Raw genomic sequence first — 56,628 nt, 5'->3', positions numbered from 1 at the left:
TGGAATCTGCGGCGCGACATTGAGAAAGCGCAAGACGCAGCTTCGCGCGAAAATAGCCTGAGGCGGGGGTCTAGCGCGTCGGCGCTTCGGGCTTCTTTTTGGCCCGGCTGACCCACAATACGGCCGCCGCGATCGCCGCCGATCCAATACCGGCGCCGACCAGCAAACCCGTGTTGTTGCCCGAAGCCTTTGGCTTGGCCGGCTTGCGCTGCTCCGGCGCTGCTTTCGCGGGGGCAGCCTTCTTCCCAGACGATTTCTTTGTGCCCGCCATCAGTGCGCCATCGCCTTGACGATTTCCTCGACCATCTTCTTGGCGTCGGCCAGCAGCATCATGGTATTATCCATGTAGAAAACATCGTTGTCCACACCCGCGTAGCCGACGCCGCCCATCGATCGCTTCACAAACAGGACAGTCTTGGCCTTTTCCACGTCCAGCACGGGCATGCCGTAGATCGGTGAACTCTTGTCAGTCTTGGCGGCGGGGTTGGTGACGTCATTGGCGCCGATCACGAAGGCCACGTCGGTCTGCGCGAATTCGCCGTTGATATCCTCCAGTTCGAACACCTCGTCATAGGGCACGTTCGCCTCGGCAAGCAGCACGTTCATGTGGCCGGGCATGCGGCCCGCGACGGGGTGGATGGCATATTTGACGCTGACGCCTTCCTTCTTGAGGATGTCGCCCATCTCGCGCAGCGCGTGCTGCGCCTGCGCCACCGCCATGCCGTAACCGGGGACGATGATGACCTGGTTGGCCTGTTGCATCAGGAAGGCGGCATCCTCGGCCGATCCGCGCTTCCACGGGCGCTGCTCCTTGGCCTCGCCGCCGCTGGTATCCGCGACCGCGCCGAAGCCGCCGGCGATGACGCTGATGAAGCTGCGGTTCATCGCGCGGCACATGATGTAGCTCAGGATCGCGCCCGACGAGCCTACCAACGCGCCGGTGATGATCATCGCCGTATTGTGCAGCGTGAAGCCCATCGCGGCCGCCGCCCAGCCCGAATAGCTGTTGAGCATCGAGACGACGACCGGCATGTCCGCGCCGCCGATCGGGATGATCAGCAGGAAGCCGATCGAGAAGCTCAGCCCCGTCACCGTCCAAAACACCCAGCCGCTCTGATCCTGCGTGAAGTAAGCGATCAGAGCGAGGATGCCGGCGAGCACGGCCAGATTGAGGACGTGGCGGCCCGGCAGCATGATCGGCTTGCCGCCCATATTGCCATTGAGCTTGAGGAAGGCGATCACCGAGCCGGAGAAGGTAATCGCGCCGATCGCGACGCCCAGCCCCATCTCGATCCGGCTGACGGTAAGGATGTGGCCCGCCGCATCGACGATCCCGAACGCTGCCGGATTGAGGAAGGCGCTGCACGCCACCAGTACGGCGGCCAAGCCGACGAGGCTGTGGAACGCCGCCACCAGCTGCGGCATGTCGGTCATCGCGATCCGCCGCGCGGTGAGGATACCGATCGCCGCGCCGATCCCGATCGCGATCAGGATTTCGATCGCCGTCGTGGTGTCGATTGCACCCGCCACCATCGGATAGTGCGTGACCAAGGTTGTCACCACGGCGATGGTCATGCCGGCCATGCCGAAGCGGTTGCCGCGCTGGCTTGATACCGGCGAGGATAGCCCGCGAAGCGCGAGGATGAAGCAGATGCCGGCGATCAGATACGCCAGCGCCGCCCACGGATTGACCGGAAGCCCCTCGTGCATGTTCTAGCAATCCCCCCGGCGGTGCATCAGCGCACCTTCTTTTTATACATGGCGAGCATCCGCGCGGTCACCGCGAAGCCCCCGAAGATGTTGATGCTGGCGAACACGACAGCGAGCAATCCCAGCCATTTGGACGCCGCCCCGCTGCCGCCGATCCCCACTGCCGCGCTGGCGATCAGCGCACCGACGATAATCACCGACGAGATCGCGTTGGTGACGGCCATCAGCGGCGTATGCAGCGCGGGCGTCACCGACCAGACGACATAATAGCCAACGAAACAGGCCATTACGAAGATCGACAGGATCGAAAGAAAGTCCATCAGTGCCGAGCCTCCGCAGACGGTGGGGTTACGAACTTGGTGCCATGCCGATCCGCGCGCGGCCCGGCCAGGCGTCCGGTGAAATAGGCGACGGAGCCGAGGATCAGGAGGAAGGCCAGCAGGAAGCCCAGCACCTTCGCCCATGCCTTGAGCGCCTCACTCACCGATGATCCTCCCCCGGACAGGATACTTGAGCAGCACATGTGATCGCATCCGCTGCGGCATCCACATTGCGCAAGACATCTGCGGCGGAGAGCCTGAAAACGGTCAATCCGCGCGCTTCAAACCAGCAGTCCCTGACAGCGTCTCTCGCGGGACGATCACCGAAGTTGTGCGCTTCGCCGTCGATCTCCACAATAAGGCGCGCCTCATGGCAATAGAAGTCGGCGACATAAGGCCCACTTGGATGCTGGCGTCTAAACTTGAGGCCAGCAGGTCGCTGACGGAGGAGGCGCCACAATAGCACTTCCGGCAACGACATGTCCTGCCGAAGACTGCGCGCCTGGCCGCCGACATGCTTCAAACCCTGAAGCATTCAGATCCTCCCCTGCAAGGGGAGGTGGCATCGCGTCAGCGATGACGGAGGGGTGTCACCCTTTCGATAGCGGGATACCCTTCCACCATGCTGCGCATGGTCCCCCTCCCCTTGCAGGGGAGGATTGGGGCGAACGTCTATCACCCTAGCAGCCTCGCGCTGACGATCTTGCCGCCTTGCGTCACCCGGATCGCATCGCCGATCTCCGCATCCAGCACGGGCTTGCCCGCTTCCTTGTCCCAGAAAGCGGAAAGGAAGTTGTAGAGGTTGCGGCTGAACAGCGCGGAGGAATCGGCGGCGAGTGTGCCGGCCATATTCTTGGCGCCGATGATCTTCACGCCATGCTTCTCGATCGTCTTGCCCGAGACCGCGCCTTCGACATTGCCGCCGCTTTCCGCCGCGAGATCGACGATCACGCTACCCGCCCGCATCGTTGCGATCTGCGCATCGCTGATCAGCCGCGGCGCCGGACGCCCCGGAATCAGCGCGGTGGTGATGACAATGTCCTGCTTGGCGATATGCGCGGAGACCAGTTCGGCCTGCGCCTTCTGATATTCCTCGCTCATCTCGGTGGCGTAGCCGCCCGAGCCCTCGCCCTCGATCCCCTTCACATTCTCGACGAAGATCGGCTTGGCACCCAAGCTCTGGATCTGCTCCTTCGTGGCCGAACGCACGTCTGTAGCCGAGACCTGCGCGCCGAGCCGTCGCGCGGTGGCGATCGCCTGCAGCCCTGCGACGCCGACGCCCATGATGAAGGCGCGCGCGGCGGAGACGGTGCCCGCCGCGGTCATCATCATCGGGAAGGCGCGGCCATATTCGGCAGCCGCCAGCAGCACCGCTTTGTAGCCCGCGAGATTGGATTGCGAGGAGAGGATATCCATCGATTGCGCGCGCGTGATGCGCGGCATCCACTCCATCGCCAGCGCCTCGATGCCCGCGGCGGCATACGCCTCCATCCGCGCTTTCTCGGCGAAGGGATTGAGCCCCGCGACCAGCCAGGCGCCCGGCTTGGCGCCGGCGAGGCTCGCAACCTCCGGCCCCTGGATGCCGAGAATGATGTCGGCACCGGCCACCACCTGCGCGCGTGGCCCGATCTCGGCCCCGGCATCGGCGAACGCGGCGTCGGAGACCGAAGCGCCTATGCCCGCGCCGGCCTCAACCGCGACGGTCGCGCCCAGCGCGATATACTTCTTGACCGTCTCAGGCGTGGCGGCGACGCGGCGCTCCCCCGCGGCCTCCTCCCGCAGGACCGCGATCCGCTGCGCCATCAGCGCGCGATGATCAGAATAACGATCGCGGCAATGATCGCAACGGCGATAGCGCCCCAGCGGGCCATCGCGATGAAGCTGGCATAGCTGCGTTCATGCGCAGGCATATCCATCTTGGCGCCGTCAGCCATTCCTAATTCCCCTGTCTAAAACTCTGCGGGCTCCTTAACCGTGAGCCTCCCAATGAAGCAAGAGTTTCGCATTTTTGGAGCTGGGATGCCGGAAGCGAAACGAGTGAGTCCGGCGCGCAACAGGCGCAAGAGATTGAGTCCGCGCAGCCTCTCAATGGCCATATGCTGTGGTCTCCGGGCGGCACAGCACCTTCGCAGGCGATCGGCGGAATCACCGCTAAGCCGTTGGACTCTTGACCGCTTGCCGCAACGGACTCACTCTAGGCGCCGACTAAAGGGGTTCGATCATGGGGGCATTGCAATCGATCGCGAAGGCGCCGCGCGCGCGGCCGTCGCTTGCCTTGCTGCCATTCGATACGATCATCGCCGGCGACTGCATCGCCGAGATGGCCAAGCTGCCCGACAAATGCATCGACATGATCTTCGCCGATCCGCCCTACAATCTCCAGCTCGGCGGCGATCTGTTCCGGCCAGACGGCAGCCAGGTCGATGCGGTCGATGATGATTGGGACAAGTTCGATACCTTCGCCACTTACGATCGTTTCACCAGGCTGTGGCTCGCCGAAGCGCGCCGCATCCTGAAGGACGATGGTACGATCTGGGTGATCGGCAGCTATCACAACATCTTCCGCGTTGGCGTCGGGCTGCAGGATGCGGGCTTCTGGGTGCTCAACGATATCGTCTGGCGCAAGGCCAACCCGATGCCCAATTTCAAGGGCACGCGCTTCACCAACGCGCATGAGACGATGATCTGGGCGGCGAAGAGCGCCAAGAGCCGCTACACCTTCAACTATCGCGCGATGAAGGCGCTCAACGACGATGTGCAGATGCGCTCGGATTGGGAGCTGCCGATCTGCGGTGGCCAGGAGCGGCTGAAGGACGAGGACGGCACCAAGACGCACCCGACACAGAAGCCCGAGAGCCTGCTTTATCGGGTGATGCTGGCAGCCAGCCGGCCGGGCGATATCGTCCTCGATCCCTTCTTCGGCACAGGCACCACCGGAGCGGTCGCCCGTCGTCTCCGCCGCCGCTGGATCGGCATCGAACGCGAACCCAAATATATCGCCGCTGCCCACGAACGCATCGCCGGCACCCTCCCCCTCGACGAAAGCGCGATGGAGGGCATGCCCGAGCGCAAGGGGCAGAAGCGCGTGGCGTTTGGGCTACTGGTGGAAAGCGGCGTCATCGCGCCGGGCACGCGGCTTTGCGATGCGCGGCGGAGGTGGCATGCCGAGGTGAAGATGGACGGCAGCCTCGTCCACGAAACGCTGGCCGGATCGATCCACAAGGTCGGCGCCATGCTGCAAGGCGCGCCGAGCTGCAATGGCTGGAGCTTTTGGCATATCGAAGAAGCCGGCGGGCTGGTGGCGATCGATGCGCTGCGGCAGCGGCATCTGGCAGGATAGAACGGCGGCCTTTCGATCTGGCCGCTGCCTCTAGGTGCTGCCGGTCAGCAATCAGCGAATAAAGTATCCATTCACCTTCCAGACCGAGCCTTCGCGGGTAAGAATGACGGTTTCTACGGCATCCCGCTTCTGGGCAAAGTTGGTCTGGAACTGAATGACGTCATACTCGCCCTTTGGCGCCCCGGGAAGTGCGTCGGTTTTCGTCTCGGTCTGTAACATCCGCGAATACGCGGCTCCTAGTGGTGCCCGAACACCTGTTACAGTGGTAGCCCATTGCGCCTGCGTGATCTGAGACTTGAACAACGCTCCGGTAGCGGTCCAGCTGTCGGCCCATCGAGCACCATCGAGCAAGGCAACCCAGCTTCGCGCCGACAAAGCGGCGGCCGATTGAGGTGCGTTTGGCGACACCGCGATCGGCTGTAAGCCGGGACTGGCCGGTTGGGCGACGCCGCCGCCCGCGTGGATTAAAGACGATATGGCGATTGCGGCGACCAACAGTGACATCAGGATCATCCCTCCACCTAACCAGGCGAGGGGTTGCCCAGCGCCAAGACCCCGATTGGGGCGCGCATCGCCCTTGGCAATGACAGCCATGGGCGCGACCCCAAAATCCTTGGCTGCGAGAAATTGGGGGTCGTTGGCATCAAGGCTTGCTAGCCTTCGGGCTGCTTCACGGCTGCTCGATACGCCAAGTTTCCGCCGCGCGTCGCGTAGGCGTTCGTTCACCGTATGCACCGATATACCAAGCTCTCCGGCAATCGATTTCGCGTCGTGACCGACGAGCAAGAGCCGCAGCGTCTCCTTTTCACGATCGGTGAGCGACATGTCTTTTCAACCCTCCGATGGCAAACGGTACAAGAAAGAACGCTGAATAACAGAACAGCGGCTTTAGCAAACGTCGCGTTCCTCTGCGTTGCTGGTGATCTGCCCGCTCCGCACTATGAGACACGGAATGGAAGAGTACCTCTACCTACGCCCCACCGGCTTCGTCGATTCGCCGTTCGGCTATGATGGGAAGGTGCTGCGGCTAGCGGGCGGGCTTTGCTGGTTCGGAGCGATCGAGGCGATCATCGTACAAGGTGGTCGCCGGGTTCGGCATGAGCTGGTGCCCGTCGAGCGGCTGGATGGCTGGATCGATACTTTGCCCTCCGCCCTTGCCGAACAAGCGCGCGCCACTATCGCCCGCCTGACCGCGCCCCGCGCGCCGCTAACGTTAGGCACGCGCACCATCCGGCTCGATCAGCCGCAGGTGATGGCGATTCTGAATGTCACGCCGGACAGCTTCTCGGACGGTGGCGCGCACGGCGATCCGGGCGAGGCGGGCGTGCAGATGCTGGAGGCGGGGGCGGCGCTGATCGATGTCGGCGGCGAATCGACGCGGCCCGGGGCGACCGCTGTTTGGGAAGGCGATGAGATCGCGCGGGTACAGCCGGTCGTCGAGCGGCTGGCGGCGGCTGGCGGCTGCGCGGTCTCGATCGATACGCGCAAGGCCAGCGTTGCCGAGGCGGCGCTGGCGGCGGGGGCGGGGCTGGTCAACGATGTCTCGGCGGGTCTGTATGATCCGCGGATGCTGGCGCTTGTCGCGGCGCGCGGCGTGCCGATCGTGCTGATGCACCATCAGGGCGATCCCGCGACGATGCAGCGCGATCCGCACTACGCCGATATGCTGATCGAGGTTTATGATTGGCTGGAGGCGCGGATTGCCGCAGCGGAGGCGGCGGGGATCGATCGCGCGCGCATCCTCATCGATCCCGGCATCGGCTTCGGCAAGACGATCCGGCATAATCTGGCGCTGCTCAATGGTGTGTCGCTGTTCCACGGGCTCGGCTGCGGGATCGTGTTGGGGGTGAGCCGCAAACGCTTCATCGGTGCGCTTTCGGGCGAGGCGGCCGTGGAGCAGAGGCTGGGGGGATCGGTCGCGCTGGCGACGCTGGCCGCGGCGCAGGGCGTGCAGTTGCTGCGGGTGCATGATGCGTTTGAGACAGTGCAGGCGCTGAAGGTTTGGCGGGGGCTGAGGGACGAGGCGCTTTCGCCACTATAAATCGTCACCCCGGACTTGTTCCGGGGTCCACCCAACCACAAGCCCCCGCGCCTGCGGATGGGTGGATGCCGGAACAAGTCCGGCATGACGGGTAAAGATCAGGCCAGCTCTTCCTCCGCCTCACCCAACATCGTTGCGAACAAGTCCCCGAAGCTTTTGCGATGATGCGGCGTATGCCCGTGCGCCACAATCGCCTCCCGATGCGCGCGCGTGCCGTAACCCGCGTTGCTCTCCCACCGATAATGGACATGCCGCTGTCCCAGCCGGGCCATCAGCCGATCGCGCAGCACCTTCGCCATGATCGAAGCGGCGGCGATCTGCGGCACCTTGCCATCGCCCTTCACCACTGCCTGGCCGCGCTCCTTGAGGCCATGCGGCACATCGATGCCGTCGATCCGCACCGGCGCATCCACCTCGAGCCGCGTCACGGCCTGCGTCATCGCCTGCAGCGTGGCGTTGCGGATGTTGTAGACGTCGATGTAGCGCGCCGACCGCGCCGCGAAGCGCACGCGGGAGACCTTGGCGATCAAGGGATAGAGCGCCTCGCGTTCGGTGATATCGAGCCGCTTCGAATCGTCCAACCGCGCCAGCACGCCCCTGGGCAGCGCGCCGGGCTCGAACCAAACCGCCGCCACCACCACCGGCCCGCACAAGGCGCCGCGCCCCACCTCGTCACAGCCGATCACCGCCTCGAACAGGCTGGCGCGCTTGCAGGCGAAGGGGCGCTGGATAGGCATGGGAACCATATGCCAGCCCTTCCCCGCGCTTGTCACGCGCCGAAGCGGCGGGCAAAGCGGGCGCATGTCCGACGAGCCTGACAGACGTGAGCGCAGCCAGCGGATCGCCAAGATCGCGGTGGCGCTGCTGCTCGCCGGGATCGGCCTGTGGGTGGCGCACAGCTTCGTCGCCCCGATTGTCTGGGCGGGGGTGATCGCGATCGCGATCGACCCGCTCTACACGCGCGCCGAACGACGCTGGCCGCGCACCAAGGAAGCGCTGCTCCCCGCCGCCGCGACGCTGGCGATCGCGGTGCTGATCCTCGTGCCCCTGGCGCTGGTGGTGGTGGAGGCCGCGCGCGAGGCGAGCGGGCTGGTCGGCTGGTTCGGCGAAGCGCGGCGCAGCGGCATTCCCGCGCCGCTCTTCATCCAGCACCTGCCCTTTTCCAACGATATCACGCGCTGGTGGCAGGATAATTTCGGCACCGCCGAGGCGACGCAACACCAGTTCCACCGTTTCCAGGACAGGCTGCTGCTCCGGCATACCCAGCTGGTCGGGCGCGATCTGCTGCGGCGAACCATCGTCTTCCTCTTCACCCTGCTCGCCTTGTTCTTCGTGCTGCGCGATCGCGTATCGATCTGCCGTCAGTTCGCTTTGGCGGGCGAGCGGCTGCTCGGCCACTCGGGCGAGCGGCTGGGGCGGCAGGTGATCCTTTCGGTGCGCGGCACGATCGATGGGCTGGTGCTCGTCGGGCTCGGCGAAGGCGCGGTGATGCTGATCGTCTATCTGATTGCGGGCGTACCGCACCCGCTATTGCTCGGCGCGCTGACCGCGGTCGGCGCGATGATCCCGTTCGGCGCATCGGTGCTGATCGGGATCGCATCGATCCTGCTGATCGGCGCGGGATCGTTCGGCTGGGCGGTGGCGGTGTTCGTGATCGGCATGGGCGTGATCGCGGTGGCCGATCATTTCGTCCGCCCCGTGCTGATCGGCGGCGCGACGCAATTGCCTTTCCTGCTGGTGCTGATCGGCATTTTGGGCGGGGTTGAGGTGCTGGGGCTGCTCGGGCTGTTCGTCGGCCCGGCGGTTATGGCGACTTTGGTGCTGCTGTGGCGCGATTATGTCGCGCACATTCCCAAGGGCGACGCACTGCCCGAGGCGTGACGCGCAAATCTGCCTTTCCACCGAGCGTGGCGCCCGATGCGCGGCTGCTGATCCTGGGTTCCCTGCCCGGCGACGAATCGATCCGCCAAGCGCAATATTACGCCCACCCTACCAACGCCTTCTGGTGGCTGATCGGCGAGGTGATCGGAGAGCCATTGCCGGACTTGCCCTATGCCGAACGGCTAGAGCGGCTGCGCGCCGCCGGCATCGCGCTGTGGGACGTGATCGCCGAAGCACACCGGCCGGGAAGTTTGGATGGCGCGATCCGCGAGGCGGTGCATCGCGATCTGGCGGGCTTCGTCGCGGCGCTACCGGACCTGCGCGCCGTGGCGTTCAACGGCGGTGAGGCGGCGCGGCGCGGGCGCAAGCAGTTGGCCGGGGTGCAGGGGCTCGCGCTGATCGATCTGCCCTCATCCAGCGCCGCTTACGCCGGGATGACGCGCATGGCAAAACGCGAGCGGTGGCTGGTGTTACGCGACCATCTCTAACCGTCATGCCGGACTTGTTCCGGCATCCACCCATCGGCAAGCTCCGGATCGAGATGAGGAGTGGACCCCGGAACAAGTCCGGGGTGACAAGCGACTAAAGGTGCACGGAGCCCTGCCCCATCGGCCCGTGCCCCGCACCCAGCCCCGGCGCGGCGAGCAGGGCGCTGCGGACGAAATCGCGTGCCTGCGTGATCGCGTCGATCAGGGGTAAGCCCGCGCCGAGGCCCGTCGCGATCGCGCTCGATAGCGTGCAGCCGGTGCCATGATCCTGATCGGTATCGATCCGCTCTGCATACCAGTTGACCCCGTTCCATTCGGGCCGGCCGGAATAGAGCAGATCGAACAGCAGCCCGTCGGTCGCCATCCGGCCGCGCTCGTCCTCCACCCAGCCGCCGGGCAGGCGCACCCCGGTGACGAGGAGATCGCCGGAGCCGAGGCCGATCAGCCGGGCTGCGACTTCGGCGATATCCGCTTCGTCACGGACGTCTGCGCCAGCCAAAGCGCGTAGCTCATCCAGGTTTGGCGTGGACAGCGTCGCTAGGCGCAGCAGGCCGACGAAATACTCGATCGTGGCGGGATCGGAGAGGATCGATCCGCTCGTCGCGACCATCACCGGATCGAACACCACCGGCACATCGGCGAGGTCCGGCTCGGAGAGGCGATCCGCCACCGCCTCGGCGATCTCCGCCGATCCAATCATCCCGATCTTGATCGCATCGACGCCGATATCGCCGACCACCGCATCGATCTGCGCGATCACCATCTCGACCGGGGCAACGAGTATATCGGCGACGCCCACCGTATTCTGCGCGGTGATCGCGGTGATCGCCGTCATCGCGTGGCCGCCGAGCGCGGTGATGGTCTTGATATCCGCCTGGATGCCAGCGCCGCCGCCCGAATCCGAACCGGCGATCGAGAGGATGCGCGGGACGGTCATGCCTCTGCCGTGCTCCGGCGAAGGCCGGAGCGTTGGATGAAGAGCGTTGTGCTTGCCGCCAGCGCTCCGGCCTTCGCCGGAGCACGGGGGTAACAGATCATACTCACGCCGCCTTGCGCACGGCCTCGCAGATGCGATCCACCACCTGCCCGACCAGAGCCTCATCCTCGCCTTCCGCCATCACGCGGATCAGCGGCTCGGTGCCCGATTTGCGGATCAGCAGCCGCCCGATGCCGCCCAATTCCTTTTCGGCGTCGGCAATCGCCGCCTTTACCTTGTCGTCCTCCAGCGGCTGCCCACCCGCGAAGCGGACGTTCTTAAGCAATTGCGGCAGCGGATCGAACTGTTTGAGCAATTCGTGTGCGGGCTTCTCGCTTTCCACCAGCGCGGCCAGCACTTGCAGCGCGGCGATCAGGCCATCGCCGGTGGTGGCATAATCGGCGAGAACGATATGCCCCGATTGCTCGCCGCCGATATTGTAGCCACCCGCGCGCATCGCCTCGACGACATAGCGATCGCCCACGGGTGTCCGGTGGAGCGCGATGCCCTGGCCCCAGAGAAAGCGCTCCAGCCCGAGGTTGGACATCACCGTCGCCACCACGCCATCGCCCTTGAGCGTCCCCGCCTTGGCGGCGCTGCTTGCGATCAGCGCCATCAGTTGATCGCCATCCACCACCTCGCCCCGGTCATCGACCACGATCAGCCGATCGGCATCGCCATCCAGCGCCAGGCCGATATCGGCGCGCGTCTCCTTGACCTTGGCGACCAAGGTCGCGGGATGGGTGGAGCCGACCTTGTCGTTGATGTTGCAGCCATTGGGCGAAACGCCGAGCGGGATCACATCCGCGCCCAATTCCCATAGCGCATCAGGTGCGACCTTGTAGGCAGCGCCATTGGCGCAATCGAGCACGATGCGCAGCCCATCGAGGCGAAGGTGATCGGGAAAGGTCGATTTGGCGGTGCTGATGTAGCGGCCCTGCGCATCGTCCACGCGCCGCGCGCGCCCGATCGTCTCGGCAGGCGCGAGCGTCGGCGGCAGGTCGATCGCTTTCTCGATCGCCAGCTCGGCATCGTCGGAAAGCTTGTAGCCATCCGGCCCAAACAGCTTGATGCCGTTATCGACATAGGGGTTGTGGCTGGCCGAGATCATCACGCCGAGATCGGCGCGCATCGATCGCGTCAGCATCGCCACCGCCGGCGTCGGCATCGGGCCGACGAGCGTCACGTCCATGCCGACCGACGTGAAGCCCGCGGTCAGCGCGCTTTCCATCATATAGCCCGAAAGCCGGGTATCCTTGCCGATCAGAACGCGATGGCGGTGCGATCCGCGCAGGAAGTGCGCGCCCGCCGCCTGGCCGACGCGCATCGCCGTCTCGGGCGTCAGTGCGCCTTCGTTGGTGCGGCCGCGGATGCCGTCCGTGCCGAAATATTTGCGCGCCATCGTCCTGCTCTCACTTCGTTTCGCGGTTGAACGTGTAAGCCCCGCGCGCGGGTCCGGCAACGTGGCCCGCGCAAGCCTATGGCAAACCGCGTTTCGGGCGATAAGGTGCGTGCCAACTGGGGAGAACCTATGACAAAGCACCGCCTTATCGCGCTTGCCACCGCATCCTTGCTCGCCATCGCCGGGGCACAGCCGGGCGCGGCCGCAGACGCGCCACTGTCCGCCGCGAAATATGCGCCATGGGGCATCGATCTGGCGGGCGGCGATCACAGCGTGAAGCCCGGGGACGATTTCGATCGCTACGTCAACGGCACCTGGTACGATCATGCGACGATCGATCCCGATATCCCCTACGCTGGCCCGGTCGTCGATAATTACAAGCTCTCGCAGGTGCAGCTGCGCACCATCATCGAGGAATCGCCCAAGACTTCGCCGATCGGTGCGATGTTCGGCAGCTTCATGGATGAGGCGCGGGTGGAGGCGCTCGATGCCAAGCCGCTCGCTCCCGATATCGCCCGCGTCGCCGCCACGCGGGACAAGACCGCCTTCGCCGCGCTGATGGGGGCCAACACGCGCGGGTTCGGCGCGACCCTGTTCGGCTTCGAGATCATCCCCGATCCGCGGCATCCCGTGCTCAACGTGCTGGCGATGGGGCAGGATGGGCTCGGTCTGCCCGATCGCGATTATTATCTGAAGGCCCAGTTCAAGCCCCAACTCGATGCCTATCATGCGTATGTCGAGCGGCTGTTCGGGATGATCGGCTATCCCGATCCCAAGGGGTCGGCCGATGCCGTGCTCGCGTTCGAGACCAAGGTCGCGCAGGTGAGCTGGAGCGCCCAGGATCGGCGCGACATCGTCAAGGTCGTCAACCCAATGACGCTACCCGAGATCGAGGCCTATGCGCCGGGCGTCCCCTGGAAGACCTACCTCGACGCGGCGACCTTCACGCATCCCGGCACGATCATCGTTGGCGAGAAAACCGCGATCAAGGCGCTGGCGGCGCTCTACGCCGAAACCCCGCTGGCGACGCTGCAGGCCTGGGAAGCCTTCCACGTCGCCCACGATGCTTCGCCTTATCTGTCCAAGCGTTTCGTCGATAGCCGCTTCGCCTTCACGCGCACGCTGAGCGGCGTCAGCCAGCAGCGCCCGCGCTGGAAGCGTGGCGTCCAGCTCGTCGATGGCTCGCTCGGCGAACTGGTCGGCAAGACCTATGTCGAACGCTATTTCACGCCAGCCGCCAAGGCAGAGATGGTATCGATGATCGCCAATCTGAAGGCGGCGATGCACGATCGCATCGAGGGGCTGACCTGGATGAGCCCCGCCACCAAGACCCACGCGCTTGAGAAGCTCAGCCGGATGCGCGTGATGGTGGGCTATCCGGACAAGTGGCGCAGCTATGCCGCGCTCAGGATCGATCCGAACGATCTCTACGGCAACGTCCAGCGCAGCCAGGCCTTCGAATTCGCCTACCATGCCGATGATCTCGGCAAGCCCGTCGATCACCAGAAATGGGGCATGACCCCGCAGACGGTGAACGCCTACAATAACGGGCTGGAGAATGTGATCGTCTTCCCGGCGGGCTATCTGCAGCCACCGTCATTCAACCCCGCGGCCGATCCGGCAGTGAACTATGGCGCGATCGGCGCGGTGATCGGGCATGAGATCAGCCACGGCTTCGACGATCAGGGCCGCAAGATCGATGCGACCGGCGCGTTGCGCGACTGGTGGACGCCCGAGGACGCCAAGCGATTCGAAGCGCAGGCCGCAGGCTTCGGCGCGCAATACGATAGTTACGAGCCCGTCCCCGGCATGCACGTCAACGGCAAGCTGACGATGGGCGAGAATATCGCCGATATGGCCGGGCTGCTGGTGGCGCTCGACGCCTATCACCGCTCGCTCGGCGGCAAGCCCGCGCCGATGCTGGACGGCTTCACCGGCGATCAGCGTTTCTTCATGGCGCACGCGCAGGAGAATCGCGAGAAGGCCAATGCCGATGCGCTGCGCAGCCAGATGGCCTCCGATCCGCACACCCCGAGCAAATTCCGCGCGATCGGGCCGGAGCGCAACATCGATGCCTGGTATCAGGCGTTCGACGTCACGCCCGGCCAGAAATATTACATCGCCCCCGACAAGCGCACGCGGATTTGGTGAAGCCCTATCCTCCCCTGCAAGGGGAGGTGGCATCGCGTCAGCGATGACGGAGGGGTGTCACCTTTTGGATAGCGAGAACACCCCTCCACCATGCTGCGCATGGTCCCCCTCCCCTTGCAGGGGAGGATATTAGTCACCGCTCGTAAGCCTTGGGCAGCGCCCCTTCCCCCGGATGCGCATAGCGATCCCGCAGCCGCGTCTGGCGGCTGGTGATCGGCTGCTGAACGCCATCGATGAACATCGCCACCGGCGCCGAGCTCAGCTCCAGCGGATCGCCGTCCCACACCACGACATCGGCATGCGCGCCGGGCTTGAGCGTGCCGTAATCGGGCAGGCCCATCACCGCCGCGGGCTTCGAGGTGATCGTCGCGAACGCCGTTCCCCAATCGAGCCCGCTCGCCCCCGGCACCTTGGTCAACGCCACGAGATTGCCGGCGAACTGGGTGAGGTTGCGCTGCTGCGGGCCGCCGCCGGTGACGTCGATCGTCGACAGCGCGACCTGCACCCCGGCCTTGATCATCCGGCCGACATTGGATTGCGTCGCGGCGAGACTCTCGAAACTTTCAGGTAGATCCACGAGCGCGGCGGCGATCACCGGCACATGCGCGGCGGCGATCGCGGGCGCGACCATCCAGCCTTCGGTGACGCCGACCAGCACCAGCTTCAAGGCAGGATAGTCCTGCTTGAGGCGCAGAACCTGGCGGATGTCGCTCGCCCGCTCGACATGGACGAGCAGCGGCATACGGCCCTCCACCACCGGCAGCAAAGCAGCGGCGTCGGCACGGGTGATCAAAGCATCCTTGGAGAGATCGGAGGCGAGCGCCGGATTCTTCGCCGCCGCCAGCGCGGCGCGCAGCAGGGCATGTGCCGCGGGCCGGGTGCCGCCGCCGGAGCGCATGCTGTCCTCGCCCAGCTCGGCATATTGGAACAGCCGCGCCTTGATCACCGGCTCGGCCATCGAGGCGAGGCTGACGAACGCCCCCTGCCCGCCGAAGATGGTGTTGGATGCGTCGGCCGCCGTGAAAGCGCGGACGACCCCGCCCGAACGCTCGACCCCGATCGTCTGGCTGGTCATGTCGATCGCGTCGGATACGTCGATCGCGGCAGAGAAGGGCGAATTCTTGCTGCGCGTGTCGTTTGTCTCGGACACGCCCTCGACGTCTTGGATGCCGATCGATGTCAAAGCACCGATCAGGCCGGGGGTCACCCATTTGCCGTGGACGTCCACCACCTGCGCGCCCGCCGGAACGGCAGCGTTGGCCCCAGCGGAGACGACGCGGCCATTGGCGATCACCACCGTGCCATTGGCGATCGGCGCGGAGCCGTCGCCCAGTGCTACCGTGCCGCCGGTAAAGGCGATCGTCGCGGCGGGAAGCGGTGCGGCGACGAGAACGGCAGCGATCGCAATCAATCCTCCCCTGGAAGGGGAGGTGGCGCGCGAAGCGCGACGGAGGGGTGTCGCCCTATCGACAGCGGGATACCCCTCCACCATGCTCGGCATGGTCCCCCTCCCCTTACAGGGGAGGATCTTGCGCGCCCTCACTTCACATCTCCTTCGCCGGGCTGGCCAAGCTCGAAATCGCTCACCGGCCGCTTCTTCGGATCGTTGCTGTCGTAGAGCAAAGCGCCATCCACCCACACCATCTGCGGCCGCGTGTAGACGCTGAACGGATATCCGTTCCACAGCACGACGTCAGCCATCTTGCCGGGCTTCAAACTGCCCGTGCGGTCATCGATGTGCAGCGCCTTGGCGGGATTGAGCGTCATCCACTGGACCGCGATTTCGTCGGGAATGTCGATCCCCATCCGCCGCCCGGCGGCGCGCGCCTTGGCGACTTCCTGGTTGAGCCGCTGGATGCCGTTCTGATCGTCCGAATGGATCATCGCGCAGGTGCCGGCATTTTGGAGCAAAGCGAGATTTTCGGCGATGCCGTCGTAGCTTTCCATCTTGAAGCCATACCAATCGGCCCAGACGGCGGCGCAGATTCCATTCTGCTTGAGGATATCGGCGATCTTGTAGGCCTCGACCGCGTGGTGGAAGGCGGAGACATGGTAGCCGAACTCGTTCGACATATCGATCACGTTCTGCATCTCGTCGGCGCGGTAGCAATGGTTCTGGACGAGGATCTTGCCATCGAGCACGCCCGCCAGCGTATCCATCGCGATGTCGCGGTCGGGCAATTCGCCGCCGTCGCGCTCATATTTGTCCCAGCGGCGGCGATATTCGGCAGCCTTGGCCCAGGTCATGCGATCGACCGCGATATTGCCCATCCGCGTCGAGGGTTCCCGCCCCTTCGATCCATAAACGCGCTTGGGATTCTCGCCGCACGCCATCTTGAGGCCGTACATCGCGCCGGGGAATTTCATGCCCTGCGCGGTGCGGGCGTAGACGTTCTTGAGCACCACCGATCGCCCGCCCATAAGGTTGGCCGATCCGGGCAGGATCTGCAGCGTGGTGACACCGCCATTGGCGAGCGCGCGGCTGAAGCCCGGATCCTGCGGCCAGACGCTATGTTCCGCCCAGACCTCAGGCGTGGTCGGCGACGTCGCCTCGTTGCCGTCGCTGTTGGCCTGCACCTGCGGGCTGGGATAATCGCCCAAATGGCTGTGGATATCGATCACGCCGGGCGTCACCCATTTGCCCGTGCCGTCGATCACCGTCGCCCCGGTGGGCGCGCTCAGGCTCTTGCCTACTGCGACGATCCTGCCATCCGCGAACAGCACCGATCCGCCCTCGATCCGCCCGCCCTCGCCATCGAGGATGGTGACGTTGGTGACCAAGGTCGGCACGCCCGGATAGGCGTGATAGGTCGAGGGATAGGGATCGGTGGTCCAGGGCAACGGCGCGCGCGGCGCGCTGCTGGCGCTGGATTGGGGTTTGGCGGCCGGCGCGGTGGCGCAGGCGGCGAGCGCCAGCGCGCTCACAAGGATCGTGAAGGACCGGATCATTTGAGCTCCCTGTCGATATGCGCGCCCGCCGCGTCCGGCTGAGCCACCCCCTCTTTTCCGGCGAGATCATGCGCGGGCTCGCGCAGCGTGTCGAGATGCATCAGCCGCTTGAACCAGGGCGCCACGATGATGAACAACACGCCGACCCCGATCGCCAGCCAGCCGACGCGGGAATAGATGGTGATCGTCGCCGCGCCGCCGTCATTATGCACGCCCCCGGTCAGCGCCGCGATCACCCCCGCGAGATATTCGCCCGTGGCCGTCGCGAAGAACCAAGTGCCCATCAGCAGGCCGAACATCTGCGGCAGCGCCAGCTTGGTCATCGCCGAGAGGCCGACCGGCGAGAGGCTAAGCTCACCCGTGGAATGCAGCAGGTAGAGCAGGACGATATAGATCGAAGGCGTCAGCACGCCCGGATTGGCCCGCGCGCCCCACACCAGAACCAGGAAGCCGAGCCCGAGCTGGATCATACCCAGGCCGAACTTGGCCGGCGCCGAAGGCTCCCAGCCCTTCCTCCCCAGCCACGTCCAGATCCCCGCCAGCACCGGCGCCATCGCGATGATCCAGAAGCTGTTGATCGACTGAAACATGCTCGCCGGCACATTCCAGCCGAACAAAGTGCGATCGACGTTGCGATCGGTGTAGAGATTGATCGACGAGCCGGCCTGCTCGAAGAAGGCCCAGAAGACGATCGATCCGAGGATCAGCGCCACCGCCGCGAAGATCCGGTCGCGCTCCACCGGCGGCAAGGTGCGGATCGCAAACCACAGGATGTAAGCGACCAGCGGCGGCCCAGCGACCGCCAGTAGCGTGCCGACCAGCGCCTGATTCTGGACGAGCAGCCACGCCAGCGCGACGCTGGCCACGCCCCCCGTATAAATCCACGCCTCGCGCGGCAGACCCGCCGGGCGCTCGCGCAGCCAGCCCGGATTGGGCGGCTCCGATCGCCCGAGCAGCAGGTGCCGCTGCGAGGCGAACAGGATGAGCCCCGCGACCATGCCCAGCCCCGCCGCGCCGAACCCCCACGTCCAGCCGACCCGCTCCCCCAGCCAGCCGCAGACCAGTGCGCCGAGAAAGCCGCCGAGGTTCACGCCCATATAGAAAATGGTATAGGCCGGATCGCGCCGCCGATCGTCGCGCGGGTAGAGCGTGCCGACGATCGAGGAGATATTGGCCTTCACGAAGCCCGTGCCGACGATCACCGATCCCAGCCCGAAATAGAAGAGATCGAGCGCCCCCGCGCTTGTGCCGCCGATCGCCCCCTCGATCGCCAGCAGGCCGTGCCCGCAAGCGATCATCGTCGCGCCGAACAGCACCGATTTGCGCCCGCCGAGCCAGCGATCGGCGATCCAGCCGCCCGCCACTGGCGTCAGGAACACCATCGATGTGTAGGCGCCGTAGGTGAGGCTGGCGGCCTTGTCCGCGAACAGGAAATGCTTGGTCAGATAGAAGACCAGCAGCCCCCGCATGCCGTAATAGGAGAAGCGTTCCCACATCTCGACCATGAAGACCAGGAACAGCCCGCGCGGGTGGCCAAGGAAGGTGGCGGGGGGATTGGGGCCATTGGGATCGATCGCGGTATCGGACAAAAGCTGGGCGCCTCGAAGAGAAGCGGAGAGCCTACGGCGCTTCTCTCTCGTTTCAAGCCCCTCCCCTTCAGGGGAGGGGTTAGGGGTGGGGTAGCGATGGCGGGGGCTCGATGCCCCCGCCGCCGCTTTTTGCGGCGAGGCCTGAGGCTCGCTTCGCTCGCCCCCACCCCAACCCCTCCCCTGAAGGAGAGGGGCTTTTGCCGGACGCCCCTGCCTGATACCGCTCCTTCCATGTTCAACGACCGCACCTCCACCCAATCGCTGCTTGCCACCCGCCGATCGGGCAAGCCGCGCGACATGATCGCGCCCGGCCCCTCGCCCGATCAGATGGAACGCATCCTCGCCGCAGCGATCCGCGTGCCCGATCATGGCAAGCTGGCGCCGTGGCGCTTCGTGGTGGTGCCAGGCGACAAGCGCGCCGATTTCGCCAAGCTCCTGCACAATGCGCTGGAGGAGCAGACCGGCACGATCCGCGAAACGCCCTACGAGGTGATCGAACAATTCGCGCACCAGGCCCCGGCCCTGGTCGTCGCGCTGTCCTGCCCGGTCCGGCCGAGCAAGATCCCGGTGTGGGAGCAGGAGCTTTCGGTAGGCGCCGCCTGCATGAACCTGCTGATCGCGGCGCACGCCGAAGGCTTCGTCGGCGGCTGGCTGACCGGCTGGGCGTCTTACTCGCCGATGGTGTGCCAGGCGTTCGGTGGCGGGCCGGACGACCGCATCGCGGGCTTTATCTTTTTGGGCATACCCAGCCGACCGCAGGACGAGCGGCCGAGGCCTGAGCCGAGCGACGTGATCGGGGTGTGGCGCGGCCTGGTCTAACCCTAAATCCTCGCCCGCCAGGGGGAGGTGTCAGCGCAGCTGACGGAGCAGGAGGACCCGATGTCCTCAAAATTTCGCCGCCCGTCCCCTCCGACGCCTTCGGCGCCACCTCTCCCTAGCGGGGGAGGATTCATTCCGCACATCGGTCAGCATCTCTCACCTAGTTGCGAGGCGCGCCATGCTGTGTTAGCACAGCATCACGCATGCCGAGCCTCGATCGCCCCGTTTACCTTCGCCTGCGCGACGAGATCGTCGCGATGATCCTCGATGGCCAGATCGGGGAAGGCGCGGCGCTGCCATCGGTTCGCGCCTTTGCGGCTGAGCGCGGTGCCAATCCGCTGACCGTAGCCAAGGCCTATCAGAGCTTCCAGGAAGACGGCCTCGTTACCGTGCGCCGCGGCGTCGGCATGTTCGTCGCGCCAGGCGCGGCGGCGCGGCTCAAGGCCAGTGCGCGCGCCGAATTCCTCAGCCTCGAATGGCCCGAGATCAGCGCGCGCATCCGCCGACTGGGGCTTGAGCTGGAAGAATTGATCGACCGCGCCGACGCCTAACTCAACCCCGTTCGTGCTGAGCTTGTCGAAGCATTGTCCTTCTTTTCCACCTTTAAAAGGAAGAGCAGCCCTTCGACAGGCTCAGGGCAAACGGGTGAGATTGTGATAGCGGGCCCGCAATGCTTACCGAAGTCCTGCCTTTCACCGATGAAGCGATCGCCCGCGCCGCCGATCTGATCCGCGCCGGCCAGCCCGTCGCGGTGCCCACCGAGACGGTCTACGGCCTCGCCGCCGATGCCACCAATGCGCAGGCCGTCGCCGCGATCTATACCGCCAAGGGCCGCCCGTCCTTCAACCCGCTGATCGTCCACGTTTCCGATCTTGCGGCGGCCGAGCAGCTCGCCGATTTTCCCGAGCCCGCGCTCCGCCTCGCCCGCGCGTTCTGGCCCGGTCCACTCACCCTCGTCGCTCCCCTGAAACCCGGCGCACCGATCGCCGCCCTTGCAACCGCGGGCCTTGCCACCGTTGCGATCCGCGTGCCTGCGCATCCGGCGATGCAGGCCTTGCTCAAGGTGACCGGCCGCCCCCTCGCCGCCCCGTCCGCCAACGCCAGCGGATCGATCAGCCCGACGCGCGCCGCGCATGTCGTGAAATCGCTCGGCGAGCGTATCCCGCTGGTGATCGACGGCGGGCGGACGGCGGTGGGGCTGGAATCGACGATCGTCGCGGTGGATGCGGCGGGCTTACGGCTATTGCGCCCCGGCAAGCTTGGCGCCGAGGAACTGGCGGCGCTGGCGGGTGTGCCCTTCATCGAGACCGACAGCGGCAAGATCGAAGCGCCGGGCCAACTCGCCAGCCATTATGCCCCTGCTCTGCCCTTGCGCCTAAATGCCAAGACCGTGCGGGCTGACGAGTGGCTGATCGGCTTCGGTGCGGTGGCCGGCGATCGCACGCTCTCGGCCACGGGCGACCTTATCGAAGCGGCGGCGAACCTGTTTGATGCGCTTCACGAGGCAGATGGATCAGGACGAAAAGGGATTGCAGTAGCCCCCATCCCCAACACGAGCCTCGGCATTGCGATCAACGATCGTTTGGCGCGGGCCGCGGTACCAAGTTAGAGTTTCGTCATGCCGGACTTGTTCCGAGGTCCACCCCACCGCATGCTCAGCACCTGCGGATGGGTGGATGCCGGAACAAGTCCGGCATGACGGATAAAGCTCAGCTCGCCGCGACATCCTTCAGCCGCGCCTGATAGCTCTTGCGCAGCTTGGCGAGCTTGGGCGGGATCACCGCGAGACAATAGGGATTGCGCTGGCCTTCGCCGTTCCAATAGCCCTGGTGATAGTCTTCGGCCGGATACCAGACGTCGTCGGGCTCGATCGTGGTGACGATCGGCTTGTCCCAATCCGGCTGGTTGCGCGCCTTGGCGGCCTTGGCCTCGGCCTCCTGTTCGGGCGAGTTGGGGAAGATCGCCGAGCGATATTGGGTGCCGATGTCGTTGCCCTGGCGGTTGAGCTGGGTCGGATCGTGGGTGTGGAAGAAGATATCGAGCAGATCGCCGTAGCTCAGCACGTCCGCGTCATAGGTGATGCGCAGCGCCTCGGCATGGCCGGTATTGCCACCGCACACCTGCTTGTAGGTTGGGTTCACCACCTCACCGCCGATATAGCCGCTCTCGACCGACTTCACGCCGGCGATATCCTGAAACACTGCCTCGACGCACCAGAAACAGCCGCCCGCCACCGTCGCAACTTCATCCGCCATTATGATCTCCTATCGGGAGACAAGATGGGGACCGGGGGGTGCGCCTTCAACGATAGACGATCCGCCGCGCCAGCTTCTGCAGCTTGGGCGGCACCCAATCCTCGACGAAGTGGAGATAGTTCACCGACCAGTCGCGCTTGTCCTCCGAACCGGGACGCTGCTTGAAGGTGGTGGTCCGCGTCGGCGCATCGTCCTTCGCGGCGAAGGCGGTGTAATAATAGGTTGCGATCGATCGGCGCGAACGATCGGGCGGGCAGCTCAGGGGGTTGGGCTGGCCATGGAAGCTCTGCAGCGTGGTGCTGAACACCACCGCGCGCGCCAGGATGGGCGCGACCGACACCGCCGAGGCCCGCATCTTCTTGTCCCACAGCTCCAGCTCGCCGCCGAAGCTCTCGTCCCAATCGTCGTTAAGATAGATCAGCAGGTTGAGCCGCCGCTCGACGTTCATCTGGCCGTGACGGTTGAAGTCGGCGTGGATGCTGAGGTGACCGCCGGACATCGTCTCATGCAGGCCGCCGCCGTCGTAATAAGGATCGGAGATCAGCCCCTCGATCCCGGTCATCGCACTCAGGAAGGCAAGGAACGGCTCGGCATTGAGTTCGGCGAGCAAATTGCGGACCAGCGGGCTATCGACGGTGTTGGGATCAAATTGATATTTCAGCCGCTCCTGCGGGCGATCGAAATAAGTGCGGCCATCGCGATCGGGGAATTCGGCGATCAGGCGCTTGAGGAAATCGCGATCGAGGAAATCGTCCATCTGGATGTGAGGAAAGGGCGCGGCGTTCTGATATTGCTGAGCGCGCTTCTCGCCCTCAGCCACGCACTGCGCGCGATCGAAATGATAATAGCCACCAGCCTGCTTCAGATCCAGAACCGCCATTGCCGCTTTTTCCTTCGCGCCCTTTCCTAAAGGGCCATCCCATTGCTTAGCTGCCGTACACGTGGCTGGCGAGATGTGGCTTTTGCTTATCGGATTGCATCGCAAAGCCAATCGCGGGCATGACGGGCTTCCGAGGGGATAAACGATGGGCAGGGCTATGAAGATCGGAAGCGTTGCCACCGGGCTGATCGTGCTGGCGCTGGCGGCGGCGCCGATCGTCCGCCACCGGCTCGGCTGGGCCGATGCCGAGGCGCAGACCCGCCCGACGCACGGGATCGATCCTGCCATCGTGCCGCCGACGATCGTTGGCATGAACCTCGGCTTGGTAGCCTATTACAACAGCGAAGACGCATTCGCCGATCCGGTGAAGAGCCATGGGGCGCCCTTCGTTAACAATGTGCCGCTTGCCGAGTTGCCCAAGATCAGCCGCGACGATGGCGGCCATCCGATCGACACACCCGCCGGCACCACCTTGCTGTTCAAGATTCACGACGGCACCACGCCGTTCGTGCGCGGAACGTACCGCTGCACAATCTCACCGGGCTGGCGGGTAGAGGGCGTCCTAGGCAGCGAGGTGTCGCAGTCGGGCACTAAATTCACCATCGTCGGCCATGAGCTGGACAAACAGGTGCTGCAGGTGAATCTCACGGCCGAGAAAAATGGCGCTGCGCTTACCAATCTCGCCTGCCGCTATCCCGACGTGGCGGCGGACGCGATGTTCCGATCCGATTATCTCGCCGACATGCGGCCGTTCCGCGTCATCCGATTCATGGATTGGATGCGTACGAACAACCAGCCCCACCAGACCTGGGCAATCCGCCCGACCCCGCAATCGCTCAACCAGATCGATAACGGCGTCGCGCTCGAACATATGGTGGAGCTCGCCAATCAGCTCCATTCCGATCCCTGGTTCACCCTGCCCTGGGATGCGGACGAGGAGTATTACCGCAATTTCGCTACCTACGTCCGCGATCATCTCGATCCCGGCCTCAAGGCCTATGTCGAGCTTTCGAACGAGGTGTGGAACGACTCTTTCACGCAGAGCAAGGATGCCACGGCCAAGGGCGAGATGCTCTATCCGGGCGTCACCGACGATAAGGCCAACGATTATTATTATGCCGATCGCGTTCGCGCGCTGATGATGATCTGGGGGGATGTCTACAAGGGCCAGGAAAAGCGCATCGTCCGCGTGATGGCGTCACAGCTCTGGGCGCAGCGCGGCGATCAGCGGCTGGGGCACAAGGATAGCTGGAAATATGTCGATGCGCTGGCGATCGCGCCTTATTGGGGAGATGTCCCGAACGATATTCCCGGCACCGGCAAGGCACGGATCGATGCGACGCTTGCCAAAGCGCCCAGCTATATCGACAAGGTGCTGCGCGACGCCCACGACAATAAGGTGATGGCGGCCAAATACGGCCTGCCGGTGATCGCCTACGAAGGCGGCCCGGGCTTCAACGCCTTCGATCCGGCGATGACCAAGGATATGACGGATCTGCTCCACGATCCGCGCCTTTACGATCTCTACATGAGCTTTCTGCGCCGCTGGCAAAAGGAGATCGGCGGTACGCTCGTGCTGTATCAAGGTATCGGTAACGGCTTCTGGGGACATCTGGATTATACCGGCCAGCCGCTGTCCGACGCGCCCAAGATGCGGGCGGTGGTCGACTTCATCCACCAACTGCCCGGCGATCAGCAGCCCCGCGCCGCGGCGAAGCCTGCACCATGAGCCGTGTTAAGCGGATCGAAACCCATTGCCGCCATCGTTCAGGCGACTAAAGCGCCCGACGATGTCCTCGACACCCACTTATCCCAGCAAAGAAGCCGAGGCGCATGCCCGCGCCGATCTGCTGCCGCCCGATTGGCGGCACGCGATCGTGGAGCGGCACTGGCTGCTGCTGCTCGGTGCGCTGGCGCTGATCGTGCCGACGATGGTGATGGTCGCGCAGGATAGCTGGTCCACCGAGCAGGGCGCGCACGGCCCCGTGGTGCTCGCCACCGGCCTGTGGCTGGTGCTGCGCATGCGCAAGATATTCACGCCCGCCATCGCGCCGGGCAGCCTGGCGATCGCGCTGCCGCTGCTGCTGCTGTTCCTGATCGTCTACGCGCTCGGACGGATCAGCGGCACGCCTGAAATCGAAGGCTATGCGCTGTATGCGGTGCTGATCGATGTCGCTTATGTCTACCTCGGCATGCGTGCGATGCGGCTGATCTGGTTTCCGATCCTCTATTTCTTCTTCCTGTTCCCGCCGCCGGATTCGGTGGTGGCGGCGGTGACGCAGCCGCTGAAGCTCGGCATCAGCCGCGCTGCGGTCGCGCTGCTCGATGCCTTCGGCTTTCCGATCGCGCGCACCGGCGTGATCATCACCGTCGATCAATATGATATCCTGGTCGCCGCCGCCTGCTCGGGGCTCAATTCGATCATCAGCCTTTCGGCGATCGGGCTGTTCTATGTCTATATGCGGCACAACGCGAACTGGCGCTATGCGATGCTGCTGATGCTGGCGATCGTGCCGGTTGCGGTGCTGGCCAATTTCGTGCGCGTGCTGGTTCTGATCCTGATCACATATTATTTCGGCGATCCGGTGGCACAGGGCTTCCTCCACGGCTTCGCGGGCATGACGATGTTCGCGATCGCGCTGCTCGGCATCTTCGGGATCGACATGATCATCGCGCCGCTCCGCCGCCGCCTTGCCCGGGCGGGCCAGGGATGAGCACCGATCTGCCCAAGCTCGGCCGGCCATCGCGCCGCGATCTGCTGATCGGCGGCGCAATGGCCGCCACCGCCGGGCTCTCCTGGGCGCGCGCGCCGCGCCACCGTATCGCCAGCATCGCGCCGGGCGGCTTGGAAAAGGTCGTGCCGCTCAAGATCGGGCCGTGGCATTATGAACCCGCCTCGGGGATCGTCCTGCCACCGCCGGATGCACTCGCCAAATTGCTCTACGATCAGCAGATCAGCCGATCCTATGTCGCCGATAATGAACTGCCGATCATGCTGGTGGCGGCCTACGGCAGCAGCCAGGGCGGCGCGCTGCAGGTCCATCGGCCCGAGATCTGTTATCCGGCCAGTGGCTTCCGCCTCACCGATACAAGGCTGCATCCGCTCACCGTGCGCCCAGGCGATGCGCTGCCCGCGCGCTTTTTCACTGCGACATCGGACACGCGGACCGAACAGGTGCTCTACTGGACGCGGATCGGCGATGTACTGCCAACCAGCTGGACGCAGCAGCGGCTGGCGATCATGCGCAACAATCTGGTCGGCGAGATCCCCGATGGCTTGCTTCTGCGGGTGTCGACGATCCATACCGACGAAGCCTATGCGACGCGCGCGCTCGAGCGGTTCTGCCGCGATTTGCTGGCCGATGCGGGTCGCGATGGGCGGCGCAAGCTCGTCGGTCCGGCTTATGCATGAATGCGCCGCGGCAACGACAATCGATTGGCAATTGGCGCGCCTTTAGGATAGCGATTTCGAAATGAGTGGGCAGGAGCTGGATTGAATGAAGAGCAAGGGCGCGATCGCGATCCTTATGGCGGGAACGGCGCTGTTGGCCGGATGCCACAAGAAAGGCCCATCGGGTCAGGTGGCGGCAACCGTCAACGGCCAGGAAGTGACGCTGCAGGAGATCAATACCGAGCTGACCGGCACGTCCTTCCCGGCCGATGCGGATAAGCAGGTGGTGCAGCGCGCGCTGCTGCAGCGGATCATCGATCGTAAACTGCTGGTCGGCGCCGCCGAAGACAAAAAGCTCGACAAGACGCCGGAATTCCTCGCCCAAAAGCGGCGGATGGACGAGCTGTTGCTCGCGCAGACCTACGCCAAACAGCAGCTTTCGTCGGTGCCCGTGCCCACCCAGGCCGAGCTCGACAAGTTCATGGCCGATCACCCCAATGCCTATGCCAAGCGCGAGGTGCTGGAGCTCGATCAGATCCGCTTCACCCCGCCCGCCAATCCCAAGCCGCTCGAGGCGCTGGCGCAGGATCATTCGCTCGATGCCGTCGCTGCACGCCTGACGACGCTCGGCATTCAATTTAAGCGGGGCAAGGCCAATCTCGATACCGCGCAGGTGCCGCCCGCCGTGCTCGATCAGATCAACAAGCTGCCCGCCAGCGAGCCGTTCGTGATCCCGCAGCCCGGCGTAGTGACCGCCAACGTGATCATCGCGCGCCAGGCCGTACAGCCCGATCCTACCGCCGCCAGGCAGACCGCAACACGCGCCTGGCGCCAGCAGAAGTTCGCTTCGCTGCTCCAGGATCAGCTTAATGCGCTCAAATCCGGCGCCAAGATAACCTATCAGAGCGGCTTCGGCCCGCCAGATCAGGGCAAAGCCGGCGCCCCCGCGCCTGCCGCCAAACCCGCGGGCTGATCGGCACGGCCTGCTATGATCTCCCCATCCTGGATGGGGAGGCGGTGGCAGGAAATGACGCGCGACGGACAGGAATTGCTTAGCTCCCCTCCCTTGCTGGGAGGGGATCCGGAACGCGCTCAATAATAAGCGCCGTATCCATAACTCCGGCCATAGCCATATTCATCGTTGAACAGGTTGTAGCGGTAGCGATTGAGCACCGTGCCGATCAGCGGCGTCGGCTGAAGGATGCGGATCGTGTCCTCGGCCTGCTTCTTGGTGCTTTTGCCGTCCTCGACGATCAGCAGGAAGCCGTCGAGCTGGGCGCCGATGATCTGGGCATCATCGTCGGCGAAGATCGGCGGCATGTCGACCAGCACCACCGTGGATTTGGGCATTGCGCGCATCCCCGCGAACATCGCCTCGCCGCGCGCATTGGTCAGGAGCTCACCCGTCGCGACATCGCGGCGGAAGCCCGGAATGATCACCAGCCGCTCGTCATTCACGCGGTGGGCGATCGTGCGGATATCGGAAACATCGCCGGTCAGGTAATCGTGGATGCCGTCCATATCCTCCATGCCGAACCGCGGCCCGAGCGCCGGGCGATGGAGATCGAGATCGATCAGGCAGACATCGAGCTCGGCGATCCGCGACAGGGCCGCGCCGAGATTGGCGGTGACGAACGTCTTGCCGACATGCGGCGCAGCGGACGTGATGCCGATGATCCGCACACCTTTTTCCAGCACCAGCTTGGCGATCGGGGTGCGCAGCATCTTGAACGGACGGCCACGCGAATCCGCGCTGTTGAAGCCGAAGATGCGTTGATCGGCCAGCCCTTCGGTCGACACGATGTAACGCTGCAGATCTCCGTCGAGATCGTACAGCGGCGCGGCCGTTTCAGGCGTGGAAGGCGATATCATTCTTCTATTCCATTTTGATCGATCAGCCGCCGATACCCGCTCGGGCGCGGTTGCGCCTTTCGAGCCAGCGGATCAGGAAGCTCGCCTTACGGCCATAATCGGGAATGATCGCGAGCGGCGCCGCACCGGTCGCATTCTTCACCGCGTCCGCGCCGCGGATCGGGCGTAAAAGCAGCTCAAACAACAGGGCAAGCGCAAGCCCGAAACCGAGCCCCGCCGCAAAGCCGCCGCCGACCAAGATCTTCTTGTTGGGCTTTATCGGCGTATCGGGAACGACGGGCGGATCGGCGAGCGTCAGGCGTTCGCCCTTTTGCTCGGTCTCCATCTTCGCCGACAATTGCGCGTTGGAGGATTTGGAATTGATCTGGCGATATTGATCGCGCAGCACATCGGCCTGCTTTTCGAGCTGATCGACCTCCGCAGCAATCGCCGGCCCACGCGCCTGTGCGTCACGGGCCTGCGCCGATTGCGATATCATCATGCCCTTGGCGCTCTGCAGCGAGGCGATCTGCGAACGATTGGCGGCGATCTGCGCCTTGACCAACGAATCCGCGCCGTTACCGCCGCCCGCCGACGCTGCCTTGATCGCCTCCAGCGCAGCCTTGGCGGCGATCACATCGGGATGGGTATCAGACAACCGCGAGCGCAGCGCGCGGTAATTGGCCTCGGCCTGGGCCACCTGGGCATCGCCGCCGCCTGCGCCCAACTGCGCCTGGAGCTTGGTATTCTCCGAATTCAGATTGGCGATATCGGCATCGATGCGCGATGCATCGGCCAGCGGATTGCCCGTGCTGACCGCGGACATGGCGAGCACTGCGCCATTCTCCTGCTTGATCTTGGTGACCTTATCCTCGATCGCCTGGATCTGGTTGCGTAGATCCGCGGCCTGCTGTTCCAGGCTGACGGCGGCACCGGTCGCCTTGCTCTGCTGCGCGCTGGCGTCGACCTCCAGGAAGCGGTTCACGAACTGCTGCGTCACCGCCTGCGCCTTTATAGGATCGGCATAATCGAAGGCGATGCGCAGCGCGATCGTCTGCTGCTGCCCCATCAGCGCGCGCTGGCCCGATGTTTCGGACGCGACGCCGGTGATCACGGTCGCATCGCGCATATCGTCGACGATGGTGGAAAAGGGGGCGCCCGATTGCTGCTCTTCCGGATAGAGATTGTTGGCGCGGATCAGCTGGATCAGCATCTGGCGGCTGAGAACACGCTCCTTGGCGCGCGCGATGCGCTCGTCGATCAGATCGTTGATCGTGGTCGCATCGTCGGTCGCCAACTGCTGCGATTCGATCAGGACGGTCGCGCTCGATTCATAGACCTTGGGAATCGTGAAAGCCGCGATCGTACCACCCGTGCCCGCCAGCAGCGCGGGGACGATGATGATCCAGCGGCGCTGCCACAGGATCGTCGGGAGGGCCGCCAGCACGTTGCTGCCACCGGTCTCCTCCATTTGCCCATAGGGTGTGCTGGCCATCAGGACGTCCTTCCGAAAGCGTAACTCACGTTGACGGTGCCAACATAGCTGACCGTACGGCCGCCCGTGAAGACATTCACCGAATCGCTTGTCCGCCGCTGATACCGGCCGGAAACACCCGCGCTCAGCCGCTGCGTGATGGTGCGCGCATAGGTCACCGCGCCATCGATATACCGCTGGGTGGGCAGCAGCGGATTGTTGGAATTCGAAATGTCATAGGTCAGCGTACCGCTGAGCGTACTCACCGCGGAAAGCTTATAGCTCAACCGTGCGCCGCCCTGCGTATCGATGCGCAGGCCACCGATCCCGCTGGCCGCGCTCTGGCGGGAGCCGAGCACACAGATCGTGTAGCGCGGATAATCGCCGCACAACGATCCATTGAAGCCGATCGTCTTGAAGCTGGCGCCGCCCTGCTTCTGCAGCACACCGTTGACCCCGCCCTGAAAGGTCCAGCGTGGACCGATCTTCTGCGTCAGCGCCAGGCCGCCTGTGAAGGAGGAGCTGCCCGGAAAATTGTCCGAAGCGACGTGCAGCGCGGAAAGCTGGAAGCCGATCCGCGTCGCCGCGCTGATCGTGCGAAGATAGCCGAGGCTGCCGCCATATTGCGTGTAGGTACTGCCGATCCCGCTGGCATAGGTGGTGTGCGCGAAATCGAGCCCACCCTGGAATAAGTCCTTCGAATCCAGCTGATAGGCGGCGTTGATGTCGCCGGAGATCTGGCGGGTATGCGTGCCGATCGTCAGAGCATCGCCGATGGGCACCAGATCACGGCTCTCGGTGCTGTAATTGGCGGAAGGGTTGGTGCTGTCGTCATAGGCAATATCCCCCGACAGTGAGAATTTGGGGGTGAATTGCTGGGCGTGGCTGAGCTGTACCAGATAGTTTTCTGTACGGCCGCTCCCACCGGTCGCCTGTGCCAGATCGGCGGTGCCGGTCAGCGCGGTGCGGCCCTTTGCGGTCAGCCGGGCCAGTGTCGCCGAAAGCGTACCGCCGAACAGCGCACCGCTGCTGTCGTCGCCGAACTGAAAGTTCGGATTCTTGCCGTAGCCGGCGCGCGCGGTGACGACGCCGCCGAAGGTGGTGGTGGCGGCGCTTGCGGCGCTCGACATCACGCTTGCCCCGGCGATCGCCAGAGCCAGCGACGTGCGGTTCCTCAAGGAACGATTACCGTATCGCCGGCCTGAAGCATCGGGATATCGGCGAGATCGCCATCCCCCACCTTGCCCTTCAGGATACCGCCGAGCTTGGCCTTGAGCGTGGTCAGCCGCCCGTTGACGTTGCGCAGCACCACGATGCCGCCGACATCGGCGAAATCGGTCGGCCCGCCCGAAAGCGCCAGCGCATCGAGCACGGTCAGATAGCGAGTGGGCGAGAAGGTGCCCGGCGAATGGACCTTGCCGATCACCGAGATCTGCATCCCCGAAGGCGCGCGGACCGAGACCGTCACTTGTGGCGGTACGCCCTTATACTGGCCGGCAAGCAGCTTGGAGAGTTGGGTCTCCACTTCGTTCGAGGTGTGCCCCGCCGCCATCACCGTGCCGGCGAGCGGGAAGGAAAAGGAGCCATCGGGCAGTACGGTCAGCGTCCGCTGCAGCCGTTCGTCGCCCCAGACATAGACCTCCAGGCCATCACCCGGGCTGATCCGATAGGTGGAGGTGCCCGACGCCGGTGCGCTCGCGGCGGATTGTACCGCCGTCGGCGCGGCGGGCGGCGCGGCAATGGCCGCCGATGCCGCAAGGCCGGCCCAAAGGCATGCCGAAGATAGGGAAAGCTTCATGGTCTTCATTCCGCTCTCAAAAAACCCCACGCCCCTCGCGCTGTATGACCTGCGCACTACGCCGGTCAATGCCGCCGCGCCGGCGTTCTCGCTTGTTAACATAGTCGGCACCCCGGAGGTCTCCCCATATCGCGCGTTCGTTGCTGTAAGGTTGAAGCACCGCGATCGAGCCTCTACGCAGCAGCGGTGCAAAGGCTGCATAGTTCCCATTCAGACCGCGCTTTATTGCGTCCGCGCCCTTTCCACCTGGTGCTGGGCCTTGCGCTGATGCTGGCGGCGTGCGGGCAGAATGTGCCGAAGGCCGATTCCCTGGAGGCGCAATCCGATACCGCTATGTCGGTACAGGCCTATCCCTATGCGATCTCGCTGCTGCAGAGGGCGGTCAAATATGACAGCAATGAGCCGCGCCGCTGGGTGAAGCTCGGCCGGGCGCAGCGCGCGGCGGGGATGCCCGCGCTGGCGGCGATGTCCTTCCAGCACGCGCTCGATCTTGATCCCGCCAACGTCGAATCGCTCCAGAACCTGGCGATCCTCGAAGTGCGCGCAGGCCGCTACGATGACGCGAAGAATTATGTCGATCCGCTGATGGTGCTGTCGCCGGACGATATCGCCGGCCTGCTCGCGCTCGGTGCGATCGCGCTCTATCAAAAGCAGCTGCCGCAGGGGCTGGTTTATGCCGACAAGCTGATCAAGATCGCGCCGCAAAGCCTCGGCGGCTATTCGCTGAAGGCGCATATTCTCGATGCGATGGGCCGGCCCGCCGCCGCCGCCGCCGTGCTCGCGCAGCAGGCGGTGTTCAACCCCGACGACAAGGAACTCGCGCTCCAGCTGCTCCAACTCTATCAGAAAGCGGGTAATTTGCAGGGCGTGCGCGATACCGCGCTCACGCTGGCGCGGCTGGTGCCCGACGATCCCCGCTATCAGATGGAGGCGGCACGCGCGAAATTCGCCCGGGGCGACAAGGAGGGGGCCGACGCGATCGTCAACGATCTGATCGGCCGCTATCCCCATCTCGCCGAACTGATGCTGGCCGCCGCCGAATATTGGCGAACAACGCTGCCGCCCGACGCCGCGCTGGCCAAGATCGTCGATATGGCGATCCACGCCAATGGCCGCAGCCAGGCGGGGCTCTGCGATCTGCTCATCACGACCGGCCATGCCGCGACCGTGCTGACGATGCTCGCGCCGCTTGAAAAGGCGAACATCGGCACGGGCAACGCCGAAGCGGCGGCAAGCTATGCCAATGCACTGCTGGTGACCGGGAAGCCCGATCGCGCCGTGGCGGTCGCGCGCAACGTGCTCGCCTTCGACAGCCAAGTCGATGCCGCGTTGGTCGTCCGCGCCAAGGTCTACCTGGCGCGCAAGCGCTATGCCGACGCGCTGACCGACGCACAGCTTGCCGCAGCGGCTAATGGCAATAATGTGGAGGCGATGCTTCTCGTTCCCAAGATCTACACGGCTTGGGGCAATCCGACGCTGGCGGCGAACGCCTGGGGCGACGCCAGCGCGCGTTTTCCCGACGATCCGAACGTGCTGGCCGCGCGCATGCAATGGCTGCTGGCGAACAATCAGGCCCAGGTCGCCGAAGGTCTGGCCTCCCATTTCGCGCGGAGCCATCCCGCGCAGAGCATCGCCTGGGAGCTTTACCGCACCGCCTGCACCGCCACGCGCAACCAGCCCTGCGTTGACGAGGCGACCGCCGAGCTTGCGCAGCTGGCCAAAAAGCGCCGCTGACCGAGTTTGACCGCCCTTCGCCCCTCCCGTATCGGAACGCTTGCCGACCCTGGGGAGCCCGCATGCCCGTCAAATTGATCCGCCCGCGCCGTTTTGGAGATGACCGCGGCTGGTTCGTCGAGACCTACAATGCCGGACGCTATCCGGAGTTGGGGGTGGCGGTGACGTTCGTGCAGGACAATCATTCGATGTCGCGCGACGTCGGCACGCTGCGCGGGCTTCACTATCAGGCCGATCCCAATGGCCAGGATAAGTTGGTTCGCTGCGTGCGGGGCGCGATCTGGGATGTGGCGGTCGATGTGCGCCGGGGCTCGCCGACCTTCGGCCAGTGGGTCGCGGCCGAGCTGACCGCCGAGAATGGCCACCAGCTGTTCGTACCGATCGGCTTCGCGCACGGCTTCGTCACCCTGCTGCCCGATACCGAGGTCGAATATAAGTGCAGCAATCTCTACGCGCCGCAATCCGAAGGCGGCGTGATCTGGAACGATCCGACCGTGGCGCTGCCCTGGCCGCTGCCACCCGAAGGGCCGAAGCTCAGCCCGAAGGACGAAATCCTCACCGCCCTCGATGAGGCGACCACCCCCTTCACTTATGACGGCCAGCCGCTGGAGCCTCTCGACGCATGACCGAACCTCTTCGCATCCTCGTCACCGGCGGCGCGGGCTTCATCGGATCGGCGCTGGTCCGCCACCTGATCCGCGACACGCCGCACAGCGTGCTCAACGTCGACAAGCTCACCTATGCCGGCAATCTCGCCAGCCTGGAACCGATCGCCAACAGCCCGAAATATCAGTTTCTGAAGGCCGACATCTGCGATCAGGCGGCGATCAGCGCGGCGATGGCCGAGTATCAGCCCGACGTGGTCACGCACCTCGCCGCCGAGAGCCATGTCGATCGCTCGATCGATGGGCCGGCGGCGTTCATCGAGACCAACATCGTCGGCACCTTCTCGATGCTGCAGGCCGCCTTGATCTACTGGCGCGGGCTGGATGACGAGGCCAAAGCAAAGTTTCGCTTCCACCATATCTCCACCGATGAGGTATTCGGCACGCTCGGCGACGAGGGCTTCTTCACCGAGGAGACGCCCTACGATCCCCACTCGCCCTATTCGGCCAGCAAGGCGTCATCGGACCATCTCGTTCGCGCCTGGCACGATACCTATGGGCTGCCGGTGATCGTCACCAATTGCTCGAACAATTACGGGCCTTATCACTTCCCCGAAAAGCTGATCCCCTTGATGATCATCAAGGCGCTCGGCGGCGAGGGCCTGCCGGTCTACGGTAAGGGCGCCAACGTCCGCGACTGGCTGTTCGTCGAGGATCACGCGCGCGCGCTGACATGTGTGTTCGAGAGCGGCGCGATCGGCGAGAGCTACATCATCGGCGGCCGTGCGGAGAAGACCAACCTCGAGGTCGTCCACCGCATCTGCGAGACGCTCGACACGGTCCGCCCGCGCACCGACGGCAAGAGCTACAAGGAGCAGATCACCTACGTCGCCGATCGCCCCGGCCACGATGCGCGCTACGCGATCGACCCGAGCAAGCTGGAGCGCGAGCTCGGCTGGACGGCGCAGGAGAGTTTCGACAGCGGTATCGAGGCGACGATCCGCTGGTATCTGGATAATGAGAGCTGGTGGCGGCCGCTGGTGCAGGAAAAAGGCGCAACGCAGCGCGCGGGGCTGAAGGGGTGAACCACCACCCCTGTCCCGTTCGTGTCGAGCGTAGTCGAGACACGTTCCCGACTTTCGCCCGTGGCACGTCCCTCGACTGCGCTCGGGACAAACGGGGGAGAGGCGCTTGAACCCCATCCTCGTCACCGGCGGCTCGGGCCAGGTCGGCCAGTCCCTCGCCCGCCTTGCGCCCGAAGGCTTCGAGCTGGTGATGCCGCGCCGCGCCGAACTCGACATCTCCGATCCCGAATCCTGCGCGGAGATGGTCGCGTCGCGTGACTGGTCGGCGGTGATCAGCTCCGGCGCCTATACCGCGGTCGATAAGGCCGAGGCCGACGTCACCGCCGCCTGGGAGGCCAATGCCATCGGCCCCGCCGCGCTCGCCGCCGCCAGCGCCAAGGCGGGCATCCCGATCCTCCACCTTTCCACCGATTATGTCTTCGATGGTTCGCAATCCGGCGCCTATCAGGAAAGCGACCCTGTCGCGCCGATCGGCGTCTACGGCGCCTCCAAGGAAGGCGGCGAACAGGCGGTCCGCACCGCCAACCCCCGGCATATCATCCTGCGCACCGCTTGGGTGGTCAGCCCGTTCGGCAACAATTTCATCAAGACGATGCTGCGGCTCGGCGCCGACCGTCCGCTGCTGCGCGTGGTCGGTGATCAATGGGGCTGCCCGACCTCGGCACTCGACATCGCCGCGACGTTGCTGGCGCTGGTCGATCATGTCACCCGCGATGCCGCGCCGCCGTGGGGCACCTATCATTTCGTCAACGCGGGCGAGGCCAACTGGCACCAGCTCGCCGTGGCGGTGCTCGATCGCGCCGCGACACACGGCCGCCCGCGCCCGGAGATCGAGGCGATCACCACCGCCGACTATCCGACGCTCGCCAAGCGCCCCGCCAATTCGCGCCTTTCCACCGCCAAGCTCGAACAAGCGTTCGGCATCCAGCCGCGCGCGTGGCAGACCGCCATCGACGAAATCACCGACGAACTTCTGGGGGCAGACGTAAAGTGAAGGGCATCATCCTCGCCGGCGGCACGGGCACGCGGCTTCATCCGGCGACGCTCGCCGTCAACAAACAGCTGCTGCCGGTGTACGACAAGCCGATGATCTATTTCCCGATGTCGGTGCTGATGCTCGGCGGCATCCGCGACATCCTGATCATCTCCTCGCCCGACTATCTCGACAATTATGTCCGCCTGTTCGGCACCGGCGAGCAGTTCGGTCTCAACATCCAATATGCCGTCCAGCCCAGGCCCGAGGGGCTCGCCCAGGCCTTCCTGATCGGCGAGGAATTCCTCGACGGCGAGGCCGCGAGCCTCGTGCTCGGCGACAACCTTTTCTTCGGCGCGGACCTCGGCGAGCGCTGCAAGCGCGCCGCGGCGCGCGAACAGGGCGCGACGGTCTTCTCCTACCGCGTCGAGCATCCCGAATCCTATGGCGTCGTCGAGCTATCCGAGGACGGCCGTGCGCTATCGATCGAGGAAAAGCCCAAGCACCCCAAGAGCCACCACGCCGTCACCGGCCTCTATTTCTACGACAACCGCGTCGTCGATCTCGCCAAGGCGGTGAAACCCTCCCCGCGCGGCGAGCTGGAGATCACCGATCTCAACCGCTTCTACATGGAGATGGGCGAGCTCTGGGTCGAGCAGCTCTCCCGCGGCCACGCCTGGCTCGACACCGGCACCCACGACAGCCTGCTCGAGGCCAGCGAGTTCGTGCGCACCGTCCAGCACCGCCAGGGCATGCAAATCGCCTGCCTGGAGGAAATCGCCTTCGTCAACGGCTTCATCACCCGCGACCAGCTCCGCGCCCACGGCAAAACCTATGAGAAGACCCGCTACGGCCGCTACCTGCTCGATATCGCCGACGAGAAGATCTGAGGCCTTACGCCGGCCCTCACCGAGCGTGGTCGAAGGGACGTGCCATAAGCGCCGAGGTCAAACGTGTCTCGACTTCGCTCGACACCAGCGGTTAGGTTGAGCAGAAATCCCAAGAGGAGTCGCGACGATGGAGCATCTCACCCGCCCCGAGGGCAGCGCGCCCGAGGATTTCCACGTCACGCGACGCGGCGCCGCCGGGCTGTTCTTCGCAGGTTATGCGGTCGCCGCCTTCTCGGCCGAGGCCGCGCCGATCACGACGCCGGATGACGGCCTGATCATCGAAACCGCGCTGATCCCCAACGGCGCGCCCAACCCTCTGCCCGCTTATGTCGCGCGGCCCAAGACCCCGGGGCACCACCCCGCAATCCTCGTGGCCAATGAGATTTTCGGGATCCACGATTATATCAAGGATGTCTGCCGCCGCTTCGCCAAGCTCGGCTACGTCGCGATCGCCCCCGATTTCTTCTATCGCGCCGGCGTCAATCTGCCCGCGCTCAGCGATCGCACGCAGATCATGGCGGTCGTGGCGCAGGCAACGCCGACACAGGTCGATAGCGATGTCCTGGCGACCACTAGCTGGCTGAAGGCGCAGACGTTCGTGGCGCCCGCCAAGATCGGCATCACCGGCTTCTGCTGGGGCGGCGCGGTGGTCTGGCGCGCGGCGATGCAGGATCCGGACGTCAAGGCCGGGGTCGCCTGGTATGGCCAGCTCAAGGGCGTCATCCCCCGCGCCGCCGAGCTCAAGGTGCCGGTGCTCGGCCTTTACGGCGGGCTAGACCAAGGCATCAGCCCCAGCGATGTCGAGGCGATGCGCGCCGCGCTGAAGGCAGCGGGCAAGACGGGATCGGACCTGATCCTCTATCCCGACGCGCAGCACGGCTTCCACGCCGATTATCGATCGAGCTACAATGAGGCGGCGGCCAAGGACGGCTGGACGCGGGCCATTGCGCACTTCAAGGCGAATGGGGTGGGGTGAGTCTCCCTCTCCCCGCCAGCGGGGAGAGGGCCGGGGAGAGGGGGCGCCAGATGCCACGAAGTGGGCGCTAAATCGTCTCGAACTCCCCCTCTCCCAACCCTCTTCCCGGAGGGGAGAGGGCTTATGCATTCTTCGCCACGCTCGCGTTCATCCGTTCGATCTGCTCGGGCGTCGCCTCGGCCTGATGCTTCTTCTTCCACTCCGCATAAGGCATTCCGTAGACCACCTCCCGCGCCGTCTCGCGATCGATGCCTGGGTCCGCCTCGCTGACCCAATCGGACAGGCAATTCCGGCAGAAGCCTGCCAGCCCCATGAGATCGACATTCTGCGCATCGCTGCGGTGGCGGAGGTGTTTGACCAGCCGGCGGAAGGCGGCGGCGGCGGTGCGATCGTCGAGGCTGTCGATGTCCATGCCCCTCACCTAGCCCTGTCCGGCATCGCGGCAAAGCATCCAATTTGGATCAGATAGATCGCCGTCTCGTCCTGTGTCGACGCTATTGTTCAGCGCCATGCAAGATATCAGCACCAAGACTCGGACACTCTTCCGGTATCCAATTGTCGATGCTGATCTCTATTCGTCCGCGATTCCGTTTCCACACGCCCTCTTTGAGGATTCGTGGGATGAGGATTTGTTGGCCGACTGCGCGCGCGATATCGCAGCCTTCGCGGAATGGGATGGCGAAAAGCAGTTCTACGGTTCCAAGCAGAAGCGCTATTGCGGCGACATCGATAAGCTTCCCGCCTCTGTCCAGACCGTCATCGACGAGGCCTCCCGCCCGCGCTTCATCAAATGGCTTCAGGAACTCACCGGAGAGAAAGCGCTGGTGCCGGACCCGTATCTGGAAGGGGGCGGCATCCATTCGATCGGAACCGGGGGGTATCTGAAGATCCACGCCGATTTCAACTGGCACGAACCGCTGCAGCTCTATCGCCGTCTCAATGTGTTGCTCTATCTCAACGATGATTGGCAGGAGGATTGGGGCGGCCGGATCGAGCTGTTCAGCGATCCGCAGCGGGAGCCCGAGGTGTCGCTGCTGCCGACGATGAACCGCATGCTCGTCTTCACCACCGATGATGCTTCGTTCCACGGCCACCGGCACGCGCTTTCCTGCCCCGCCGATGTGCGGCGCAACTCGATCGCGCTCTATTATTATTCGGCGGTGACGCCCGCGAAGAACTTCGCAGAAGCGCGCACGGACACCGATTATCGCGCCGCCGCCGATGAGACGTTCGATAAGGCGCGCGGCCTGAGGGGTAAGCTGGCCGCGCTCAAGAAAGTGCTGATCGATTAGGCGCTAGGCGCGGCGGCGCTCGTCGCGGCGCACGTGCTGCGCATAGATCGCGAACAAGGCATCGAAATGCGCGGCCATGGTGCGCGGCTCGGCATAAGCGCGCGACACGCCCGCCGCGCGATCGCGAACGAAGCGCAGGATCGCCTCGGTAGCGGCGACCGGATTGGACGCCTCATAGAGATAGCCCGCGGAGGCGCGGCCCTGGTCGCTGGCGCCGCCCTCGTCCGGCACGATCAGCGGCAGGCCCGAGGCCAGCCCCTCGGCCGCCGCAAAACAGAAGGTCTCCGCCTCGCAGCCGTGGATCAGCGCGTCGGCGCTGGCCATCAGACGGGCGAGCGCGGGGCGATCGGCGATCGGCTTCAGGGCGACGATGTGCGGATTGCCGGCGATGGCCTTGGCGGTGCGCCGGTGCGTCCGCCCGCCGCCGACCAAGACCAACCCGACCGGCGCCCGACCGCCCGCCGCTGTCGCCGCGCCAATCACCATCTCCCAGCGTTTCTCGGGAGAATGGCGGCCGACGCCGAGCAGCAGCGTCGCCTCCGCCGGCAGCCCGCATTGCGCGAGCAGATCGGCGCGCAGCCGTTCGTCGCGGTGCAGGGGCGAGAAGACCCCGGCCTCCACGCCCATCGGGTTGGTCACCACCTTGGTCAGCCCGCCCTCACGCAGCCGCGCCGACAGGCTCTCGCTGGCGCTCACGACCAGATCGAAATCGCGGTCGATCCGGCGCAGGTGCCGCCAATACCAATCGAAGCCCTTGTCGATCGTCGGCCGATCGGCGACGCCGCCGAACCAGCGATAGGCAAAGGCGGACAAGGGATCGGCATGCGCGATCAGCGCCTTGGGCGTGGCGCCTCGCCAACCCGCGATGATCGATGCGCTGCGCCATGGCGACGAGACCTCGACCATGTCGGGAGCCTCGGCATCCAGCAGGGCATGAAGGCGATCGCGATCGGCGAAGAAGCGGTAATTGCTATCGAGCGGGAAGATCGGCGACTGCATCCAGACGATCCGCGCCAGCGGCCCGCGCAGCTCGATACGGTCCTCCTTGCCGGGCGCGATCACGACGATCTCATGCTCGCGCGCGGGCCCTTCGCGCAATTTATGCTCGATATAGGTTTTCACGCCGCCGCCGCGCGGCGCGTAGAACGCACAGACGTCCACGATCTTCATGCCGCCGCCGCCAAGGCAGGAGCGCCGAGATCGGCGTAGCGCGCGGGCCTGTGGGTTTTCAGGAAGTGGCGCATGGTGTGATCGATATCGGCGAGGATTAGGCTTTTGTGCGTGTCGCCCGGATGAACGGCGATGCGCACCACCGGCTGGTGGCGGAGCGCGATGCGGCCGAGCATGGTCGCGGCAAGCGAGCTGGTGGTGCGCCAGCGGCTGCGGCTCGCCCAGGTCAGCACCGGGCCTTTGGCGAGCACCTCGCCCGTGGCCGGGCGCCAGACGCGCAGATGATCCTCAGCGATCGGTACGTTCAGCTTGGTCAACGCCGCTTTGGCCCCCGGCCCATAGAGCCAGGCCGGGGCAATGAAGCCCGCCGCGCTGCGTCCCGTCGCCTGTTCGATCAGATCGAGGCCCTCGGCGATCCGCTGCTCCGCGACCGCTTCGGACAATCCGAGGAACTCGCCCTCGGACGCCGTGAAATGCCGCGCCTTGAAGCGATCCCACTGGCCCGCATGCGCGGTCTCGTCGCGATGATACCAGCCGTGCAGGAACATCTCGACACCCGCATCGGCCCAGCCGCGCAGGCGTCTGGCGAAGGCCGGCGCGGCCCCCAAGGGCGCGCGCCCCCAATGATCTGGCACAACCAGCATCGCCAGCCGGTGCGATCCCATCAGCCCGGTCAGCCGCCCGAGCAGCCGATCGACCTGCGGCTCGAACGCCGGCGAAACGTCGTGGATCGAGACCAGCAGCTGCTTTTCAGCGGAGTGCGGCATGGCAGGCGCCATAATCCTAATCGGCGGTGAGGTCTCTAGCATTCAGCGGCAAGACGCCGCCGATCGGCCCGTTCCGCAGCGGGTTCGCCGCAAAGTGAGTCTTCTCCGCCACAGCTCTGAAATTGACCCGCACGAAGCGAAAGCTTAAATTCACACTGCGGAAACTAGGGCGACGCGGCGTCTATGAAGCAGATGACCTTGCCAACGGGGACGGCACATCCGCTTTCATGCTCAGGATTTGGTGAATGGATAGTTTGGTAGCGCGATCGAAACCGGCGCGCGCACCGCTCGACTTCGAGCGGATGGAGCTTTCGCCGGGGATCGTGCAGCGCTGGCTGGTGCCGGCGCTGTCGATCGCGATCCTCGGCGGCGCCGTCCTGCAGCTGCGCAATCTCGATTTCCACCGCCTGATCGCGATGACCCCGGTCTCGCCGCTGTTCTGGGCGGTGTTTCTCGTCAGCTATTTCTTCCAGCCCGCCAGCGAGTGGGTGATCTTCCATCGTCTCTGGGATCTCCCGAAGCGCGCCATCCTGCCGCTGCTGCGCAAACGCCTCACCAACGAAGTGCTGCTCGGCTATTCGGGTGAGGTCTATTTTTACACCTGGGCGCGCCGCAATGCCGCGATGGTCACGGCGCCGTTCGGGGCGGTGAAGGACGTCGCGATCCTCTCCGCCGCAGTCGCCAATGTCGTGACGCTGGTGCTGGTCGCGGCCTGCTGGCCCTTGCTCAACGGCATCAAGCTGGGCTTCGATGGCGAGATGATCACCGGATCGGCGGCGATCATCACCGTCGGATCGCTGGCGACGATGCTGTTCCGCCGCTTCCTGTTCAGCCTCGGAACCCGCGATCTGCTGTTCATCGCGGGCGTTCACCTCGTCCGCATCATTGCCAATCTGGCGCTCACCGCCGCGCTATGGGCGATGATCATGCCGAGCGCACCGCTCAGCTGGTGGCTGCTGCTGGTCACGCTTCGGATGCTCGTCTCGCGCCTTCCCTTGATTCCCAACAAGGATCTGGTGTTCGCGGGGCTGGCCGCATTCATGATCGGGCGGGAGACGGATACCACCGCGCTCGTCTCGCTGATCGCGGGGCTGACGCTGGCCGCCCATCTGGCGGTCGGCGCGGGCCTTGGTGCGCTCGATCTGGCGGGGGCTTCGGAGGAGGCCAAGGCGTGATCGCGCTGCTCGCGATGGCCGCCGCGATCGCCTCCTCGCCGCGCCTCGGCGTCGCGGAGGGCACCTGCCGCCCCAACGAGAGCGGCCCTGCGATCCGCATCACCGTCGAAGGGCTGTCGCACCGCACGGGCACGCTCCGCGCCGAACTCTATCCCGTCAACGACGACGACTTTCTGGAAGACGACAACAAATTGATCGCTGCGGGCAAGGCCTTCCGCCGATCGGTGGCGCCCGTCCCCGCCGCCGGGCCGGTGATACTGTGCCTGCGCGCGCCCTCGCCCGGCGCCTATGCGCTGGCGGTGATCCACAACCCCAGCGGTGGCCACGGCTTCAGCCTGCTGCGCGACGGCGTCGGCTTCGCCGGCAACCCCTATCTCGGCCACGCCAAGCCCCATGCGATCGAGGCTGCAATCAATGTGGGGCAGGATGTCACGCCGACGCTGATCGTGATGAACTATCGCCGGGGCCTGTTCAGCTTCGGCCCGCTGGGGCGGCGGTAACGCGATCCTCCCCGGCACGGGGAGGGGGACCGCGCGAAGCGTGGTGGAGGGGGCTCAAAATCGAACGCGACGCAGATGGATAGCCCCCTCCGTCAGGCCTCCGGCCTGCCACCTCCCCGTATCGGGGAGGATCTCGGAGCTTGACAAAACGGAACATTTATGGTACAGGTTTGACGATGTTCGCGGTAGTTCTGACTTTGCCGATCGTGCTTTGCGCAGGGCTTGGCACGTCCCGCCAAATTCCTTCCGCAATCCTCAACTTCCTCAACTTCGCCCGTCACAAATCCGCAACGCGGGCCTCGCATGAGCCGCCTTTCAACGGTGGGAGCGAGACGATGCGGATGACAGGTTGGGCGGCAGCAATCGCAATGGCGCTCGGCGCGTTACCCGCCGCCGCTGCGCCTGCCCCACGGCAACCCAAATTGATCGTCGCCATCTCGGTCGATCAGTTCGCGCTAACGCTCTATCAACGCTATCGCCCCACTTACACCGGCGGCCTCGCACGGCTCTCGCAGGGCTTGAGCTTTACGGGCTACCAGAGCCACGCCGCGACCGAGACCTGCCCGGGCCATTCGACCATCCTCACCGGCGATCACCCCGCCACCACGGGCATCGTCGCCAATGTCTGGTACGATCGCGCGACGGGCAAAAGCGTCTATTGCGTCAGCGTGCCCGGCGCCGACGCCGATGCGCGCGGGCCGCAGAACATGCACGTCGATACGCTCGGCAGCTGGCTCAAGGCGGCGCAGCCGGGCGCGCGCGTCTATGCGATTTCGGGCAAGGACCGTGCCGCGATCACCATGGGCGGCAAACATGCCGACGGCGTCTGGTGGTGGTTGGATGGCACGGGCTTCAGCACCTCTTCCTATGCCGGACCTGCGACGCCCGCGGTGACCGGACCCGCCGACACGTTCAACCAGGCGACGATGGCGGCGTGGAAGGCTTCGGCGCCCGCGCTCTGGCCCGAAGCCCCGGCGGCGTGCCGCGCGCTGGAGAAGCCGTACACGTTCGGGCCGGTCGCTCGGTCGGGCAAGGTGCCGCCCGAGCAGAGCCTGGGGCTGGAGCCCGGCGGCAAGGATTTCCTCAACGAACTGCACAGTTCGCCGCTGTTCGATACGCTGGTGCTCGATTTCGCGCGCGCGACGATTGATCGCGAGCACCTCGGCCATGGCCCCGCGACCGACCTGCTCGCGCTGAGCTTCTCGGCCACCGATTATGTCGGCCATCGCTTCGGCAACGGCGGGGCGGAAATGTGCACGCAGGTGGCGGCGCTCGATGCGACCCTTGGCGCATTGTTCGCGAAGCTCGACAGCCTGCACGTGCCCTATGTCGTCGTGCTGACCGCCGACCATGGCGGGCACGACGCCGCCGAACGGTTGCGCGGGACCGGCGTCGATGCGGAGCGGGTCGATTCCGGCCATCTGCTCGAGGAACTCACCGCCGCGATGCGCGCGCGCTTCGGTCTGCCCGATCTGGCGATGAAGGGCGAAGATGCGCAGCAGATCTTCATCACCGGCGTCGCCGATCCCGCAGCGCGCGCGCAGATCCGCGCCGCCGCGATCGCCTGGCTCAAGGCGCGACCGGAAGTGTTCGCGGTCCATACGCCCGAGGAAATCGCCGCGACGCCGATGCCGGTCGGCAAACCCGTCGAGACGCTGACGTTGCTGCAGCGTTACCGCGAAAGCTATGATCCGCTGCGCAGCGGCGACATTGCGGTCGAGTTCCGCAACCACACCAGCCTCTACATGCCCAAAGCGCCTGCCGATATGATCGCCGGCCATGGCACGCCCTGGGACGAGGACCGCCGCGTGCCGATCCTGTTCTGGTGGCCGGGCGTGAAGCCCGCGCGGCCCGGCGTGGCGGAAACGGTGGACATCGCGCCGACGCTGGCGGCGGTGGCGGAGATCAAGGCGCCCAAGGTGGATGGGAAGTGTCTGGTGAGCGTCGCAAGGAAATGCCCGCGGTGACCTAAAGCCCCTCCCCTTCAGGGGAGGGGTTGGGGTGGGGGAGTCCGGTCGCCCCAAAAGCGACGCCAGGGGCATCGAGCCCCCGCCGCCGCTACCCCACCCCTTGCCCCTCCCCTAAGGGGAGGGGTTTTAAGGCGACGCCACCACCGGCAGCCGGCTCGCCACCAGTTCATGCGTCTTGCGCTCGATCCCCCACAGCAGCCGCGGCGCATGTTCGTCCCAGCCGATCGCCTGGCCGTCGGTCGGAATCGCGATCGTCGCCACCAGCTCCAGCACGCCCCCGCCCTCCGGTACGCGCAACGCATACAGCTCGGGCCGATCGTGGCCGGTCACATAGAGCAAGCCATCCCCGCCCCACACGCCGCCCGACGAGCTGCGCGGCGCAAAGCGATCGAGCACGGCGTCCGGAAAGATCCAGCGCCCGGTCTCGCGGAAGGCTTTGTCGTAGCGCACCAACGTCGTCGCGCGGTGATCGCGGCCTGGCGCGCCGCCCTTGCCGTCATAATTGGCATAGCAGGCCCACCAGCCGCCTGCGTGCCAATCGACCCAGGTCAGCGAGCCATAGCCCGGCCCCATTTCGCGGGTCGAGCGATGCTCTAGCGTCCGCGCATCGAACGTCTCGATCCGGCTCGCCATCGGCAGGTCCGGATAGTTGGAGCCCGCACAGATCAGCGCGCGGCCATGGACGATGCAGCTGTTGAGATGCTTGAAATGCGCCTCGTCCCCCTGCCACCGCGCGGCCACCTTGCCGCTCACGGGATCGATCCGGGCGATGGCGCGATTGTCGATCGCGAACAGCGCGCCGTCTCCCGAAGCCACGCCCTGCCGCGCATCGTCGGCGGGCAGGCGGCGCACCTCGACAGCGGTCGGCGGGGCGGCGGCCAGAAGCATAGCCAGTGCGATCATCATCGGCCTTTTCGCCGCGGGATTTCCGAACGGCGCGATCCTAAGCGCATCGATCGCAGGCGCAACGCCCGTTCACCGCCGGGACAGCCGACCGCGGCAGGATCGATCGGATGCGCCTGATCCTCGCCTTGCTGCTGACCGCCACACCCGCCATCGCGCAGGACGAGGACGCCGCCCACCGCGCCGATCGCGAGCGCACGCAGGAACTCAACCGCCGCGCCGCCGCCGTGGTCGAACGCCGTAACGACAGCAATGCGCAGGGCAGCGCCGCCTATCGCGCAGCGCATGCCCGCTACGAACGCGACATGGCCGAATGGCGGCGGCGCGTCGCGGCGTGCGATCGTGGCGATTGGTCCGCCTGCGAATAAGCCGGTTGCGCGCCGCCGGATCGCCGGGGATGGAGGGGCATGCGCGCTGCCCTCCTCGCTCTGCTCTTGGCGACGCCCGCCTTTGCGCAGGACGCGGCCGATCCCTTCGGCACGATCATCGTCACCGCGCGCAAGCGCGCCGAGCCGCAGCAATCGGTGCCGATTGCGATCAGCAGCTTCGATGCCGCCGCCGTCGATCGGCTGCAGATCAAGACGATCGAGGATCTGCGCTACGCCACACCCTCGCTCTACGTGCAGCCGAGCAACTTCCGGCAGGACGTGATCAACATCACGATCCGCGGCCAGCAGAATTTCCAGAGCAACGGCCTGCAGTTCGATACCTCCGCCGCAGTCTATGTGAACGGCGTCTATTATGCGCGGCCGCTGGGGCTGACGGGCAGCCTGTTCGATGTCGATACGGTGCAGGTGCTCAAAGGCCCGCAGGGGACTTTGGTGGGCCGCAACACCACCGGCGGCGCGATCTTCTATGAGACCAAGCAGCCGGCGCGCGACTTCGGCGGCTATGTGCGGTCAAGCTTCGGCGATTACGGCCTGCACACAGTACAAGGGGCGCTCAACCTGCCGCTGACCGCCAACCTCGCGGTGCGCGCCGCGTTCAATTACGATCATTCGGACGGCTACATCCGCAATTATTATGTCGATCCGGTATCGGGTGCCCGTAACGACACGCCTGCGATGGGTTATCGCAAGCTGGGGGGCATCTTCTCGGCAAAATGGACGCCGGCTGACTGGAGCATCCTGCTCCGCGCGAATGTCTCCGACGAGCATTACACCGGCCAGACCTATACGACGCTCGGCAGCTTCATCGGCACGACGCTCTCCAACGGCCGCCCGTCGGTCTGCAACATCCCCGCGACCTGCCTCGGCTTCACCGATCTCCGGGGCTCGGTCATCACGCCTTATTATGCCAATTACCTCACCGGCACCGCGGTCAGCACGCTGCCTTCCGCCTATAACAGCGCGCTCGCGCTGGCGGCGCGGGCGGCGAACCGCAGCTTCTGGAGCACCGAGCAGGCGATCAACAACCGCGACGAGGGCCGCTACCAGACGCTCTCCGCGACGATCGACAGGAAGCTCGGGCAGGTCGACGCCCGGCTGATCGCCGCCTATCGCTGGTTCGATGCCACCGGCGCCTCGCAGAACCGCGGCCTGCCCTATGTCACCAACGTCTATGCCTATGACACGCCCGATTACCGATCCTGGCAGGCGGATCTGACCTTCAACGGGCACCTGCTCGCCGACACGCTCAAGTGGACGGCGGGCGCGTTTGGCTTCCGCGAGACCAGCCCGACCGATGGCGATCAACTCTGGCTGTTCCTGCCGAGCGGCATCGCGCCCGCGGCGGCGAGCGGCAGGCAGATCACCTATACCGATGCCACCCGCAACGGCGAGCGCAACAGCAGCTATGCCGCCTACGGCCAGCTCACCTACACCCTGACGCCACACACCCGCCTGACCGCGGGCGCGCGGTACACGATCGATCACCGCTATGCGCTGCTGGCGACGCAGACGATCCGCTTCCCGGCAACACCCCCCACCACCGCCACCGTTCCCAACGGCGTCTACGATCCCGGCAGCTATACCCTGCTCGGCATCACCTATACCGGGCTCACCCGCGCCTGCGCCCTGACCGACACCGGCGGGCGGCTGCTGTCGCTCGACCAATGCCGCACCACCGTGACACGCACGTATCGCCGGCCGACCTGGACCGTCGCCGTGGATCAGGATGTGGCGAGAAACACCCTTGCCTACGCCACCGCGCGCTCGGGCTATCGCTCCGGGGCGATCAACAGCGCGGCAATCAACCCGGCGGTGATCACCGCCAAGCCCGAGCGCGTGACGGATTATGAGATCGGGCTGAAATCGGATTGGCGGCTGGCGGGCGTGCCGCTGCGCACCAATTTCGCCGCTTACTGGACCGATTATCGCGACATCCAGATACAGACCACGCTGCCCAACGTGACCATCGCCACCGCGCCCGGCGACGTCTGCACGCAGGCTTTGTTCAACGCCGGCAGCTGCACGGGCACCTCCAACGATAACGTCACGCTCAATGCCCGGCGCGCGCGGGTGCGGGGGTTCGAGTTCGATGTGCAGGCCCGCCCGCTCAAGGGTCTGACGCTGCAGGCAGCCGGCAGCTATCTCGATGCGGTCTATAGTGATTACAGCTTCACGCCCCCGCCCGGCTATCTGCTCCCCACCGGCACGACCAACCTCAGCGGCACGCGGTTTCCGCTGCCGAAATGGCAGCTCAACGGATCGATGGTGTACGCACGCACGACGCCGCTCGGCGCGCTCGAGCTGAGCTGGCACAGCTATTGGCAGAGCCACTACGAGGCGGACCTGCGCGCCTTCAATCCCGCGCAGGCGACTCGTGGCTATGCGCTCTCCGATCTGCGCGTTGCGCTGGGTGCGGTGCTGGGAAGCCGCTTCGATATCAGCGCGGGGCTCAAGAATGTTTTCAACAAAGCGGCCTGCGTGCCCGAGCCGCAGGGTGTGCTCAACTCCGCCCCCAACGGCACGTTCGGGGTGGCGGGGACGAGTGGCGTACTCCAGTGCATGCCGCTTGCGCCAAGGACACTGATGGGAACGGTCGCGTATCGCTTCTAACGAACCTTTCCGTTCGTGCTGAGCCTGTCGAAGCACCGTTCTTCTTTCAGCGCTGAAAGAAGAACAGCCCTTCGACAAGCTCAGGGCAAACGGAGGAGGCTTAGCTCCGCTTCAAAGTCGCTCGATATAGCGCCGCATCGCCGCGCGAATAATAGAGCCACGGATGTCCGCCCGCGATCACCACCGAAGCGGCAAAGACGATATCCGTATCCAGCCGGTTGGCGGCGGGCGGCGGCGAGATCAAAGGCTCAACGCAGCGATCGACCACTTTGGAATATTCGGCATCGAAGGCGATCCAGCCGATCCGCCAGCGCGCATCCTGGGTGGCGCCATTGTAGAACATCACCGGATGATCCTTGTCGCTGGTCAGCAGCGGACCGGTGGAAAGGTGCCAGGCGTCCCAGCCATCGGGGCGGGGCTTGAAGGGCTGCTTTTCATGCTGCCACGGGCCGGCCTCGCTCTCGCCGATCGCCAGACCGACGAGCGAGGCGCCGCCTGCGGCATATTCGTAGAACAGCCGCCACGCGCCCGCCTTGGTGCGATCGACGGTGGCTTCCTTGACGTTGCCCTCGGTGGGGGTCGATGGGATGGCGACGCCCTTCTTGACGAGCTTCCCCATCGACGGGCCCTCGGCGTACAGCATCTCGCCGTGGCTGCGGCTGGCATCGACGCCGGTATAATAGACGACATACGTCCCGTCCGATCGCTCGACGACGGTGGGATCCTCGCAGCCGCTGATATCTTCCGGCCCCGGCCCCGGCACGATCACCGGCTTGGCCGTTGCGGTGAAGGATAGGCCGTCATTGCTCGTGGCATACCAGATCGTGCCGCTATCGCCCTTCGCGCCTGGCTTGGGCACCGCGCGGACCATCATCAGGAAGACATCGTCCTTCCCCTTCCAGACATAGGGGCTCATCAGATCGCGCTCGAGCAGCTCCTTCGGCCCATCGAGCTTGACCGCATCGGTGGCTTCGACGTTGAAATCGATCTGTGCCACGGCTCAGGCTCCCAATGCCGCTTCGAGGCTGAGGCCGCCATCGATCGTCAGCACCGCGCCGGTGACATAAGCGGCGGCATCGGAGCACAAGTAGACGACCATCGCACCGACCTCGTCCGCCCGCCCGGCGCGGCCTATGGGAATGTTATGTTCGAGGCTGGCGCGATAGCCGGCGTCGGTCTCGGCGCGCACGTTCATCGGCGTCAGGATCATGCCCGGCGCGATCGCATTGACCGTAATGCCCATCGGCGCGACTTCGATCGCCATCGTCCGCGTCAGGTTTTCAAGCCCCGCCTTGGCCGAGCAATAATCCGCCCCGCCCGCGCGCACCGCCTGGCCGTGGATCGAGCTGATGTTGATGATGCGGCCGGGCTTCTTCGCATCCCGCAAGCCCCGCGCCAGCGCGCGCGAGGTGAGGAAGGCGCCGGTGAGATCGGTGCGGATGAGCCGGTCCCACTGCGCCAGCTCCATATCCGTCACGTTGGTGCCGCTCATGTTGAGCCCGGCGGAATTGACGAGGAGATCGGGCGTGCCCAGCGCCTGGGTGACGGCGGCGAAGGCCGCAGCGACCTGCGCCTCGTCGCCGAGATCAGCCTGGACGGTGGTGGCCTTGGCCCCCGCCGCCGTCACCTGCGCCGCGACGCCATCGGCAAGGCCCTTATCGCGGAAATAGAGGATACTGACCGAAGCGCCCGCCTGCGCCAGCGCCACGGCGGACGCCGCACCGATCCCGGATTCGCCGCCGGTCACCAGCGCCACACGGCCATCGAGCAATCCCGCCATCCTCAACTCCCATCATGTGCGGGAGCCTAACGATGACGGGAGGGAACGGGTCCGAAACGGACACTCGGCTCGTCGCATCCGCGACAACGCAGGATTTCAGTGCGGGCGGGCGGAGTTGCTGGCGATGGCGGAGTCGATCCCGGCGAGCGCCTGGGCGCGGGCGTCGTTGGGGATCGAGCGATCGCCCGCGACTTCGGCGCGGGCCTGGCGAAGCGAGGCCATCACCATGTCGTGGATATGCGTGCCGCAGGTAGCGAGTGCGCCGAAATCGGCGTCGGCGGGCATCTTCACGCCCTGCTGATCGCAGGTGGCGCGCAGGCCGGCACGGGCGCTGTCCATCGCCGTGCGAACGAGCGCGGCGGTATCGGGCATCGAGGCGCGAACCTCTTCGTTGATCCGGCGGACCCGTTCGTCCGAAAGGCGGGCCTGGCGCGCGGCTTCCCGGCTGGCGAGCGCGGCCTGGCGCTCCGCTTCGCGCCCGGCCTGAGCGGCCTGACGTGCCGCTTCACGCCCGGCGAGCGCCGCCTGACGGCCGGCCTCGCGGGCCTGCTCCGCCGACTTGCGGGCGCATTCCGCTGCCTTGCGGGCCGCTTCCCGATCGGCGGCGGCGAGCCGGGCGGGAGGCGCGGGCGGGGCCGGAGGCGCCGGAGGGGCGGCCATCGCGACGGGCGCGGGCGGCGCAGGCGGAACCGGGGGCACGCTTTTCATCGGCGGCACGGGCGGCGTGGGCACGGACGGCGGCACCGCTACGGTCTCGATCTTCGCAGGTGCGGTCTGCGCCTGGCCGGTCGCGGTGAGCACCAGCCCGCCGCCGATCGCGCCGGCGGCCAGCGCCGCGCCGCTGATCAGGCGGAAGGGGCCGAATTTGGCGGTGGCCATCATCAAGATCCTCTTCTTCAACTGATCCTTGTGGCTGAGCGCGCAGGCCATCGCGGGCATGCGGCCGCTCGCCGACTTGAGCATCGCGCTGCCGTAGGAGTGGCGCTCGGCGGGGTTGGCATCGCCGAGGACGGTGGCATCGCAGGCGAGCTCCTGATCGGCGCGGAAGGCGCGATAGGCGCGGTGGGCGAGCGGATTCCACCAGTGCAGCGCGACGATGCCGAGCGCGAGCAGATTGGCGGGAATATCGAGCCGATCATGGTGCGCCGCCTCATGCCGCAGCGCCAGCCGCCGCTCCTCGGACGAATAGCGGCTGACGAAATTGCCCGGCAGCAGGATACGCCGCTTGAAGATGCCCGCGGCGATCGGTCCCGACACATGGTCGCTGACCAGCACATCGATCCCGCATTCGCGCGCCATGCGGAAGCTGCCCTTGAGCGCGACGTTCAGGAACAGGCGATAGCGGATGAGCTGGGTGACGAAGAGCAGCAGCGCGCCGCCGAGCCAGATCGCGAGCGCCAGCGTCGTCCAATCGATCGGATGCGGGGGCGCCAACAGCGGCGGCGGGGGCAGATGCCCGGCCTGATGCAGTTCGAGCGGCGGCGGGTCCATCGGCGCATATTGGACGACAAGCTCCGGCGGCACGGGGCGCGGATCGGCGGCAGTGGCCACCATATTCGCGGCATGGACCGGATCGACCAGGCCGAAGGTCGCCTCATGCGGCTTCAGCGATGCGACCGGGATCATCAGCGTGCGGTGCCCCGGCAGCGGCGGCAGGACCATCCGCAACGCGGGCAGCAGCCACAGCGCATAAGCGATCTTGGCGCCGAACATCCGCATCACGGGCGCGCGCACCGCCAGGACCAGCGCCATCAACAGGCTGGAGGCGATCAAGGTCTGGACGATCCAGGCGGGCGTAAACCAGTGCATCATGGCCGCAGCTCCTTCAGCAAGGCTTCCAGTTCGGCGATATCTTCGCTCGTCAGTCCGTCGCCCTCGGCGAGGTGGGCGACCAGCGGCGCCGCGCGGCCACCGAACAGGCGATCGGCGAAGCGGCGCGTTTCCCGGCTGGTGTAATCCTCGCGGCTGACCGCGGGCCGATAGAGAAAGCGGCGACCGTCTTCCTCATGCGCCAGCACGCCCTTGGCGAGCAGGCGGCCGAGCATCGTCTTGACGGTGGTGACGCTCCAGTCGCGCCCTTCCCCGGCGCGTTCGGCCACCTCCTGCGCGGTCAGCGGACTTTGGCGCCATAGCACCTCCATCACCGCCAGCTCGCTGTCCCCGATCACCGCCACGTTCCGAATCTCCGATTACACCTGTAGTCGTAATGACTACGCTTGTAATCGTCAATGCTTTCATTGCGCTGAACGGTCGTCTTTCATCCCGCTTGCCAATTCAGCACCAAAATAATGCAGTGCGAAAAATACCGATCGGTACACTTGTCGCCGTCGGGGCGGACGCCTATTTGTCGCCCGGCGATAGAACAGGGCAGAGTGATGCAGGGACGGATTTGGGCGAGCCTGGGGGCAGCCGTCATTATGCTTGCGGGGTGCGGATCGAAAGCGCCGCCGCCACCGCCGAAGCCGCACGTCAATGTCGCGCACCCGCTGACCCGCGATGTCGTCGATTGGGACGAATATGTCGGCCGGTTCGAAGCGATCGAAAGCGCGAGCGTGCGCCCGCGCATCTCGGGCAACGTTACCCGAATTCTGTTCCGCAACGGGCAGGATGTGCATGCCGGGCAGCCGCTGTTCGTCATCGATCCACGCCCCTACCGCGCCGAATATCTCAAGGCGGTCGCCGCCACGGGCAAATCGCAGGCGACGCTGACCAACGCCCAGACCGAGCTGGCCCGCGCCCAGAAGCTACGCACCGTGCAGGCGGTGAGCCAGGAGGAATTGGAGACCAAGCTCGCCAACGTCCGCACCGCGCAGGCCGATCTCGCTTCCAGCCGCGCGGCGCAGGCCGAAGCCAAGCTCAACCTCGATTTCACCACCGTCCGCGCGCCGGTCAGCGGTCGCGTCTCGGACAAGAAGGTCAGCCTCGGCGACGTCGTCACCGCCAGCACGACCGAACTGACCAGCGTCGTGACGATGGATCCGATCTGGTTCAGCTTCGAAGGCGCCGAGAGCCTTTATCTCAAATATACCCGCCAGGCGCAGCAGGGCGTGCGCGGCTCATCGCGCAACACGCCCAACCCGGTCGACATCGAGCTCGCCGATGAAAGCGATTACCGGCACCACGGCCATATGGTGTTCGTGGACAATGCGATCGATCCGCGATCGGGCACGATCCGCGCCCATGCCGAACTTTCCAACCCAGGCCGTCTGCTCACGCCGGGCATGTTCGGCCGCGCCCGCCTACTCGGCTCGGGCACCTATCATGCGATGCTGATCCCCGACGAGGCGATCACCACCGATCAGACGCGCAAGCTGGCCTATATCGTCGATGCCAAGGGCATGACCGTCGCGCGCGAAGTCGAGACCGGGCCGCTGGTCGCGGGTCTGCGGGTGATCAAGAAAGGCATCGCTGCGGGCGATCTGGTGGTGCTCGACGGGCTGGGCCAATTGCAGCCCGGCGCCGCGGTCGACGCGCATCAGATCAAGCTGCGGCCGCGCGCCGCCGATACCGCGCCCGGCACCACGATCCTCAGCGCGCCGCCCGCTTCCGCCGCGACGGCGCGCTGATCCGATGCGCTTCCCGCATTTTTTCATCGATCGGCCGATCTTCGCGGCCGTCCTGTCGGTCCTGATCGTCGTCTTCGGTCTGGTCGCGTATCCGACGCTGCCCGTTGCCCAATATCCGAACATTGTGCCGCCGACCGTGGTGGTCACCGCCAACTTCCCCGGCGCCACCGCCGAAACGCTGGCCGATACCGTAGCGACGCCGCTCGAGGAATCGATCAACGGCGTCGAGCATATGCTCTACATGTCCTCGTCCTCGACCGGGGACGGCAATCTGAGCATCACCGTGACCTTCGAGCAGGGCACCAACGTCGATCAGGCGCAGGTGCTCGTTCAGAATCGCGTCACCCAGGCCGAGCCGCGGCTACCCGATCAGGTCCGCCAGATCGGCGTTCAGGTGAACAAGAATTCGCCCGACATCCTGATGGTGGCGGCTTTCTATTCGCCCGATCATTCGCTCAGCCCGCAATATGTCTCCAACTATGTGACGCTGCAGATCATGGATCGGATCAGCCGTCTCAAGGGGGTCGGCAACGTCCGCTTATTCGGCGGCCGGGACTTCAACATGCGCGTCTGGATCGATCCCGACCGCGCCGCCGCGCTCAACATGACCGTAGATGAGGTGGTCGCCGCGATCCGCGCGCAGAATGTGCAGGTCGCCGCGGGCGCGATCGGCCAGCCGCCGTTCAGCCATGGCGGCACCGCCTTCCAGCTCAGCATCCAGGCCAAGGGCCGCCTGAGCACGCCTGAGGAATTCAGCAACATCATCGTCAAGACCGACGATCAGGGCCGGATCACGCGGCTGGGCGAGATCGCGCGCGTCGAGCTCGGCGCGCAGGATTACGGCACAAACGCCTATCTCTCCGGCCAGCCGATCATCGCCATGCCGATCCAGCAATTGCCCGGATCGAACGCGCTGGCGACCGCCCAGCGCGTGCGCGACGAGCTGCAGAAGGCTTCGGAAAGCTTCCCCAAGGGCCTAGCCTATAAGATCCCCTATCACCCGACCGACTATATCCAGGAATCGATCAGCGCCGTGCAGCGCACGCTGATCGAGGCGATCATCCTGGTGGCGCTGGTCGTGCTGCTCTTCCTGCAAAGCTGGCGCGCGGCGATCGTGCCGATCATCGCCATCCCGGTCTCGCTGGTCGGATCGATGGCGGTGCTGGCGGCGTTTGGCTTCAGCCTCAACAATCTCTCGTTGTTCGGCCTCGTGCTGGCGATCGGCATCGTCGTCGATGACGCGATCGTCGTGGTCGAGAATATCGCGCGCCTGATGGAGGAGAAGGGGCTGGAGCCCAAGCAGGCCGCGCACGAAACGATGGACGAGGTTTCGGGCGCGCTGATCGCGATCGCGTTGGTGCTGATGGGCGTGTTCATTCCCACCAGCTTCATTCCCGGCATCTCGGGCCAGTTCTACAAGCAGTTCGCGCTCACCATCGTCGGCGCGACCGCGATCTCCTGCTTCGTCTCGCTGACACTGTCGCCCGCGCTGGCGGCGCTGATCCTCAAGAAGCCCGGCGCGCATCACGAACCGCGCCCGGGCGTCCTCGGCTGGCCAGGGCGCTTCTCGGCCACCTTCAACCGCGGCTTCGATAATCTCGGCGAGCGCTATGGCCGCTTCACCGCGCGCGCCGTCCGCGCTCTGGCGATCATCGGTGTGTTCTACGTCATCCTGATCGCCGCGGCGGGCTGGCGCTTCTATGCGACGCCGACGGGCTTCATCCCCGCGCAGGATCAGGGCTACCTGATTGGCGTCATCCAGATGCCGCCCGGCGCCTCCCTGCAACGCACCGACGAACTGCTGGGGCAGACGCAGAAGATCGCGCTGGGCGATCCGGCCACCGAAGCCACGGTCGCCTTCGCGGGCTTCGACGGCGCGACCTTCACCAACGCGCCCAATACCGCGGCGATGTTCGTGGCGCTCAAGCCGCAGGCGGACCGCATCGCGGCGCCCAAGGTGACCGCCGCCCTGCGGCAGAAGCTGGCCGGCATTTCCGCGGGCACCGTGCTGGTCGTCCCGCCGCCGCCCGTTCAGGGGCTCGGCACCGGCGGCGGCTACAAGATGATCATCGAGGATCACAACGGCACCGATTACAAGGCGCTGGAACAATCGACCTTTGCGATGATGGGCGCGGCCAACAAGACCCAGGGCCTGCAGGCGGTGTTCACCACCTTCAACACCAAGACGCCGCGCCTCTACGCCGACATCGATCGTGACCGCGCCGAGCAATTGGGCCTGCCGGTGCAGAACATCTTCTCGACGCTCAACACCTATCTCGGATCGACCTATATCAACGATTTCAACTTCCTCGGCCGCACCTACCGCGTCACCGCGCAGGCCGATGCGCCCTATCGGTCCGAGGCGGGCGATGTCGGCCGGCTGAAGGCGCGCGCCAATTCGGGCACGATGGTGCCGCTGGATGCGGTGATGAAGCTCAGGAACGACAGCGGCCCCTACCGCGTCGTCCACTACAATCTCTATCCGGCGACCGAGCTGCAGGGCGATACCGTGCCCGGCTTTTCGAGCGGCCAGTCGCTCAAATCGATGGAGGGGCTGGCGGCGAAGATCCTGCCGAGGGGCTTCACCTACGAATGGACCGAGCTGGCCTATCAGCAGCGGACGGCGGGCAATACCGGCACGCTGATCTTCGGCCTCGCCGTCCTGTTCGTCTTCCTGCTGCTCGCCGCCAATTACGAAAGCCTGGTGCTGCCGCTGGCGGTGATCCTGATCGTGCCGATGTGCCTGCTGGCGGCGATCATCGGCGTCGATGTGATGGGGCGCGACAACAACATCCTCACGCAGATCGGGCTGGTCGTGCTCGTCGGCCTTGCCGCCAAGAATGCGATCCTGATCGTCGAATTCGCCAAGCAGCATGAGGAAGAGGATGGCGAGGGGCCGGAAAAGGCCGCCGAACATGCCGCGCACCA

General features: G+C 65.5%; 55 protein-coding genes (2 of these 55 cut by a window edge). 27 read left to right on the top strand and 28 right to left on the bottom strand.

Annotation, left to right across the window (positions count from 1 at the left end; genetic code table 11):
• A protein-coding gene (locus tag FHS31_RS07155) for a PEP-CTERM sorting domain-containing protein (protein WP_167072691.1) crosses the window boundary here: on the top strand, positions 1-61 show its 3' end. It extends 887 nt beyond the left edge of the window; 61 of the gene's 948 nt are visible here — the last part of the coding sequence; its start codon lies beyond the left edge, outside the window; the stop codon is at positions 59-61.
• Between the two features lie 9 nt (positions 62-70).
• Here the strand turns inward: FHS31_RS07155 and FHS31_RS07150 are convergent, their stop codons facing one another.
• From FHS31_RS07150 to FHS31_RS07120, 7 genes are all read right to left on the bottom strand, one after another.
• Complete coding sequence (locus FHS31_RS07150; protein ID WP_167072690.1) at positions 71-271, bottom strand: hypothetical protein; 201 nt, start codon at positions 269-271, stop codon at positions 71-73.
• A complete protein-coding gene (locus tag FHS31_RS07145; protein ID WP_167072689.1) occupies positions 271-1,710 on the bottom strand; it encodes an NAD(P)(+) transhydrogenase (Re/Si-specific) subunit beta in 1,440 nt (479 codons plus the stop codon). Before FHS31_RS07145 ends, FHS31_RS07150 begins: the two co-directional genes overlap by 1 nt.
• Positions 1,711-1,736: 26 nt before the next feature.
• A complete protein-coding gene (locus FHS31_RS07140) occupies positions 1,737-2,030 on the bottom strand; it encodes a proton-translocating transhydrogenase family protein (RefSeq protein WP_167072688.1) in 294 nt (97 codons plus the stop codon).
• On the bottom strand, positions 2,030-2,194 hold the full coding sequence (locus FHS31_RS07135) for a hypothetical protein (RefSeq protein ID WP_167072687.1): 165 nt from the start codon (positions 2,192-2,194) through the stop codon (positions 2,030-2,032). Before FHS31_RS07135 ends, FHS31_RS07140 begins: the two co-directional genes overlap by 1 nt.
• Positions 2,191-2,565 (bottom strand): endonuclease domain-containing protein, encoded by a 375-nt coding sequence (locus FHS31_RS07130; RefSeq protein WP_167072686.1) that lies wholly within the window; start codon positions 2,563-2,565, stop codon positions 2,191-2,193. Before FHS31_RS07130 ends, FHS31_RS07135 begins: the two co-directional genes overlap by 4 nt.
• A gap of 140 nt (positions 2,566-2,705) precedes the next feature.
• A complete protein-coding gene (locus tag FHS31_RS07125) occupies positions 2,706-3,833 on the bottom strand; it encodes an NAD(P) transhydrogenase subunit alpha (protein WP_167072685.1) in 1,128 nt (375 codons plus the stop codon).
• Complete coding sequence (locus FHS31_RS07120) at positions 3,833-3,964, bottom strand: aa3-type cytochrome c oxidase subunit IV (RefSeq protein ID WP_167072684.1); 132 nt, start codon at positions 3,962-3,964, stop codon at positions 3,833-3,835. The genes FHS31_RS07125 and FHS31_RS07120 overlap by 1 nt, the downstream gene beginning before the upstream one ends.
• Positions 3,965-4,251: 287 nt before the next feature.
• Between FHS31_RS07120 and FHS31_RS07115 the strand changes: the two genes are divergently transcribed.
• Positions 4,252-5,370, top strand: a complete 1,119-nt coding sequence (locus FHS31_RS07115) for a site-specific DNA-methyltransferase (RefSeq protein ID WP_167072683.1) — start codon at positions 4,252-4,254, stop codon at positions 5,368-5,370.
• A 51-nt stretch (positions 5,371-5,421) separates the two neighbouring features.
• On the opposite strand, the gene FHS31_RS07110 is transcribed toward FHS31_RS07115, so the two are convergent.
• Complete coding sequence (locus FHS31_RS07110) at positions 5,422-6,195, bottom strand: helix-turn-helix domain-containing protein (RefSeq protein ID WP_167072682.1); 774 nt, start codon at positions 6,193-6,195, stop codon at positions 5,422-5,424.
• A gap of 127 nt (positions 6,196-6,322) precedes the next feature.
• Here FHS31_RS07110 and folP point away from each other — a divergent pair, with 127 nt between their 5' ends.
• Positions 6,323-7,411 carry a dihydropteroate synthase gene (gene folP / locus FHS31_RS07105; RefSeq protein WP_167072681.1) on the top strand — a complete coding sequence of 363 codons (1,089 nt, stop codon included), beginning with the start codon at positions 6,323-6,325 and terminating at the stop codon, positions 7,409-7,411.
• A gap of 98 nt (positions 7,412-7,509) precedes the next feature.
• Here the strand turns inward: folP and FHS31_RS07100 are convergent, their stop codons facing one another.
• Entirely contained in the window at positions 7,510-8,148 is a 639-nt protein-coding gene (locus tag FHS31_RS07100; RefSeq protein WP_243843333.1) for a ribonuclease HII, read from the bottom strand.
• A 64-nt stretch (positions 8,149-8,212) separates the two neighbouring features.
• Between FHS31_RS07100 and FHS31_RS07095 the strand changes: the two genes are divergently transcribed.
• Complete coding sequence (locus FHS31_RS07095) at positions 8,213-9,292, top strand: AI-2E family transporter (protein ID WP_167072679.1); 1,080 nt, start codon at positions 8,213-8,215, stop codon at positions 9,290-9,292.
• Entirely contained in the window at positions 9,289-9,780 is a 492-nt protein-coding gene (locus FHS31_RS07090; protein ID WP_167072678.1) for a DNA-deoxyinosine glycosylase, read from the top strand. The genes FHS31_RS07095 and FHS31_RS07090 overlap by 4 nt, the downstream gene beginning before the upstream one ends.
• Positions 9,781-9,874: 94 nt before the next feature.
• Here FHS31_RS07090 and thiD read toward each other — a convergent pair whose 3' ends face one another.
• Together thiD and glmM are read right to left on the bottom strand one after the other, a co-directional pair.
• On the bottom strand, positions 9,875-10,717 hold the full coding sequence (thiD, locus tag FHS31_RS07085; protein ID WP_167072677.1) for a bifunctional hydroxymethylpyrimidine kinase/phosphomethylpyrimidine kinase: 843 nt from the start codon (positions 10,715-10,717) through the stop codon (positions 9,875-9,877).
• Positions 10,718-10,820: 103 nt separating this feature from the next.
• Positions 10,821-12,158: a phosphoglucosamine mutase gene (gene glmM, locus FHS31_RS07080; protein ID WP_167072676.1), complete on the bottom strand. Its 1,338-nt coding sequence runs from the start codon at positions 12,156-12,158 to the stop codon at positions 10,821-10,823.
• A 129-nt stretch (positions 12,159-12,287) separates the two neighbouring features.
• Here glmM and FHS31_RS07075 point away from each other — a divergent pair, with 129 nt between their 5' ends.
• Positions 12,288-14,309: a M13 family metallopeptidase gene (locus tag FHS31_RS07075; RefSeq protein ID WP_167072675.1), complete on the top strand. Its 2,022-nt coding sequence runs from the start codon at positions 12,288-12,290 to the stop codon at positions 14,307-14,309.
• A gap of 133 nt (positions 14,310-14,442) precedes the next feature.
• On the opposite strand, the gene FHS31_RS07070 is transcribed toward FHS31_RS07075, so the two are convergent.
• The 3 genes from FHS31_RS07070 to FHS31_RS07060 all read right to left on the bottom strand — a co-directional run bounded on the left by FHS31_RS07070 (position 14,443) and on the right by FHS31_RS07060 (position 18,847).
• Entirely contained in the window at positions 14,443-15,720 is a 1,278-nt protein-coding gene (locus FHS31_RS07070) for an amidohydrolase family protein (RefSeq protein WP_243843332.1), read from the bottom strand.
• A 128-nt stretch (positions 15,721-15,848) separates the two neighbouring features.
• Positions 15,849-17,258, bottom strand: coding sequence for an amidohydrolase (locus FHS31_RS07065; protein ID WP_167072674.1), 1,410 nt, complete (start codon positions 17,256-17,258; stop codon positions 15,849-15,851).
• Positions 17,255-18,847: a peptide MFS transporter gene (locus FHS31_RS07060; protein ID WP_279587884.1), complete on the bottom strand. Its 1,593-nt coding sequence runs from the start codon at positions 18,845-18,847 to the stop codon at positions 17,255-17,257. The genes FHS31_RS07065 and FHS31_RS07060 overlap by 4 nt, the downstream gene beginning before the upstream one ends.
• Positions 18,848-19,078: 231 nt before the next feature.
• Here FHS31_RS07060 and FHS31_RS07055 point away from each other — a divergent pair, with 231 nt between their 5' ends.
• The 3 genes from FHS31_RS07055 (at position 19,079) to FHS31_RS07045 (ending at position 21,275) form a co-directional block, all read left to right on the top strand.
• Positions 19,079-19,666 carry a nitroreductase family protein gene (locus FHS31_RS07055; RefSeq protein ID WP_167072673.1) on the top strand — a complete coding sequence of 196 codons (588 nt, stop codon included), beginning with the start codon at positions 19,079-19,081 and terminating at the stop codon, positions 19,664-19,666.
• Between the two features lie 203 nt (positions 19,667-19,869).
• Complete coding sequence (locus FHS31_RS07050; RefSeq protein WP_167072672.1) at positions 19,870-20,217, top strand: GntR family transcriptional regulator; 348 nt, start codon at positions 19,870-19,872, stop codon at positions 20,215-20,217.
• A gap of 119 nt (positions 20,218-20,336) precedes the next feature.
• On the top strand, positions 20,337-21,275 hold the full coding sequence (locus FHS31_RS07045) for an L-threonylcarbamoyladenylate synthase (protein ID WP_167072671.1): 939 nt from the start codon (positions 20,337-20,339) through the stop codon (positions 21,273-21,275).
• 100 nt (positions 21,276-21,375) lie between these two features.
• Here the strand turns inward: FHS31_RS07045 and msrA are convergent, their stop codons facing one another.
• Together msrA and FHS31_RS07035 are read right to left on the bottom strand one after the other, a co-directional pair.
• A complete protein-coding gene (gene msrA / locus FHS31_RS07040; protein WP_167072670.1) occupies positions 21,376-21,921 on the bottom strand; it encodes a peptide-methionine (S)-S-oxide reductase MsrA in 546 nt (181 codons plus the stop codon).
• Between the two features lie 46 nt (positions 21,922-21,967).
• The gene (locus FHS31_RS07035) at positions 21,968-22,801 is read right to left on the bottom strand and encodes a 2OG-Fe(II) oxygenase (protein WP_167072669.1); all 834 of its coding nucleotides are present in this window, start codon (positions 22,799-22,801) and stop codon (positions 21,968-21,970) included.
• Between the two features lie 157 nt (positions 22,802-22,958).
• Between FHS31_RS07035 and FHS31_RS07030 the strand changes: the two genes are divergently transcribed.
• From FHS31_RS07030 to FHS31_RS07015, 4 genes are all read left to right on the top strand, one after another.
• Entirely contained in the window at positions 22,959-24,530 is a 1,572-nt protein-coding gene (locus FHS31_RS07030; RefSeq protein WP_167072668.1) for a hypothetical protein, read from the top strand.
• Positions 24,531-24,591: 61 nt separating this feature from the next.
• A complete protein-coding gene (gene xrtV, locus FHS31_RS07025; protein WP_243843331.1) occupies positions 24,592-25,515 on the top strand; it encodes an exosortase V in 924 nt (307 codons plus the stop codon).
• Positions 25,512-26,213, top strand: coding sequence for an exosortase-associated protein EpsI, V-type (epsI, locus tag FHS31_RS07020; protein WP_167072667.1), 702 nt, complete (start codon positions 25,512-25,514; stop codon positions 26,211-26,213). The genes xrtV and epsI overlap by 4 nt, the downstream gene beginning before the upstream one ends.
• 85 nt (positions 26,214-26,298) lie before the next feature.
• Positions 26,299-27,165 (top strand): EpsD family peptidyl-prolyl cis-trans isomerase, encoded by an 867-nt coding sequence (locus FHS31_RS07015; RefSeq protein WP_167072666.1) that lies wholly within the window; start codon positions 26,299-26,301, stop codon positions 27,163-27,165.
• A 119-nt stretch (positions 27,166-27,284) separates the two neighbouring features.
• Here FHS31_RS07015 and FHS31_RS07010 read toward each other — a convergent pair whose 3' ends face one another.
• From FHS31_RS07010 to FHS31_RS06995, 4 genes are read right to left on the bottom strand one after another with little or no spacing between them, the layout of a single operon-like run.
• A complete protein-coding gene (locus FHS31_RS07010; RefSeq protein ID WP_167072665.1) occupies positions 27,285-28,064 on the bottom strand; it encodes a CpsD/CapB family tyrosine-protein kinase in 780 nt (259 codons plus the stop codon).
• 22 nt (positions 28,065-28,086) lie between these two features.
• Positions 28,087-29,538 carry a GumC family protein gene (locus FHS31_RS07005; RefSeq protein WP_167072664.1) on the bottom strand — a complete coding sequence of 484 codons (1,452 nt, stop codon included), beginning with the start codon at positions 29,536-29,538 and terminating at the stop codon, positions 28,087-28,089.
• Positions 29,538-30,647 carry a hypothetical protein gene (locus FHS31_RS07000; protein WP_167072663.1) on the bottom strand — a complete coding sequence of 370 codons (1,110 nt, stop codon included), beginning with the start codon at positions 30,645-30,647 and terminating at the stop codon, positions 29,538-29,540. Before FHS31_RS07000 ends, FHS31_RS07005 begins: the two co-directional genes overlap by 1 nt.
• Before the next feature lie 44 nt (positions 30,648-30,691).
• A complete protein-coding gene (locus FHS31_RS06995) occupies positions 30,692-31,324 on the bottom strand; it encodes a polysaccharide biosynthesis/export family protein (RefSeq protein WP_243843330.1) in 633 nt (210 codons plus the stop codon).
• A 240-nt stretch (positions 31,325-31,564) separates the two neighbouring features.
• Here FHS31_RS06995 and FHS31_RS06990 point away from each other — a divergent pair, with 240 nt between their 5' ends.
• From FHS31_RS06990 to FHS31_RS06965, 6 genes are all read left to right on the top strand, one after another.
• A complete protein-coding gene (locus tag FHS31_RS06990; RefSeq protein WP_167072662.1) occupies positions 31,565-33,049 on the top strand; it encodes a tetratricopeptide repeat protein in 1,485 nt (494 codons plus the stop codon).
• 62 nt (positions 33,050-33,111) lie between these two features.
• Positions 33,112-33,675, top strand: a complete 564-nt coding sequence (rfbC, locus tag FHS31_RS06985; RefSeq protein ID WP_167072661.1) for a dTDP-4-dehydrorhamnose 3,5-epimerase — start codon at positions 33,112-33,114, stop codon at positions 33,673-33,675.
• Positions 33,672-34,739, top strand: coding sequence for a dTDP-glucose 4,6-dehydratase (rfbB, locus tag FHS31_RS06980; protein WP_167072660.1), 1,068 nt, complete (start codon positions 33,672-33,674; stop codon positions 34,737-34,739). The genes rfbC and rfbB overlap by 4 nt, the downstream gene beginning before the upstream one ends.
• Positions 34,740-34,845: 106 nt before the next feature.
• The gene (gene rfbD, locus FHS31_RS06975; RefSeq protein WP_167072659.1) at positions 34,846-35,733 is read left to right on the top strand and encodes a dTDP-4-dehydrorhamnose reductase; all 888 of its coding nucleotides are present in this window, start codon (positions 34,846-34,848) and stop codon (positions 35,731-35,733) included.
• On the top strand, positions 35,730-36,602 hold the full coding sequence (rfbA, locus tag FHS31_RS06970) for a glucose-1-phosphate thymidylyltransferase RfbA (protein ID WP_167072658.1): 873 nt from the start codon (positions 35,730-35,732) through the stop codon (positions 36,600-36,602). Before rfbD ends, rfbA begins: the two co-directional genes overlap by 4 nt.
• Before the next feature lie 127 nt (positions 36,603-36,729).
• The gene (locus tag FHS31_RS06965; protein ID WP_167072657.1) at positions 36,730-37,578 is read left to right on the top strand and encodes a dienelactone hydrolase family protein; all 849 of its coding nucleotides are present in this window, start codon (positions 36,730-36,732) and stop codon (positions 37,576-37,578) included.
• Between the two features lie 121 nt (positions 37,579-37,699).
• Here FHS31_RS06965 and FHS31_RS06960 read toward each other — a convergent pair whose 3' ends face one another.
• Entirely contained in the window at positions 37,700-37,990 is a 291-nt protein-coding gene (locus FHS31_RS06960) for a DUF1244 domain-containing protein (protein ID WP_167072656.1), read from the bottom strand.
• Between the two features lie 217 nt (positions 37,991-38,207).
• Between FHS31_RS06960 and FHS31_RS06955 the strand changes: the two genes are divergently transcribed.
• Positions 38,208-38,870: a 2OG-Fe(II) oxygenase gene (locus FHS31_RS06955; protein ID WP_167072655.1), complete on the top strand. Its 663-nt coding sequence runs from the start codon at positions 38,208-38,210 to the stop codon at positions 38,868-38,870.
• Between the two features lie 3 nt (positions 38,871-38,873).
• Here the strand turns inward: FHS31_RS06955 and FHS31_RS06950 are convergent, their stop codons facing one another.
• Positions 38,874-40,040 (bottom strand): glycosyltransferase, encoded by a 1,167-nt coding sequence (locus tag FHS31_RS06950; protein WP_167072654.1) that lies wholly within the window; start codon positions 40,038-40,040, stop codon positions 38,874-38,876.
• Entirely contained in the window at positions 40,037-40,807 is a 771-nt protein-coding gene (locus tag FHS31_RS06945) for a DUF2334 domain-containing protein (protein ID WP_167072653.1), read from the bottom strand. The genes FHS31_RS06950 and FHS31_RS06945 overlap by 4 nt, the downstream gene beginning before the upstream one ends.
• A gap of 245 nt (positions 40,808-41,052) precedes the next feature.
• Between FHS31_RS06945 and FHS31_RS06940 the strand changes: the two genes are divergently transcribed.
• The 3 genes from FHS31_RS06940 to FHS31_RS06930 all read left to right on the top strand — a co-directional run bounded on the left by FHS31_RS06940 (position 41,053) and on the right by FHS31_RS06930 (position 44,449).
• Positions 41,053-41,982 (top strand): hypothetical protein, encoded by a 930-nt coding sequence (locus tag FHS31_RS06940; RefSeq protein WP_243843329.1) that lies wholly within the window; start codon positions 41,053-41,055, stop codon positions 41,980-41,982.
• Entirely contained in the window at positions 41,979-42,482 is a 504-nt protein-coding gene (locus FHS31_RS06935; protein ID WP_341786309.1) for a DUF2141 domain-containing protein, read from the top strand. Before FHS31_RS06940 ends, FHS31_RS06935 begins: the two co-directional genes overlap by 4 nt.
• A gap of 176 nt (positions 42,483-42,658) precedes the next feature.
• The gene (locus FHS31_RS06930; protein WP_243843328.1) at positions 42,659-44,449 is read left to right on the top strand and encodes an alkaline phosphatase family protein; all 1,791 of its coding nucleotides are present in this window, start codon (positions 42,659-42,661) and stop codon (positions 44,447-44,449) included.
• A 129-nt stretch (positions 44,450-44,578) separates the two neighbouring features.
• Here FHS31_RS06930 and FHS31_RS06925 read toward each other — a convergent pair whose 3' ends face one another.
• Positions 44,579-45,358, bottom strand: coding sequence for a hypothetical protein (locus FHS31_RS06925; RefSeq protein ID WP_243843327.1), 780 nt, complete (start codon positions 45,356-45,358; stop codon positions 44,579-44,581).
• A gap of 107 nt (positions 45,359-45,465) precedes the next feature.
• Here FHS31_RS06925 and FHS31_RS06920 point away from each other — a divergent pair, with 107 nt between their 5' ends.
• Positions 45,466-45,723 carry a hypothetical protein gene (locus tag FHS31_RS06920; RefSeq protein ID WP_167072652.1) on the top strand — a complete coding sequence of 86 codons (258 nt, stop codon included), beginning with the start codon at positions 45,466-45,468 and terminating at the stop codon, positions 45,721-45,723.
• A 39-nt stretch (positions 45,724-45,762) separates the two neighbouring features.
• The gene (locus FHS31_RS06915; RefSeq protein ID WP_167072651.1) at positions 45,763-48,354 is read left to right on the top strand and encodes a TonB-dependent receptor; all 2,592 of its coding nucleotides are present in this window, start codon (positions 45,763-45,765) and stop codon (positions 48,352-48,354) included.
• 100 nt (positions 48,355-48,454) lie between these two features.
• Here FHS31_RS06915 and FHS31_RS06910 read toward each other — a convergent pair whose 3' ends face one another.
• The 4 genes from FHS31_RS06910 to FHS31_RS06895 all read right to left on the bottom strand — a co-directional run bounded on the left by FHS31_RS06910 (position 48,455) and on the right by FHS31_RS06895 (position 52,308).
• Complete coding sequence (locus FHS31_RS06910) at positions 48,455-49,351, bottom strand: glycoside hydrolase family 130 protein (RefSeq protein ID WP_341786308.1); 897 nt, start codon at positions 49,349-49,351, stop codon at positions 48,455-48,457.
• Positions 49,352-49,354: 3 nt separating this feature from the next.
• Positions 49,355-50,134 (bottom strand): SDR family NAD(P)-dependent oxidoreductase, encoded by a 780-nt coding sequence (locus tag FHS31_RS06905; RefSeq protein WP_167072650.1) that lies wholly within the window; start codon positions 50,132-50,134, stop codon positions 49,355-49,357.
• Between the two features lie 96 nt (positions 50,135-50,230).
• Positions 50,231-51,946 (bottom strand): M56 family metallopeptidase, encoded by a 1,716-nt coding sequence (locus FHS31_RS16260; RefSeq protein WP_208408610.1) that lies wholly within the window; start codon positions 51,944-51,946, stop codon positions 50,231-50,233.
• Positions 51,943-52,308, bottom strand: a complete 366-nt coding sequence (locus FHS31_RS06895) for a BlaI/MecI/CopY family transcriptional regulator (protein ID WP_425057203.1) — start codon at positions 52,306-52,308, stop codon at positions 51,943-51,945. Before FHS31_RS06895 ends, FHS31_RS16260 begins: the two co-directional genes overlap by 4 nt.
• Before the next feature lie 243 nt (positions 52,309-52,551).
• Between FHS31_RS06895 and FHS31_RS06890 the strand changes: the two genes are divergently transcribed.
• Together FHS31_RS06890 and FHS31_RS06885 are read left to right on the top strand one after the other, a co-directional pair.
• Complete coding sequence (locus FHS31_RS06890; protein ID WP_243843326.1) at positions 52,552-53,700, top strand: efflux RND transporter periplasmic adaptor subunit; 1,149 nt, start codon at positions 52,552-52,554, stop codon at positions 53,698-53,700.
• 4 nt (positions 53,701-53,704) lie between these two features.
• Positions 53,705-56,628, top strand: partial view of an efflux RND transporter permease subunit gene (locus FHS31_RS06885; RefSeq protein WP_167072648.1) — the 5' portion only. It continues 256 nt past the right edge of the window; 2,924 of the gene's 3,180 nt are visible here — the first part of the coding sequence; its start codon is at positions 53,705-53,707; its stop codon lies off the right edge, out of view.

Origin of the sequence: Sphingomonas vulcanisoli (assembly GCF_011761305.1) — a bacterium.
GTDB classification, from domain to species: domain Bacteria; phylum Pseudomonadota; class Alphaproteobacteria; order Sphingomonadales; family Sphingomonadaceae; genus Sphingomonas_I; species Sphingomonas_I vulcanisoli.
This window is presented reverse-complemented; position numbering and strand designations above follow the sequence as displayed.

Coding starts and splice junctions, on each gene's coding strand:
- FHS31_RS07150 (WP_167072690.1), bottom strand. CDS start 271: ATGGCGGGCACAAAGAAATCGTCTGGGAAGAAGGCTGCCCCCGCGAAA.
- FHS31_RS07145 (WP_167072689.1), bottom strand. CDS start 1,710: ATGCACGAGGGGCTTCCGGTCAATCCGTGGGCGGCGCTGGCGTATCTG.
- FHS31_RS07140 (WP_167072688.1), bottom strand. CDS start 2,030: ATGGACTTTCTTTCGATCCTGTCGATCTTCGTAATGGCCTGTTTCGTT.
- FHS31_RS07130 (WP_167072686.1), bottom strand. CDS start 2,565: ATGCTTCAGGGTTTGAAGCATGTCGGCGGCCAGGCGCGCAGTCTTCGG.
- FHS31_RS07125 (WP_167072685.1), bottom strand. CDS start 3,833: ATGGCGCAGCGGATCGCGGTCCTGCGGGAGGAGGCCGCGGGGGAGCGC.
- FHS31_RS07120 (WP_167072684.1), bottom strand. CDS start 3,964: ATGGCTGACGGCGCCAAGATGGATATGCCTGCGCATGAACGCAGCTAT.
- FHS31_RS07115 (WP_167072683.1), top strand. CDS start 4,252: ATGGGGGCATTGCAATCGATCGCGAAGGCGCCGCGCGCGCGGCCGTCG.
- FHS31_RS07110 (WP_167072682.1), bottom strand. CDS start 6,195: ATGTCGCTCACCGATCGTGAAAAGGAGACGCTGCGGCTCTTGCTCGTC.
- folP (WP_167072681.1), top strand. CDS start 6,323: ATGGAAGAGTACCTCTACCTACGCCCCACCGGCTTCGTCGATTCGCCG.
- FHS31_RS07100 (WP_243843333.1), bottom strand. CDS start 8,148: ATGCCTATCCAGCGCCCCTTCGCCTGCAAGCGCGCCAGCCTGTTCGAG.
- FHS31_RS07095 (WP_167072679.1), top strand. CDS start 8,213: ATGTCCGACGAGCCTGACAGACGTGAGCGCAGCCAGCGGATCGCCAAG.
- thiD (WP_167072677.1), bottom strand. CDS start 10,717: ATGACCGTCCCGCGCATCCTCTCGATCGCCGGTTCGGATTCGGGCGGC.
- glmM (WP_167072676.1), bottom strand. CDS start 12,158: ATGGCGCGCAAATATTTCGGCACGGACGGCATCCGCGGCCGCACCAAC.
- FHS31_RS07075 (WP_167072675.1), top strand. CDS start 12,288: ATGACAAAGCACCGCCTTATCGCGCTTGCCACCGCATCCTTGCTCGCC.
- FHS31_RS07065 (WP_167072674.1), bottom strand. CDS start 17,258: ATGATCCGGTCCTTCACGATCCTTGTGAGCGCGCTGGCGCTCGCCGCC.
- FHS31_RS07055 (WP_167072673.1), top strand. CDS start 19,079: ATGTTCAACGACCGCACCTCCACCCAATCGCTGCTTGCCACCCGCCGA.
- FHS31_RS07050 (WP_167072672.1), top strand. CDS start 19,870: ATGCCGAGCCTCGATCGCCCCGTTTACCTTCGCCTGCGCGACGAGATC.
- FHS31_RS07045 (WP_167072671.1), top strand. CDS start 20,337: ATGCTTACCGAAGTCCTGCCTTTCACCGATGAAGCGATCGCCCGCGCC.
- msrA (WP_167072670.1), bottom strand. CDS start 21,921: ATGGCGGATGAAGTTGCGACGGTGGCGGGCGGCTGTTTCTGGTGCGTC.
- FHS31_RS07035 (WP_167072669.1), bottom strand. CDS start 22,801: ATGGCGGTTCTGGATCTGAAGCAGGCTGGTGGCTATTATCATTTCGAT.
- FHS31_RS07030 (WP_167072668.1), top strand. CDS start 22,959: ATGAAGATCGGAAGCGTTGCCACCGGGCTGATCGTGCTGGCGCTGGCG.
- xrtV (WP_243843331.1), top strand. CDS start 24,592: ATGTCCTCGACACCCACTTATCCCAGCAAAGAAGCCGAGGCGCATGCC.
- epsI (WP_167072667.1), top strand. CDS start 25,512: ATGAGCACCGATCTGCCCAAGCTCGGCCGGCCATCGCGCCGCGATCTG.
- FHS31_RS07015 (WP_167072666.1), top strand. CDS start 26,299: ATGAAGAGCAAGGGCGCGATCGCGATCCTTATGGCGGGAACGGCGCTG.
- FHS31_RS07010 (WP_167072665.1), bottom strand. CDS start 28,064: ATGATATCGCCTTCCACGCCTGAAACGGCCGCGCCGCTGTACGATCTC.
- FHS31_RS07005 (WP_167072664.1), bottom strand. CDS start 29,538: ATGGCCAGCACACCCTATGGGCAAATGGAGGAGACCGGTGGCAGCAAC.
- FHS31_RS07000 (WP_167072663.1), bottom strand. CDS start 30,647: ATGTCGAGCGCCGCAAGCGCCGCCACCACCACCTTCGGCGGCGTCGTC.
- FHS31_RS06995 (WP_243843330.1), bottom strand. CDS start 31,324: ATGAAGACCATGAAGCTTTCCCTATCTTCGGCATGCCTTTGGGCCGGC.
- rfbC (WP_167072661.1), top strand. CDS start 33,112: ATGCCCGTCAAATTGATCCGCCCGCGCCGTTTTGGAGATGACCGCGGC.
- rfbB (WP_167072660.1), top strand. CDS start 33,672: ATGACCGAACCTCTTCGCATCCTCGTCACCGGCGGCGCGGGCTTCATC.
- FHS31_RS06965 (WP_167072657.1), top strand. CDS start 36,730: ATGGAGCATCTCACCCGCCCCGAGGGCAGCGCGCCCGAGGATTTCCAC.
- FHS31_RS06960 (WP_167072656.1), bottom strand. CDS start 37,990: ATGGACATCGACAGCCTCGACGATCGCACCGCCGCCGCCGCCTTCCGC.
- FHS31_RS06950 (WP_167072654.1), bottom strand. CDS start 40,040: ATGAAGATCGTGGACGTCTGTGCGTTCTACGCGCCGCGCGGCGGCGGC.
- FHS31_RS06945 (WP_167072653.1), bottom strand. CDS start 40,807: ATGCCGCACTCCGCTGAAAAGCAGCTGCTGGTCTCGATCCACGACGTT.
- FHS31_RS06940 (WP_243843329.1), top strand. CDS start 41,053: ATGGATAGTTTGGTAGCGCGATCGAAACCGGCGCGCGCACCGCTCGAC.
- FHS31_RS06930 (WP_243843328.1), top strand. CDS start 42,659: ATGTTCGCGGTAGTTCTGACTTTGCCGATCGTGCTTTGCGCAGGGCTT.
- FHS31_RS06925 (WP_243843327.1), bottom strand. CDS start 45,358: ATGATGATCGCACTGGCTATGCTTCTGGCCGCCGCCCCGCCGACCGCT.
- FHS31_RS06920 (WP_167072652.1), top strand. CDS start 45,466: ATGCGCCTGATCCTCGCCTTGCTGCTGACCGCCACACCCGCCATCGCG.
- FHS31_RS06915 (WP_167072651.1), top strand. CDS start 45,763: ATGCGCGCTGCCCTCCTCGCTCTGCTCTTGGCGACGCCCGCCTTTGCG.
- FHS31_RS06905 (WP_167072650.1), bottom strand. CDS start 50,134: ATGGCGGGATTGCTCGATGGCCGTGTGGCGCTGGTGACCGGCGGCGAA.
- FHS31_RS16260 (WP_208408610.1), bottom strand. CDS start 51,946: ATGATGCACTGGTTTACGCCCGCCTGGATCGTCCAGACCTTGATCGCC.
- FHS31_RS06890 (WP_243843326.1), top strand. CDS start 52,552: ATGCTTGCGGGGTGCGGATCGAAAGCGCCGCCGCCACCGCCGAAGCCG.